Genomic DNA, 54,402 nt, shown 5'->3' with positions numbered 1-54,402 from the left:
GGCAGGCGCGAAGCCAGGGTGTTGCGCGCGCCGATGGCGATGGCTTCCACCCCGAAACGCCCGCGGGCCCATGGCGCAGCGTCGGCGCTGCCGATGGCGCTGGACCACTGCGCCTTCAGCAGGTGTCGGGGCGAATTGGCCAGGGTCTCCCGCGTCAGGGCATCGCGGGCGCGCTGCCAACTGTAGGCCAGGCGCAGCCGGGCGTCGGGCCCCAGGCGCTGCTCGATCTCGGTTTCCATTCCGTACACGCCGACGCTGTTGGCATTGCCGAACATGAACCGGTCGGCCTGCAGTGCCTCGCCGATCGCCAGCAGGTGCGAGACGCGCGACTGGAACACCGTGAGCAGCGCGCGCGAGGCGCCCGACGGGGCATGCTCCAGCACCAGTTCCGTGGTGCGGATGCGCTCGGAGCGCAGGCTGGCCGTGCCGACCACGCCGCCGGGGGTTTCCACGCGGTAGTCGCGCTCATAGGCGTTGGGTGGCCGGTAGGCCGTGCCGTACAGCAGCTTGAGGGCCGTTGCCGGCCCCACAAGGTACACCAGGCCCAGCCGCGGGTGCAGGCTGCCCTGGCTGTCCGAGTGCTTGCCCCAGCGCAGCCCGGCGTGCAGCACCAGGTCGGGGCGCAGCGCGACCTCGTCCTGCAGGTAGACGCCCATGACGTCACCGCTGCTGCTCTTGTTGAGGTAGTGTGCTTCGGGCGTGAGGTCCAGGTTGCGCTGCGTGATGTCCAGGTCGCGCCGGTAGTCCACGCCCCAGGAGATCTTTTGCCGCTGGAATGCGGTGCTCACCCACTGCAGCTCCGAGCCCACCCAGCGGCCGCTACCGATGTCGCGGTTGGTGGTGACGGGCGGGTAGTCGTAGACATAGTCGCCCACATACCGGTACTGGCCGCCGTGGAGCCTTGCCGTGAAATGCAGGGTGGGGTTCCACTGCCCGGCGTACTCTGCCGCAAGGCGGGTGCTGGAGTCGGCCACGCGGGAGCGCCGGTCGTTGAACACTTGCGAGAAGGCCGCCGTGGGCAAGCCCTTCTGGCGCTCGCCGTGCGACAGGGACAGCGTCACGCCCCCGCGCCGCCACTTGGCGAAGAAGCGGGTGCTGCGATCGTAGTCCAGGCCCTGCGCGATGCCCTGGTTCTGGGCGGGTGTATCGTAGGCCGGAAAGTAGAGGTCCTCGCCCCGGGTCGTGGAGCGCGATGCGGACACCAGCCAGTCGCCGCCATGCCCGTCCACCGTGCCCAGCGTAAAGCGCAACCCGGCGTGGCCGTGGCTGCCCAGTTCGGTGCTGACCTGGGCGCCCTCGAGCTGCCGGCCTTCGCGCGTGATGATGTTGAGCACGCCAAAAAAGGCATTCGCCCCATAGACGGCCGCACTCGGCCCGGGCACGAACTCCACGCGTTCGATCAGGTCGATGTCGATCGGGAAATCCGTGCCCACCGGCGCCTGGTCGTACAGGTTGTCGTTGAACCGCACCCCATCGACCAGCAGCAGCACCCGGGTGTTGTAGTCCCCCGGCGTGGAAAAGCCGCGCATGCCCAGGTAGTGGTAGGACCGGTCATAGGAGACATACAGCCCGCGCATGCTGGCCAGGATCTCGGCCAGATTGCGGTACCCGAAGGTGCGGATGTCTTCCGCGGTCACGACGCTGACCGCAGCCGGGGCCTCGAGTGCGCTTTGCAGGTAGCGGCTCGCGGTGCGGACCTCCATCTGCATCAATTGCTCCAGCGGCAACTGGGCGACATCGGCCTGGGCCCCGGGCGCTAGGCAGGCAGCCATGCACAACCCGAGGGCAAGCCGACTGCGTCCTGCACATGGTGGGGGTCTTGTCATGGCATCTCTATCGTGGGCTTGTCCAGCCGTCATCGCAAGCTGCGCCCGATGGCTGTAACAAATGCTTTCATCCTACTCTTCTGGCAGCTACCGGGGCCTGGGTTTACCTTAGTTCAAGATCTGAGTTACATCCATCGTGCGCATGAAATATATACGCAATGCGTTTTATAAAACTGCTCATTGCGTATAATTGCTGGCATGAACAGCCAGCAAGACTTCCTGCGCGACGCGATGCGCCGCCTCAACCTGACGCGTGATGCGTTTTCCGACCGGCTGGGCGTGCGCCGCCGGGCCCTCGATACCTGGCTGCTGCCGGCCGATTCGGGCGAGTCGCGCAGCATGCCGGAGATGGTGGAGAAGTTCGTCTCCGAGATCCTCCTCACGCACGAAGCGGCAAGCGCCGGCACGCAGCGGGGCAGGGCGCCCACGGCCCAGCCGCTGGCCCAGCGCATCGCGGCCGAGGGCCGGCCGCATCTGCTCTCGGTGGGCCAGTTCGACCGCGGCAGCTTGGAGGAACTGTTCCAGGTGGCCGACCTGATGCAGCCCATCGCCCGGCGCCAGAAGGTCTCGCGCGTGCTCGAGGGCGCTGTGCTGGGCAGCCTGTTCTTCGAGGCCAGCACGCGCACGCGCGTGAGCTTTGGCGCCGCGTTCTGCCGGCTGGGCGGCACGGTGTGCGACACGACGGGGTTCACCTTTTCCTCCATGGCCAAGGGCGAGTCGATCTACGACACCAGCCGCGTCATGGCCGGCTATGTGGATGCGCTGGTGGTGCGCCACCCGGAGCAGGGCGCTGTGGCCGAGTTCGCGCGCGCCACCAACATCCCCGTGATCAATGCGGGCGATGGCCCGGGCGAGCACCCGAGCCAGGCCATCCTCGACCTCTACACCATCCAGCGCGAGTTCTCGCGCTTGGGCAAGCTGGTCGATGGCACGCACGTGGCCCTGGTGGGCGACCTCAAGTACGGCCGCACCGTGCACTCGCTGATCCGCCTGCTGGCGCTCTACAAGGGGCTCAAGTTCAGCCTGGTGGCCCCGCCGTCGCTGGAGATGCCCGCCTACCTGCTGGAGCTGGTGGCGCGCAACGGCCATGTGATCGAGCAGACCACCTCGCTGCAGGACGGCCTGCGCGGTGCCGACGTGGTCTATGCCACGCGCATCCAGAAGGAGCGCTTCGTGGGCGAGGCCATCGAGGGTTACACGCCCGAGTTCCAGATCCGCAAGTCGCTGGTGGACGAGCTGTGCAAACCCGACACCATCCTCATGCACCCGCTGCCGCGCGACGGGCGGCCCGGTGCCAACGACCTTTCCACCGACCTCAACCACGACCCGCGCCTGGCCATCTTTCGCCAGACGGACAACGGCATCCCCGTGCGCATGGCCTTGTTCGCAGTGCTCATGGGGGTGGAGAACCAGGTGGCGCGCTCGATGCGCGATGCCGGCTGGCGCTCGCCCTCCCATGTGGGCCCTGACGACGCAGTGTTCGACGGATTGGACTGAGAGGCTGAGAGCCTTTCAGCCTCCGAGGGAAAACCCTTGCGGGTACTACACTCGCTGTCTCCCTCCCCGCGCGCCGCTGCACCGTGAATTCCCCCGTCTTCGCCTCCCTGATCCCCGTCGTTCTGTTCATTGCCATCGGATTTCTGTCGGGGCACCAGGGCTGGATCAGGGCGGGCTCGGTCAAGGATCTCTCTAACCTGGTGTTCATGGTGCTGACGCCAGCGCTGCTGTTCCGAACCATGAGTTCGGTGCACCTGGGGGACGTGGACTTTGCGCCCATCGCCGCGTACTTTGCGGCGGCAGGGCTGGTGTTCGGCGGCACCATGCTGCTGCTGGGCTTCACCAGCCTGGCGGCGGCGCGGGCACTGGCCAACATGTTCAGCAACACGGTGATGATCGGCGTGCCGCTGGTGGGCCTGGTGTTCGGCGAGGCCGGGCTGGTCACGCTGTTCACGCTGATCTCGCTGCACGCGCTGATCCTGCTCACCGCGGCCACCGTGGTGTTCGAGCTGGCGGCGGCGCGCGAGCGGGCGGGTACGCCGGGGCATGAACGCCGCTCCATGCTGCGCACCGTGCTCATGGCGGTGCGCAACGGCATCATCCACCCCATCCCCATGCCCATCATCGTGGGCCTGCTGTATGCGCAGACCGGCCTGCCGATCCCGCTGGTGATCGACAAGCCGCTGGAACTGCTGGGCCAGGCCCTGGGCCCGCTGGCGCTGCTGCTGGTGGGCGTGACGCTGGCCTTCACCAAGGTGGGGACCCATCTCCGCGCGGCCATGCGCATCGCGCTGGTCAAGTGCCTGGTCCATCCTGTGGCCATGGCCGCGGTGGGTTGGGCCATGGGCCTGTCGGGCATGCCGCTGGCCGTGATGGTCGTGGCGGCATCGCTGCCGGTGGGGGCCAACGTGTTCCTGTTCTCGCAGCGCTACGAGGTGGCGCAGGACGAGGTGACGGCCAGCGTGGCCGTGTCGACCGCGCTGGCGCTGATCACCATGCCGGTGGTGATCATTTTGGTGACCCGTTTTCTGGTCTAGGGCGCCAGCCGCTCGCGCACCCAGTTGGAGCCGTCGAGCCGGTAGCGCAGCCGGTCGTGCAGGCGGCTCTTGCGACCCTGCCAGAACTCCCACTGCTCGGGCTTCAGGCGGTAGCCGCCCCAGTGTGGCGGGCGGGGAGGGCGCAGCAGGAACTGCGCGCCGTACCTGGCGGCGTTGGCCACCAGCACGCTGCGGTCCGCGATCACCTGGCTTTGCGGGCTGGCCCAGGCGCCGATGCGCGAGTCGAGCGGGCGGCTGGCAAAGTAGGCGTCGCTTTCCTCGTCACTGACCTTTTCCACCACGCCTTCGATGCGCACCACGCGCTCGAGCTCCACCCAATGGAACTGCAGCGCCGCAAACGGGTTGCCCGCGATCTGGCGGCCCTTGCGGCTGTCGTAGTTGGTGAACCAGACGATGCCGCGCTCGTCATAGCCCTTGATGAGCACGATGCGCGTGCTGGGACGCAGGTCCCCGCCCACGGTGGCCAGGGTCATGGCATTGGGCTCGGGCACCTGGGCGGAAATGGCTTCCTGGAGCCATTGATCAAACTGCTGCAGGGGCGCAGCATGCGAGGCGTCTTCGTTGAGTTCGGCGCGCTCGTAGCTCTTGCGCAGATCGGCGATGGAGGTGGTCATGGGCATGATTGTGCACGCCGCCAAGGCGGGGCTTGGCGCCTTGCGCGCACGATCGGTCGGGCCCGGTTGTTGCCGAATAAAAATTCGCTTATATTGGCGTTGCGATGAAACCCAAAGACGATGAAAAGCAGCGCGCGATTGCGCAGGCCACCTTCGACCTGGTGGGTCAGACCGGCCTGAGCGGGCTCACCATGGCCCAGATCGCGCGTGCCGCGGGCATCGCCACCAGCACGCTCTACGTCTACTACCCGTCCAAGGACGAGCTCATCAGCCAGCTCTACCAGGACGCCAAGACCGTTACCGCCGCGCGCATCATGGAGGGCGTGGTGCCCAGCCTGCCGTACCGCGCCCGGGTGCGCCGCATCTGGGAGAACCTGCTGCGCCACCGGCTGGACCAGCATGCCGAGGTGGTCTTCCAGGAGCAGTACTACAACTCGCCCTGGTTCACCGAGGGCAACCGCGAGTTCTCCACGCGCCTGATGGCCGGCTTCTACGCCCTGATGCAGGAGGGCCAGCAGCAGGAGATCCTCAAGGCCGTGCCCGTGCCCCTGCTCACCGCCAGCCTGATCGGCTCGGTGCGCGAAACCGCCGGCCTGATACGCACCGGCGTGCTGCCCGACGACGATGCCCTGCACCAGATGGCCTTCGGCCTGTGCTGGGATGCACTCAAAGCATGATCCGCCGATTTGCGCTTTAATCGAATAAATATTCTCTTAAAAATGGCAACCCCTACCGCGTTCCCGTTGCCTGGTCGATGGCGGCGCTCAAGCTGCCTTCGTCCTGCTGTTCCCCCCGCACTGTAAAAAAACCTCCCCAAGGAGAACCCACGATGCCCACCCTCCATATCAACGGCAAAGAAACGGCTGTGGATGCCGATGAATCCACCCCCATCCTCTGGGCCCTGCGCGACACGCTGGGCATGACCGGCACCAAGTTCGGCTGCGGCCAGGCCCTGTGCGGCGCCTGCACCGTGCACCTGAACGGCGCGCCGATCCGTTCGTGCATCACGCCGATCTCGGCCGCTGCGGGCCAGAAGATCACCACCATCGAGGCCATCGCGGCCAGCGACAAGGTGGGCAAGGCCGTGCACGCCGCCTGGGTCAAGCACGACGTGGCGCAGTGCGGCTACTGCCAGAGCGGTCAGATCATGAGCGCCACCGCCTTGCTCAAGGGCAAGAAGAAGCCCAGCGACGCCGACATCGATACCGCCATGGCCGGCAATGTCTGCCGCTGTGGAACCTATGTACGCATCCGCGCGGCCATCCATGATGCCGCCCGCACCCTGGCCTGAAGGAGCGCACACCATGCATTTCCATCCCGACACCGTTCAGGCCCACATGCCCCGCCATTTGCTCGCGCTGCTGGAGAAATCCCAGGAGGGGCCTGCCGAAGCGGGCCTGGCCGAAGGCCTGGCGCGCCGCAGCTTTCTCAAGGTCACGGCGGCCACCGGCTTCGCCCTGGGCGCGTTTCCGCTGGCCTCCGTCGCGCAGGGCACGGCAGCTGCGCCGGCCGCCGGCCTCAAGCCCTTCCAGCAGCCTTCGGCCTTTGTGCGCATCGAGCCCGATGGCATCGTCACCGTCACCATCAACCGGCTGGATTTTGGCCAGGGCGTGCAGACCGGCCTGCCCATGATCCTGGCCGAGGAGCTCGATGCCGACTGGTCCAAGGTGCGCAGCACGCACGGCGACGCCAACATCGCCTATGCCGACCCGGCCATGGGCCTGCACCTCACGGGCGGCTCCAACTCCATCAAGAACTCCTACACCCAGTACCGCGAACTCGGTGCCCGCACCCGCGCCATGCTGGTGTCGGCCGCGGCGGCGCAGTGGGGCGTGGACGCATCGGCCCTGCGCACGCAGAACGGCTTTGTCGTGGGGCCCGGCGGCAAGAAGCTGGGTTACGGCGAGCTGGCCGAGGCTGCCATGAAGCTGCCGGTGCCCGAGAAGGTCACCCTGAAGGACCCCAAGCAGTTCCGCCTGATCGGCCAGCCCACGGGGCGGCTCGACGCCAAGGCCAAGTCCAGCGGCCTGCAGGACTATGGCATCGACGTGCGCCTGCCCGGCATGCTGACCGCCGTGGTGGCGCGCCCGCCGGTGTTCGCGGCCAAGCTCAAATCGCTGGACGACTCGGCCGCCAAGGCGGTCAAGGGGGTGAAGGCCGTGCTGCGCGTGCCCACCGACCGGGGCGGCGAGGGCGTGGCGGTGATCGCCGATGGCTACTGGGCGGCCAAGCAGGGCCGCGACGCGCTCAAGGTGGAATGGAACACCGACGCAGTGGAAAAGCCCGACACCACGGCCCTGCTGGCCAGCTACCGCGCGCTCGCGGCCAAGCCCGGCCTGGTCGCCATGCAGGCCGACACGGCCGCGCTGGCGAATGCGCCGCACAAGATCAGCGCCGAGTTCGTCTTCCCCTACCTGGCCCATGCCCCCATGGAGCCGCTCAACTGCACCGTGCTGCTGGCTGGCGACAAGGCCGAGTTGTGGATGGGCACGCAGATGCCCGGCCTGGACGCGGTGGCCGCCGCCCAGGCCCTGGGCCTGCAGCCGCAGAACGTCAAGGTGCACACGCAGATGGCCGGGGGCGGCTTTGGCCGCCGTGCCATTCCCACCAGCGACTACGTGGTAGAGGCCTGCGGCGTGGCCAAAGCCGCGCTGGGCGCCGGCCTGGCGGTGCCCGTGCGCACGCTCTGGAGCCGCGAGGACGACATCAAGGGCGGCTACTATCGCCCCATGCATGTGCACCGCGCCGAGATCGGTTTCGACGCCCAGGGCCAGATCCTGGCCTGGGACCACACCATCGTGGGCCAGTCCATCGTCAAGGGTTCGCCGTTCGAGGGCTTCATGGTCAAGAACGGCATCGACGCCACGGCCATCGAAGGCATGAAGGAGCCCTATGATGTGCCCATGAAGCTTTCGGTCCACCACCCACAGGTCAACGTGCCAGTGCTCTGGTGGCGCAGCGTGGGCTCCACCCACACGGCCTACGCCATGGAGACGCTGATCGACGAGGTGGCCCGCACCACCAAGCAGGACCCCGTGGCCTACCGCCTGCGCCTGATGGGCGACAAGCACCCCCGCCACAAGGCGGCGCTGCAGCTCGCGGTGGCCCAGTCCGGCTATGGCAAGAAGAAGCTGGCCGCGGGCCGCGCCTGGGGCGTGGCGGTGCACGAATCCTTCCAGTCGGTCGTGGCCTATGTGGTCGAGGCCTCGGTCAAGGATGGTGCCCCCAAGCTGCACCGCATCACGGCCGGTGTGCACTGCAACCTGGCGGTCAACCCGAAAAGCGTGGAGGCCCAGGTGCAGGGCGGGGCGCTGATGGGCCTGTCGATGTGCCTGCCGGGCGGTGCCATCACGCTCAAGGACGGCGTGGTGGAGCAAAGCAATTTCGGCGACTTCGCCGTGCCGCGCATCACCGACATGCCGCAGGTGGCCGTGCACATCGTGCCCAGCGCAGAACCGCCCACGGGCATGGGCGAGCCCGGGCTGCCGCCGCTGGCGCCGGCATTTGCCAACGCCATTGCGCAACTCACGGGCAAGACGCCGCGTGAGCTGCCGTTCAAGATGGCGTGACGATGGCACCGCAACCGCTGCCATCCCCCGTGGTGCTGGTGCTGGCCTCCGGCCGGGGCGAGCGCTTTGCGGCTTCAGGTGGCAGCGTGCACAAGCTGAGCGCGTTGCTCCATGGCCTGCCGGTGCTGGAGCACACGCTGGCCGCCGTGCGCGCCAGCGGCCTGCCCTGGCACCTGGAGGATGCGGGCCACCCGGGCATGGGGGATTCGATCGCGGCGGCTGTGCGTGCCACGGCAGATGCGCCCGGCTGGCTGGTGCTGCCCGGGGATCTGCCCCTGGTGCGGCCGCAAACCCTGCGCAGGATGGCGGCTGCGCTGTACGGCTGTGCGGTGGCCGTGCCGGTGCACGAGGGCGAGCGCGGTCACCCGGTGGCTTTTTCGGCGCAATGCCTGCCGGGCCTGCTGGCCCTGGCGGGAGAGCAGGGCGCCGCCAGCGTGGTGCGCGAGCAGCAGGCGCAGGGCCGGTCGCGGCTGGTGGAAGTCGATGACGAAGGCGCGGTGACCGATGTGGACACCGTGCAGGACCTGGCCCGGGCGGAGCAGGTCCTGGCCGGCAGGCTTACTTCGCCGTGATCACGGCGCACGCCAGGCGTGGGCCGGCATTGCCGGTGGGCTGGGTGGTGTAGTCGTCGGGGTCGCGGTGCACGATCAGGCCCTTGCCGACGATGTCGTTGGCGGTGCTGCCCACGCGGATGGAACGCGACTCGAAACTGATCTTGGCCACGCCGCCGGCGTCGGCCTTCAGGCTGGGCAGGTCGCCCGTGTGGTGCTCGGCGGCGCCATGGCTGCCGTGCGGCTTGCCGCCGGGGTTGAAGTGGCCGCCGGCGCTCATGCCGTCGCCGCTGGAGCAATCACCCTTTTCATGGATGTGGAAACCGTGCTCGGCACCGGGCTTGAGGCCACGGACTTCACCGTGGACCTTGACCACGTCACCGGTCTGCACGAAGGTCACCGTGCCGGTGGTGGTGTTGCCACGCGTGGATTCGAGCTTGGCCACGGCCGAAGGGCCGGACGACGAAAAGGCGGCGCAGCCGGCAATGCTGGCCACGGCGGCGGCGGCCAGGGCGGTACGAAGAATCATGATGAAGCTCACTCCTTGAACAAACAAACGAACAGGGCAGATAGGTCGATAGAGGTGCAGTGGCGCAGACGGCTTGCTCTGCACCACACCAGTGCCGCACTATGCCTGCTTTTTGTCGGTAAGCGAAAGTAATCTTCCCAGCGAGCGGTCGTGGATGCCCAGCCGGCGCAGCTCGTCGTAGGTGGCCTGGGCGTAGTCGCGCGTGGTGCCGAACTTGCCGCAGGCCTGCTCGAAGATACGGCAGTACTCCTGGTCGGGCAGCTCGCCCGTGTGGTTGGGGCTTTTGCGCGACAGGGTGAAGGCCAGCGCCTGTACGCTGCCATGGGGCGTGTGGCAGGTGAGCCAGCGCGGGTCGTACACGCCGGTCATCATCTCGCGCTGCCACAGGTTGATCAGCACCTGGCGCGCATGCGCCTTGTCCACCCGGAACACCATGCCCCGGCAGCTGCCGCCCGAGAGCATGCCAAACACCAGGCCCGGGCACTCGGGCGTGCCACGGTTGATGCGGCTCCACATCTTGAGTGCCCGGTGCCAGCCGTGCACACGGGCCGCCCGGCGCTCGCTGAAGTCGAAATCGGGCCGCCAGATCAGCGAGCCGTAGCCGAACACCCACAGGTCCTTGTGGCCACCCCATTCCTGCAGGGCCCGCTCCAGCATGGGAGCGGGATCGCGCAGCGGTGCGGGAAGACTCGTCATGCCATCACTCTACAATGAAGAAGGTGCCCGAGCCTGGCACCCGACAACATCCATCACGCATATAGATATACATACAGGGAGACCCCATGTCCGGTAGTTCCGACAACGACAGCCAAGAACGTTTTGCACTCGGTTTTCTGTTCATCCTGATCGCACTGATCATTTCCACCGCGGTCGGTACCGTGGTGGTCAAGCGCCTGGGCGCCGCAAAGTCCGCTAAGGCAGCCCCTGCAGCCACCGCACTTGCAAGCAACGCACCAGCCGCTCCGGCCGCTGACACGGCTGCAACTGCTGCTGCGGCCGACGCCGCCAGCGTGCGCGTCGAGAACGGCGTCGTGAAGTTCTACTTCGCCAGCGCCAAGGCCGACCTGGCCGCTGGCGCCAACGAAGCCCTGGCCGACGTGGTCAAGGGCGTGGCCGAAGGCAAGAAGGCTGTGGTCTCGGGCTTCCACGACGCCACGGGCGACGCCGCCGCCAATGCCGAACTGGCCAAGCAACGCGCCTATGCGGTGCGCGATGCGCTCAAGGGCCTGGGCGTGGCCGAGGACAAGATCGAGCTCAAGAAGCCTGAGGAAACGACGGCCAGCGGCAGCAATGCCGAGGCGCGTCGGGTGGAAGTGGCGCTGGCTGCAGGCTGATCCCCATGGCGGGCTCCACGTTACAGCGTGGGGCGCAGAGAATGCAAAAGCCCGGCATTGCCGGGCTTTTTTGTTGGATGCAGCAGGGCGGTGCGCTCAGCGCAATCCGGTGCCGCCCGTGTCGTTTTTGCGCTCGATCAGCTCGATCTTGTACCCATCCGGATCCGTCACAAACGCGATCACCGTGGTGCCGCCCTTCACCGGCCCGGCCTCGCGCGTCACGTTGCCGCCCGCGGCCTTGATCTTGTCGCAGGCCGCGTACGCATCGGGCACGCCCAGGGCGATATGGCCGTAGGCCGTGCCCAGGTCGTAGCTTTCGGTGCCCCAGTTGTAGGTCAATTCGATCTCGGCCTGGCCGGGGTTGCCGCCGTCGAAGCCGAGAAACGCCAGCGAGTACTTGTACTCGGGGTTTTCGGACTGGCGCAGCAGCTGCATGCCCAGCACCTGGGTGTAGAAATCAATCGAGCGCTGAAGGTTGCCAACGCGGAGCATCGTGTGGAGGAATCTCATGCCCTCGATTGTGCCGGCAGATCGAAGACCAGGCACACCACGGTGTTGGCAGGGTCAGATCCGCGCGAGCAGTTCGGCCTTCTTCACCGCGAATTCCTGCTCGGTGAGGATGCCCCTGTCCTTGAGCGCGGCAAGCTGTGAGATGGTTTCGACGATGGACGCTTGCGTGTTGCTATTGCTGCCGGGCGCTGCTTCTTTGGGCGGGACGGCTGCCTGGGGTCCAACCACGGGATCATCACCCTGGCGAACCACGGGCAGGGCAGACAGGTCCACGGTGCCGTGCTGGCTGGTGAAGGTAAGCGTGCCTGTGCCGCCTTGCTGCTGGCCGACGCCTTGGATCTGGTGTTCCAGCGTGTCGTACAGCGACACCCTGCCGCCCACATCCACCGCAAGGCGGCGCTTGTCGGCGAAGTAGGCATACCGGGTGGTGTTCTGCGAGCCGCTGCTGTGGGGTGTGCCCAGGTCCGCTGGATACCAGGGGGATTGAGGATGGGTGGCGAAGATCGATGGTGGTGCACTGGCGAACCCCATTTTGCCGTTGCTCTGGGATTGCGATGGGGGAGGGCTTGCCGGCATGGGGGCTGGTGAACCGGCCAGGGCACTGGCCAGTTCGGTCGCCAGGGCATTCACGCGTGCCTTCAATGCGTCATTGAACATGTCGCCGATCATGACCATGCCGCCGCGCACCCATTGGCCGCTGCCGCCGAACTCGGGGTGGGCAAACTGAGCCATCGTGCCGTTGCCCTCCTGCAGGGCCGCCAGCAACTGCCTTACGGCATCCGGACTGAAGCCGGTGCGTGAAGACAGGCCCAAGACAAGTTGCTGACCGTGTTCGCTGAGTTCTGGTGCCATACGACCCTCGATGAGGTTTCACTGCCGCTGCGCTTCGCTGCGGTCCCGTAGGGTAGCACCAGGCATGCGCCGGAAGGCAGCGATCAGAACCCTCCGGATTCCTTACCTTGGAAAGCCTACGCCTTCGCCTGCGTCGGCAGATCGAAGACCAGGCAGGTGGTCGTGGCGTGGGCGTACAGGGTGCCGTCGGGGCCCACCAGGCGCGCCTCGGCCGTGGCCAGTTGGCGGCCGCAGTGGATCACGCGGCCTTCGGCGCGCACGCGCTGTACCTTGGGGGTGATGGCCTTGACCAGGTTCACGCCCAGCTCGGCCGTGGTGTAGCCGCGCCCGGGCAGCATGCGGGTGTGCACCGCGCAGCCCAGGGCCGAGTCGAGCAGGGTGGCGAACCAGCCGCCGTGCACCGTGCCCATGGGGTTCAGGTGCTCCACGCCGGGTGTGCCCTGGAAGACGGCCAGGCCTTCGCCGACCTCCACCAGGCGAAAGTCGAGCGTGCGCGCGATGGGCGGGTAGGGCAGTTCGCCGCGCAGCATGGCCTGCATCATCTGCAGGCCGGTGAGGCCGGCCACCCGGTCGGGCCGCGCCACGCCGGGGCCTACGCCGCCGTCCATGCGGGCCATCACCTCTTGCTCCAGGGCAAGCCATTGTTCGAGTTGGTTGTGCTGTGTCATGGGGTCTTCTTTCGATTGAAGTGTTGCATATGCAATTATTGCAGATACAATCAATTCCATGCAAGCCGAAATCACCATCCCACCCACCACAGCCGGGCGTCCCCAGGGCTGTACCAACTTCAAGCTGCGCCAGTTGTTGCGCCGGGTAGGGCAGCACTACGACGCCGAGATGGCCAAGTGCGGGCTCAAGACCACGCAGTACTCGCTGCTGTCGCATGTGTTCAAGCTCGGGCCCATCCGCCCGGGCGACCTGGCGGCGGAGATGAAGATGGATGCCTCCACGCTCACGCGCAACCTGCGCCCGCTGGTGGATGCCGGCTGGGTGACGCTGGAGGTGGGCGCCGACGCGCGCAGCCGCCTGGTGCACATCACCGACGCGGGCCGCGACAAGCGCGCCGAAGCCCAGCGCTGCTGGAAGGTGGCGCAGCTGTCGCTCAACGACCTGCTGGGCGTGGAGCGGGTGATGGCCCTGCACACCCTGGCCGATGAGTGCCTCGAATTGTTGTCCCCCGTGTCGGAGCTTGACCATGGCGAATGATGTGAACGCAGCCTCTCCCAACCGATCGATCGCCATCTGGCTGGTGCTGCTGGCCGCCGCAGGCGCCTTTGCCCTGACCATGGGCACGCGCCAGACCATGGGGCTGTTCCTCTCGGCCCTCAACACCTCCACCGGACTGGGGGTGGGCAGCATCAGCCTGGCCTTTGCCTTTGGCCAGCTGTGGTGGGGCCTGACCCAGCCGTTTGCGGGCGCCGTGGCGGACCGCATCGGCACCGGCCGGGTGATCCTGCTGGGCGTGGCGCTGGTGGCCCTGGGCACCATCATCACGCCGCTGATGACGACGACTGCGGGCCTGATCTTCGCCATCGGCGTGCTGGCCGCGGGCGGTGCGGGCATGGCAGGGCCATCGGTTCTGATGGCGGCGAGCACCCGCCTGGTACCCCCGGCCAAACGCGGCCTGGCCACCGGCATCGTGAATGCAGGCGGCTCCTTCGGCCAGTTTGCGATGGCTCCCATTGCCATCGGCCTCACGGCCGCCGTGGGCTGGGCCAGTGCCATGCAGTGGCTGGGTGTGCTGGTGCTGCTGGCGCTGCCGGCGGCCTTCGTGCTCAAGGGCAATTCCAAGGCGCTGGCGGCCCAGGCGGCCGCGGTATCGGGCGTCAAGGCGCTGACTGCGCGCCAGGCCATCGCACAGGCGCTGGCCACGCCCAGCTACCTGTACCTGTCGGCGGGCTTCCTGGTCTGCGGCTTCCATGTGGCCTTTCTGGCCACGCACCTGCCGGGCGTGATAGCGGCCTGCGGGCTGCCACCCGAAGTCGGCGGCTGGTCGCTGGCCATGATCGGGCTGTTCAACATCATCGGCAGCTTGGCCATGGGCTGGGCCGTGGGGCGCTGGCGCATGAAGTCGCTGCTCTCCATCCTGTACGCCACGCGCGGCATTGCGGTGCTGGTCTTCCTGCTGGCGCCCAAGACCACGGCCGTGATGCTGGTCTTTGCCGCCGTGATGGGCGTGAGTTTCCTGTCCACCGTGCCACCCACGGCCGGCCTGGTGGCCAAGATGTTCGGCACGGCCAACATGGCCATGCTGTTCGGCGTGGTGATGCTCTCGCACCAGATCGGCGGCTTCTTCGGCGCCTACCTGGGCGGCAGCGTGTTCCAGGCCACGGGCAGCTACGACTGGGTCTGGTACATCGACATCGCGCTGGCCCTGGGCGCCGCATTGGTGAACCTGCCGATACGCGAAGCGCCCCTGAAGCGCCTGGTCCCCGCAGCCGCCTGATTCCCCGGCACCGTTTTCAATGAGCCTGTGACCATGACCGATACCACCACTGCAGTGCAACCCCTGTATTTCGACGACATGGCCGTGGGCCGCCGCTTCAAGAGCGGCGAGCATGCGATGGACGCCGGGCAGATCATCGCCTTTGCCAGGCAATTCGATCCGCAGCCCTTCCACATGGACGACGAGGCCGCCAAGGGCACCTTGTTCGGCGGCCTGGCCGCCAGCGGCTGGCACACGGCGGCCATCACCATGCGGCTGCAGGTGACCACGGGGCTGCCTGTGGCCGGCGGCATCATCGGTGCCAGCGGCGACGTGAGCTGGCCTCGGCCCACGCGGGCGACGGACGTGCTGCACGTAGTGAGCGAAGTGGTGGAGGCCACCCCTTCCAAATCCCGGCCCGACCGCGGCATGGTCACCATCCGCAGTGAAACGCGCAACCAGAACGAGGAGGTGCTGCAGGTTTCCACCGTGCGCATCGTCGTGCCGCGCAAGCCCGGGGCTGCACCATGAGCGCTGTTGCCAGTCCAGCCACCGCTGCGGGCGCGGCAGCCATCAACCCGCGCACCCGCATGCTGCTGGAGGCGCCCATCGCCCCCACGCTGCTGCGCCTGGCGCTGCCCAACGTGCTGGTGATGCTGGCCCAGGCCGGCGTGGGCCTGATCGAGACGTATTTCGTGGGCAAGCTCGGCACCGATGCGCTGGCCGGCATGGCCCTGGTGTTCCCGGTGGTGATGCTGATGCAGATGATGTCGGCCGGTGCCATCGGCGGCGGCGTGGCGGCGGCCATTGCGCGGGCGCTGGGTGCCCGGCGCAAGGACGATGCCGATGCGCTGGTGCTGCATGCCCTGGTCATCGGCCTGGTGTTTGCGCTGTGCTTCAGCGTGGCCGTGGTGGGCGGCGGGCGCTGGCTCTACACCCGCATGGGCGGGGCAGGGGGCGCGCTGGAGGCGGCGCTCATCTATTCGAACTGGGTGTTTGCCGGCGCCATCTGCGTCTGGGTGTTCAACACCCTGGCGGCCATCATCCGCGGCACGGGCAACATGGCGGTGCCGGCCTATGTCACGGTGTGGGGCGCGTTGGTGCTCATCCCGCTGTCGCCGCTGCTGATCTTTGGCTGGGGCCCGCTGCCGGGCCTGGGCATTGCGGGCGGGGCCATCGCGCTCATGGCCTACTACGTGCTGGGCAGTGCCGTGCTGGCCTGGTACCTGTGGTCGCCGCGCAGCCTGCTGCGGCCCTCGTTCAAGGGGCTGCAGCTGCGCTGGCCACTGTTCGCCGACATCCTGCGCGTGGGCCTGGTGGGGGCGGTCTCCACCGTGGCGACCAATGTGGCCATCGGCGTCACCACGGCGCTGGTGGGCGGTTTCGGCACGGCGGCCATCGCCGGCTACGGCACGGCGTCGCGGCTCGAGTACCTGTTGGTGCCTTTGGTGTTCGGCTTTGGTGCGCCGCTGGTGGCCATGGTCGGCACCTGCATCGGCGCCGGTCAGCGCGAGCGCGCGCTGCGCGCCACCTGGATTGGCGCCGCCATGGCGTTCGGCATGACCGAGGCCATCGGCCTGTGGGCGGCGATGTTCCCCGCCACCTGGCTGTCGCTGTTCGCCAGCGACCCGGCCATGATCGCCGCAGGCAGCCAGTACCTGCGCACGGTGGGGCCGGTCTATGGCTTCTTCGGCCTGGGGCTGGTGCTGTACTTTGCCTCGCAGGGCGCGGGCCGGCTGTTCTGGCCCGTGGCCGGCAACCTGGCGCGCCTGGTGGTGGCCGTGGTGGGCGGCTGGCTGGCGCTGCGCTGGGACGGCGGCCTGGCCGGCGTGTTCGCGGCCCAGGGCGTGGCCCTGGTGGTCTATGGCATCGTGATCGGCTGGGCCATTGCCGGCGGCGCCTGGTTCGGCCGCGTGGGCTGGCCGAGCAGCCCGGCGGGACTCCTTCGGCGGGTCCCCCAACCGTAGCCTGGAGTTTGCCCACTGCTGGCGCGACTGGCGTGGCCTGTGCCAGTGCTCCCGCGCAAGGGCGGCCCCGCCGCGAAGGCGGCGTATCCAGCCCTTGCGCCGGGAGCGTCCCCCTGGGGGGAAGGCGCGAAGCGACTCAGGGGGGCTTCTTATACAGGTACGGTGTAGTTGAGGGTCATGCGGCCGCCGTCCACCGTGACGATTTCGCCCGTGACGTAGCTGGCTGCATCGCTGGCCAGCCAGGCCACCACGTCGGCGATCTCGGCGGGGTCGCCCAGGCGCTTCATCGGCGTGCGCGACATGATCTTCGCCTTGGCCTCGTCGCTGGTGAGCACGGCCTTGGCGGCCAGTTCGGTGGCGATGGTGCCGGGCGCCACGGCATTCACGCGCACGTTTTTATCGGCCAGGGCCAGGGCCATCACGCGCGTGAGCTGGTTGATGCCGCCCTTGCTCACGTTGTAGCTGGAAATGCTGGGAATGGTGAGCACGCCATTGACCGAGCTCATGTTGACGATGGAGCCACCGCCCGAGGCCACCATGGCCCGCGCCACGGCCTGGCCCACCAGGAACGAGCCCTTGAGGTTGACGCGCAGCACGGCATCGAAGTCCTCTTCGGTCACCTCGAGGAAATCCGCGGCGCGAAAGATGCCCGCGTTGTTCACCAGCACGTCCACCCGGCCATGGGCCTGCAGCGTGCGCTCCACGAGGGCGTCCACCTGGGTCTTGTCGCCCACGTCGCAGCGCACGTACAGGGCGCCGAGCTCCTGGGCCAGTGCATTGCCACGGGCATCGTCGACATCGGCGATCACAGTGTGGGCGCCCTCGCGGGCAAAGCGCCGCACGCAGGCCTCGCCGATGCCCTGGGCACCCCCGGTGACGATGCAGACCCGGCCCTGGTGGCCGAAGTGGACGGTGGACGAAGCGATGGAAGAGGGCGCGGCAGGGAATGTCATGCCCGGGATGGTAGCGGGTTGCCGGCCACGCACCGGCGTCTGCCTAGTGTTCTGTCCCGTAAATAGATGCCAAAAATAAAACCGATGGATTTCGCGCCAAGGCAAGGCGCAAACCGCAGCGATAGCCGTAGCTATCGCGAGGATTTGCAACGCGGCCCTGGCGTGAAAGGCACGGTTTTATTGGCATTTATTTGCGGGACAGGACACTAGCGGCGCGGAGGGCCTCGGCGGAGGGTTTTGGGGGTGGAGGTGGTGCCCGTCGCCTTGTGGGCCATCTGCCGTGTGCGGGGGCGCAACACGGGCTTGAAGCGGGCGCGCTCCCGGCTGGCGCGGTGGCCGCGCCACAACCAGGCGAGCGCCAGCATCAATACCACCGCCCAGGCGGTCACCATCCGAGGGTTGCCGGCCAGCCAGGACATCAAGAAATCGACATACTCCATGGGGCGCAAGCTATCACAGCACGAATGCCCGTTGCATGGGTGTAAACAATCATCAACAAATGTCCGAAGGCCGGGATTTGCTGAAACCCTTGGATACACTCCAACCATGAGCGACCTGACGGCCACCACGACCGAAGCGCCTTCGCACGCCAAGGCCTTGCTGCAGCTGTGCAGGCGCCTGGAACGTGCGTGGACCCTGTCCGACATCCTGGATGCGGTGTCCCCCGTGGCGGAGCAGGTGCTGGGCTATCCCCATTGCTGGCTGGGCGTCTATGGGCTCAAGCCGGGGTTTGTCTCGATCCTGTTGCATTCCAGCCAGATCAGCGACCCGGCGTTCGCCCGGGCCATCGACACCACCGAAATCCCCATTGCCGGCGACAGCATGGTGCAGGAGATCATGGCTGCGGACCACGTGGTGGTGGTGGCCGATGCCCGCACCGACCCGCGCACCAACAAGGAGATCGTGGCGGCGCTGCACAACCGCACCATCATCAACATCCCCTTGATCCTGGCAGAGCAGCGGCTGGGCGCGGTGGGCATGGGCACCTATGGCGATGCGGAAGGCGTGCGCCCGCCCTTGCCCTGGCAGATCGATTTCATGCAGGCCATGGGGGCCCATGTGGCCGTGGCCATGGACCGGGTGCGCTTCATGCAGGCGCGCAAGGACGCCGAGGACGCGCTCTACCACGAGAAGGAGCGCCTGCAGGTCACGCTGCACTCGATCGGTGATGCGGTGATCTCCACCAATGCCCAGGGGGATCTGCTCTACATCAACCCGGCTGCCGAGGCGCTGACCGGCTGGAGCCTGACCGCTGCCGTGGGCAAGCCCTATGGCGAGGTGTTCCGGCTGCTCGGGCCCGAGGGGGCCGGGGAGCCGGCGCCCGACATGATGGCCGGCGCCATTGCCGCCGCGCAGGCCCTGCGCTACCCGGAGCTGCAACTGCAACCCCTGCAGGGCGGCCGGGTGCTGGTGGAGGCGACGGCATCGCCCATCAAGGACGCCGATGGCGAGGTGCAGGGCGCCGTGCTGGTGTTCCGCGACGTGACGGAGCAGCGCCGCCTGAGCCACGAGATCGCCTACCAGGCCCTGCACGACGAACTGACCGGGCTGGGCAACCGGCGTGCATTCGAGCAGGCGCTGGCCTGCGCCTTCGACGGGACGCGGGGCACGGCACGCCACGACGTGGTGTGCTACCTGGATCTGGACGAGTTCAAGGTGGTCAACGACACCTGTGGCCACACGGCAGGCGATGCCATGCTGCGCGAGATATCCGGCCTGTTTGCCAGCCTGCTGGACGAGCAGGACCTGCTGTGCCGCATCGGCGGGGATGAATTTGGCATCCTGCTCACGAAGCGCAGCGTGGCTTCGGCCCTGCAGCTTGCCGACAGGCTGCAGCAAGCGCTGGCCCACTACCACTTCGTGTGGCTGGAGCAGCGCTTTGGCGTGGGCGTCAGCATCGGCATGGTGGCGTTCGATGCCCAGACCGAAAGCGTGGGCGCCTTGCTGCAGGCCGCGGACAGCGCCTGCTACGTGGCCAAGGACGCGGGCCGCAACCGGATCCATCTGTACGCCATCGACGACCCTGCGCTGGCGCAGCGCTATGGCGTCATGGAGTGGGTGAGCCGCATCGAGCATGCCCTGCTGCACGACCGCTTCGAGCTGTTCGCGCAGCCCATCGTGCCGCTGCAGGGCGGGGATGAGCAGGGCCTGCATTGCGAGATCCTGCTGCGCATCCGCAGCGAGCAGGGCGAGCTGGTGCTGCCGGGCCGCTTCATGCCGGCGGCCGAGCGCTACCACCTGGCCGCCCGCGTGGACCGCTGGGTCGTGACCCATGCATTGCGCTGGGTGGTGGAGCAGCAGGACCGCATCGGTCAGTGCTCGATCAACCTGTCGGGCCAGTCGCTGGGGGATGCGGCCTTCACCGCCTTCGTGCTGCAGGCGCTGCAGCATGCCGATGTGCCGTGCTCCAAGCTGTGCTTTGAAATCACCGAGACGGCAGCCATCAGCAACCTGCACACGGCCAATCACTTCATCGAGGCCTTGCGCGCCAGCGGCTGCAAGATCTCGCTCGATGACTTTGGCAGCGGCCTGTCTTCCTTTGCCTACCTGCGCAACCTGCCGGTCGATGTGCTCAAGATCGATGGCCAGTTCGTGCGCGACATCGACCGCGACCCGGTGAGCCTGGCCATGGTCAAGTCCATCCACGAGATCGGCTGCCTGATGGGCAAGCGCACCGTGGCCGAGTTCGTCGAGAGCCCTGCCCTGGTGGGCATATTGCAGAAGATCGGGGTGCACTATGCCCAGGGCTATGCCGTAGGCCACCCGGTACCGCTCGCGCAGGTGCTCGAGGGGCACCGGGCTGTGCTCCCATGACATCCACCCGAAGGCGCATCGACCCCTGGCGGCGTTCTGCGCTGAAAGGCCGGTACGCCATGGCGCCGCCCGCGCAGGCACGCGTGTTGCATGCAGCGGGCGTGTAACCGGAGCCCATGAGGATGCGTGCCTTCCAGCTGTCTCTGCGGACCGCCATTGCAGTGCCTTTTGCGGCGCTGTTCATGGCCACGGTCGTGCTGCAGGCAGTCACGCAGCACCGGCAGATCAGCCAACTGATCGACCAGGAGAGTGTGCGCGTGCTGGAGGCCCTGACCAGCAATTCGCGGGCGCGCCTGGCGGAATTCCTCGAAACCCCGTTCCTGATCCAGAGCACGGTGGCCGACGCCATCAGCCGCCATGGCCTGTACCAGGAAGGCAACCTGCGCCCTGTGTACACCCATCTGCGGGGGGTGTTTTCCGACCTGTATGCCGGGCAGCAGCAGATCAGCCTGCTGAGCTTCGGGAGCCGGGCAGGGGAGTACACCGGCATCCGCCGCGAACCCGGCGAGGGTTTTCGGCTGATCCTCAAGGATGCCACGACGAGCGGCATGATGAATGTGTACGAGGACGATACGCTGCGCAAGGTGGCGGCGGCCTTTCCCAACTACGACCCGCGGGTGCGCCCCTGGTATGCGCCAGTGGCCGGATCGGGCCAGCCGCGCTGGTCGCCCATCTACACCACCGCCGGGGAGCGCGGGGACATCACCATTTCGGCGGCAACCCCTGTGGTGGCCGATGGCAGCCTGCTGGGCGTCATGGAGGCCGATGTCCGGCTGGACAGCCTGAACCGCTTTCTGCGCGAGGACCCGCTGCGCGGGCAGGGGCAGATCTTCATCGTCGATGCGCAGGGCCTGATCGTGGCCCATTCGGAGCCGGGCTCGGTGCTCGGCGAGCGGCGCAATGCCGCCGGCCAGCGGGAGCGCCTGCGCATTTCGGAAAGCACCAGCCCCCAGATCCGCACGGCCGAGAGCTACCTGCGCGAAGTTCCGGCCGCTGCCGGTGGCAGCTTCCACTTCCAGCACCTGGATGCGCGCTACTTCGGCCGCGTCACGCCCTATGCGGACCGGCGCGGCATCGACTGGCGCATCGTGGTGCTGCTGCCCGAGTCGGAGCTGCTCGGCGACACCCGCAGTGCCGGCCAGGGAGCGTTGCTGGCCGCCGGGGCCATTGCCATCATCGGTCTGCTGCTCGGCCTGTGGGTGATCCAGTGGGCTGCGCGGCCCATCCTCAGGACCGCCGAGGCGGCCAACCGGATCGCGCGGGGCGATTGGGACACCGACATCGCCGCCCCCAGCCCCTTGCGGGAAACCACGGTCCTGGTGCTCGCCTTCAATGAAATGTCACACCGGCTGCAGCGCTCGTTCCTGCAGATGCAGGAGCTGCTCACCCACGACAGCCTGACCCAGCTGCTCACGCGCCGGGGGCTGCTGGAGCAGGTGCAGTGGGCGGAGCCCAAGCGCGCGGTGCTCAGCCTCGTGGGGCTGAACGCCTTTCGCGCCATCAACGACAGCGTGGGCTATGGCACGGGTGACCGCATGCTGCAGGCGGTTGCCAACCGGCTGCGCGGGCATTTTCCCGCGCCCGTGCTGCTCGCCCGCGTGGGTGGGGACGAGTTTGCCCTGCTGAGTCTGGTGGAGGAGGGGGAGCAGTCTGCGGAGCGCTTTGGCAAGGCTGTGCTGGGCCTGTTTGCCACCCCCTTCTCGGCGGGGGCCGACGAGGTCATGGTGCATGCCTCGGTGGGCCTGGTGGCGGGACATCTGCGCGGGGAGGAGCTGGCGGAGTGGCTGCGCAACGGCAGCATTGCCCTGGGTGAGGCCAAGCGCCACGGCCAGAGCCAGTGGATGGTGTTCGAGCCCGGCATGGCAGACCAGTCGATGGAGCGCACGCGGCTGGCGTCCGAGTTGCGGCAGGCCCTGGACAAGGACCAGTTCCTCGTGCACTACCAGCCGGTGATCGACCTGGCCACAGGCCGCGTGACGGGTGCCGAAGCCCTGCTGCGCTGGCGCAGCCCCACACGCGGCATGGTGCCGCCGGGCGTGTTCATCGCCATGGCCGAGGAAAGCGACCTGATCCTGGCGCTGGGCGACTGGGTCATGCTGCGGGCCACCCGGGACATCGCCCAGCAATTGCCGCAGTTGCCCGACGACTTCGGCCTGCATGTCAATGTGTCAGCGCGACAACTGATCCAGTCGGACTTTGTCGAGCAGGTGCAGCGCACGCTGGAGGCCAGCGGCCTGCCGGCGCGCCACCTGACGCTGGAGCTCACCGAATCGGTGCTGATCGAGGGCGATGCCGTCACGCACCAGCAGCTCTCGCGCCTGCGCGCGCTGGGGCTGAAGATCGCCATCGACGACTTCGGCACGGGCTACTCGTCGCTGGCCTACCTGAGCCGGCTGCCTTTCGACTGCCTGAAGATCGACCAGACCTTCGTGCGCGACCTGGTCGAATCTTCCCAGAACGCCGCCATCGTCACGGCCGTGCTGCACATGGCCAAGGGCTTCGGCGTAACCGTGGTCGCCGAGGGCGTCGAGACCGAGGCCCAGGCCCGGTGCCTGCTGCAGATGGGCTGCGGCAGCGCCCAGGGCTACTGGTTCGGGCGCCCGGCGCCGCTGGAGCACATGAACCTGGCCCAGCGCAGCCTGGATGGCTCGGGCCAGGGTTTGAAATAGGCCTGCGGGCCGGGAAAAGGCGGCCCCTCGACGCCCGCAGTGGGGAACCGGCTGGCGGCCTCAGGAGCCGGCGTCGATCAATTCCGCAATGCGGGTGTGGCCCAACCTTCTGGCTTGCTGGGCCGCGCTCAGGCCTTCATGGTCCACCAAGGCGGGGTTGGCGCCCAGGGCCAGCAGCCTCTGGACCGTGGTGGTCTGGCCGTTGGCGGCGGCGAGCATCAGCGCCGTCCTGCCCAGATTGTCGCGGGCGTCGATGGCGGCGCCTTGGGCGATGAGGCTTTCTACCTCTGGGGTACGGCCTGCGCGGGCCGCTTCCCGCAGGGCATCCGGCAGCGCGGCGCTGCTGCGCCCGCTGTCGGCGCGCGGGGCGGCCGCGGTCAGGCGGTTGTCCGCCGCACCGTCTCGCCGCAGGCCGCTGCCCGCTGCTGCTGCCTGTGCCGCAGGCCGCGCTGGTTCTGGCAGGTACGAGCGAGCGGCTTCAGCGGCCTCTGCAGGGGCTGCCGCCGAAGGAGACGGTGGCGGTGGCGCCGCCGATTTCGCGACCGCTGCATCCTGGGCCGCCAGGCGCTCGCGCATTTCCGTGCGTGGGGGCGTGGAAGGCAGTGTCGGCGCGGCGGCTGGTGAGGCGGGGAAGCCCGACACGGCGCCGACGTTCCCTGGCGCTGGTGGAGCTTGGGCCTCCTGGATGGCGGGGGCCGGCGCCGTCTTGGCCAGCGGCCGGGTGGGCCCTGGCGCCGGTGCGGCGGGCTGGTGGGCCTGGGGCCTGGCCAGTGCGCTGGCCTCCTCATGGGCGCTGCGTTGCAATGGCGCGGGCGCGGAGGGCTCGGGAGCGGCGGCCGCAGGGGCTTGTGGCGTGGCTGCAGGTGCGGGCGGCGCTGTGGCGGGTGCCTGCACGCTGGCGGAGGGCGTAGCGCGGCGCTGGCCGTAGGCGATTTCCTGCTCCTCGGGCGTCCCGCGCTGGAACTGCAGCAGCAGCAGGCCGGTCAGTCCCACCACGGCCACGGTGGCCAGGGCCGATACCTTCCAGCGCGACTGGTTGGCGGCAGGCTGCTGGGGGGCAGGGGAGGCGGGCAGGGCGGCCGTGGCCGCTGCCAGCATCTGGGCATGGGCACGCACGGCGTCGCGGACATGGGCGCCGGGGCGGGCACCGTCCTGTTCGCTGGCTTCGCGGTACCGCTGGGTCAGCTCGTCGTCCCGCGCGCTCATGGTGCAAACTCCTGTAGCTGTTGGCGAAGGCTGGTGCGCGCATAGCGCAGGCGGCTCTTGGCGGTTTCAAAATGGACGCCGGTCGTTTGCGCGATCTCCTGCACGCTGAGGTCGCCTTCGGCCTGCAGAAGAAAGGCCTCGCGCTGCTCGAACGGCAATTGCTCGACCGCAGCGATCAGGGCAGCCGCCTGCTCGCGCGACTGCAGCTGCCGCACCGGGCCGAAGCCGGAGTCGGCCGCCAGCGTGTCGGCCAGGCCGGAGCCTCCTGCGCCGCTGCCGTCGCCGTCGTCCGCATCCAGGCTGGCGTGGTTGCGGGTGGTGCGCAGGTGGTCCACCAGCCGGTTGTGGGCCAGGGTGAACAGCCAGGTGCGGAATTTCGCCTTGACTTCATAGCTGGCTGCGTTGCGCGCCACGGCAAACCAGACGTCCTGCAGCAGGTCGTCCGCCACCGCCTGGACCTTCACGCTGCGCAGCACGAAGCGCCATACGGCCAGCTCGTGCCGGCCGTACAGCGTGTCGAACGCGCCCATGTCGCCGGCCGCATAGCGCAGCATCAGCGTCTCGTCGGCATCGTCGGGGGACTGGGCGGTCTGCACCCGCGCATTATGCGGGCCTCTCATCCACCGGCGAAGCCTGCCGAGCTGCGCCGGGGGCCATCACCTGGGGTCGGGCACATAGGACACGGCGTCCGACTGGGGAAAGGCGCGCGGGATCGGCGGGCGCACCGGTTGCTCGCGAATCACGCCGTAGGCCACCAGGTTCTCGCGGCTGTCGTAGCGGATGCTGATGACTTCGTTGGGGCGCTCCTGCAGGCGCGTGAAGCTGGTGTGCGAGACCACGGAGGTCTCGCGCTGGCCATGCGCCGTGCCAAGCTTGGCCGATGGCGCCGGCGCCGCCTTCGCCAGGCTGCCTGCGCCAAGAGCGCGCGCCGAGGACTCGGCTTCCTGCGCCGGGGCCGGTGCGGCTGCGGCGGCAGGTGCCGCCGGCTCCTCGCGCAGGCGCCCCAGGCCGGCACTGTCATTGCTGCTGCTGTCGCGGCGCTGGCTGTAGGGCTCGGGGGTGACCACGGGTGCCGGCAGGGGCTGCTGCTCACGGAACAGCGCCACGCCGATCACCCCCACATTGGCCGGTCGGCCGGTGCGGCCCGCATAGGAGTTGGCGACGCTGGAGAACTCGAACGCGGCGACCTCGCTGCTGCTCTTGCGCCAGCCGGTGATCTGGTAGCGCTCATAGGCCGAGAACACATAGCCGCGCTGGTCCCACGCCGCGGTTTCGCCGCTAAGCACGTTCACGCCATCCACCGACGGCACGGCCAGCACGCGCTCGCCGGTGCGGTTGTGCACGGTGACGGCATAGCGCGCGCCGGGCCGGCCGGCCACCCAGTATTCGCCTTTGGCGTAGTGCACCGGCAGCGTGGCGCCGGTATCCCGGTCCACGATGGTGACGTCGGCCAGGCGGCCGATGGCCTGGGCAGGCAGGCTGGCCAGCGACAGCATGGCGGCCAATGCCGTCAGTGCGGGAAGGATCAGTGAACCGGATTTCATGGCAGCTCCATCAATCGAAGTGTTGGTACTGGGTGAAACGAACGGGGCGGAGAAATGGGGTTGAAGATGCGCAAAAAAATTTTCGATGCCCCGACGGCGTGGTGGGGAAGGGCGCTGACAGGTAGCAGGCAGGCCACGCCCGGAGCCGCGTTGATCCGGGAAACCCCTTGCGCAACCGACAGCGCATTGACAGGTGCAGGCAGCAAACTGGCCCAAAACCATCCAACAACGAGAGTTCCACCATGTCCGTACCGTTCTCCTTCGCCGCCCGCCTGCGGCGCCGGCCGCATCGGCCGCCGACTCCGAGGTCGACACCTTCAAGAGCATCTACAAGCAGCTGATAGAGATCAACACCACGGACTCGGTGGGCAGCACCACGGAGGCCTCGCAGGCCATGCGGCAGCGGCTGCTGGACGTGGGGTTTGCCCCGGGCGACTTCGAGGTCATCGAGCCGTACCCGCGCAAGGGCAACCTGCTGGGCCGCTACAAGGGCACGGGACTGAAGAAGCCGCTGCTGCTGCTGGCCCACATCGACGTGGTGGAGGCCCGCCGCGAAGACTGGAAAACCGATCCCTTCAAGCTGCAGGAGGTCGACGGCCGCAACATCGCCCGCGGCGCCATCGACGACAAGGCCATGGCCGCCTCCTACGTCTCTGCGCTTGCACAGTTGCGCCGCGAGGGCTTCAAGCCCAACCGCGACATGGTGCTGGCGCTGACAGCGGACGAAGAGTTGGGGGATTCACCGGCCAACGGGGCTTCCTGGCTGCTCAAGAATCGCCGCCAGGACGTCGACGCGGAATTCGGCATCAACGAGGGCGGCCGCGGCGAACTCAAGAACGGCAAGCCCCATGCGCATGTGATGCAGATCGGGGAGAAGACCTTTCTCCAATACCAGTTCGAGGCGACCGGCCCGGGCGCGCACAGTGCCCGGCCCACCCCGGCCAACACCATCTACGACCTGGCCGAAGCCCTGGTGCGCCTGCGGCAGTACCGCTTTCCGGTCGACATCAACCCGGCGGCGCGCACCTATTTCGAACGCAGCGCCCCCATGCAGGCCGAAGACGTGCGTGCGGATTTCCTGGCGGTGGCGGGCGGAAATCCGCCGGCCGACGTGGTGGAGCGGCTGTCCAACCGCGGCCCCATCATCGGCCTGCTGCGCACCACCTGCGTGGCCACCATGGTGCAGGCCGGCCATGCCGTCACTGCGCAGGCCCAAAGCGCCAAGGCCACCATCAACTGCCGTGCGCTGCCCGGTCAGGATCTGGAATTCGTGGAGCAGAAGCTGCGCGAGATCGCAGGCCCCAAGGTCAAGGTGACGCAGCAGGTGCGCGAAGAGCCGGCACCCGGTTCGCCGCTCAAGCCGGAACTCATGCAGGTCGTCGAGTCCATCAGCGGCAGCATGTGGCCAGGGGTTCCCGTGGTACCGACCATGGGGGTCAGCACCACGGACAGCCGCCATTTTCGCGCTGCGGGCATCCCCATGTACGGCGTGTCCGGACTGTTCGTCGATCCCGACAAGACCGGGGTGCATGCCCTTGACGAAAACATCGGCGTGGCCGAACTGCTCAAGGGCCGCGAGTTCATGTACCAGCTCATCAAGCGCCTGGCGTCCCAGTCTTGAAGGATCAAGGCTGGAGCATCGGCGGTTCCCGTGTCTGGCCGCGCAAGGCCGGTGGGAACCTCAGTTGCGAGCGGCCGGGTTTTGCCGGGCTGACACGTGCAGCTTCAGTCATGCTGATTGCAGTGTCCGCCTAGCCACCTCTGTCGATTCGAAGGGCGAGAATGACCGAGGTGTTTGTTCTGGTGACTCCCTCGATCTCCCCAATTTGATCAAGCAGCACGTCAAGCCGCGCCGTGTTGTCTGCCCGAAGGGTGGCCATGTAGTCAAACTCGCCGCTCACCGATGCAAGCTGGAGCAATTCGGGAAACTTCGTCAGCTCCCTGATGACTTCTTTGCCAGCTTTGGGCTGCACCACGATGCCCACAAATGCCTGTACGCCCCGTGCGACTGCTTCGCCTCCGAGGCGCACCGAGTAGCCGCCGATGAGGCCGTTTGCTTCGAGTCTTGCAAGACGTGCCACGACCGTGGTTCTGGCCACGCCGAGCTTGCGGGCCAGGTTGGCGGTGCTTTCACGCGCGTTGGCCTGCAGCAGCGCAATGAGTTCCCGATCGAATTTGTCGCGCAGCAGTGTTTCGGGAAGGTTTGTCGGCACGTTCAGGTGAAGGACAGAAGTCAAAAAAAGAGAGAGGGTGACGATTCGGCGTTATTTTCCATCATTCCGGCGAAGATGGTTGGTATTTCGTCGAACTCATGCTTTTTTTCGTCAGCGGGTTTGGGAACACTCGGGTGCATCGCCTCTACCCACCACGTTCCTCAAGGAAACTCGCATGAAAGTAGCTCTTCTCGGCGCAGGCCACGTCGGCCAAACCATTGCCCAACTGCTGTACACCAATGGCGACTATGAGTTGACGGTCTTCGACCGTGACCAGGCCGCATTGGGTCGGCTTGCCCAAAGGGGCATCCGGACCCTGTGCATCAACACCGCCAATGCCGTTGAACTCACGAATGCCCTGGACGGGCACGTTGCAGTGGTCAATGCGCTCCCGTACCACCTCGCAATTTCTGCTGCCCAGGCGGCCTTGCGAGCCCGTTGCCACTACTTCGATCTGACGGAGGACGTGGCGGCAACCAAGGAAATCAAGCGTCTCGCACAGGACGCTGAAACTGCGTTCATGCCCCAGTGCGGCCTTGCCCCGGGCTTCATCGGGATCGTGGCCCACCACCTTGCCAGCAGCTTCGAGGCTCTCCACGACGTGAAGATGCGTGTGGGCGCATTGCCGGCGTTTCCCACAAATGCGCTCAAGTACAACCTGACGTGGAGCGTGGATGGCCTCATCAATGAGTACTGCCATCCGTGCGAGGCGATACACGACGGCCAGGTGATCTCGGCCCTGCCGCTCGAAGGGCTGGAGCACTTTTCCCTGGACGGGGTGGAGTACGAAGCCTTCAACACGTCGGGTGGTCTGGGAACCTTGTGTGAAACTTGGGACGGAAAGCTGCGCAATCTTGACTACAAGACGGTGCGCTACCCAGGGCATCGCGCCTTGATGCAATTTCTGCTGGATGAGCTGCAACTCAAGAGCGACCAGGACACACTCAAGACCGTCCTTCGGCGCAGCATGCCCGCCACCATGCAGGACGTGGTGCTGGTTTTCGTCACCGTCTCCGGCACCAAGAACGGCGCGCTCGTGCAGGAGGTGTTCGCGCGGAAGATCTTCGCCGAGCGTGATGGTGCATACCCGTTGTCCGCCATCCAGATCACAACCGCTGCAGGGATCTGCGCGGCCCTTGACCTGTTTCGGGAAAGGAAGCTGCCTCAGCGCGGGTTCATTCGCCAGGAGCAAGTCGCTCTCACGGATTTCCTGGCAAATCGTTTTGGCCGGGCCTACCAGCAGTACCGTCAAGTTGAATCGATTGGTTGAGTAGGGAGGGCAGGGCAGCGGCCTTGGCGCAAGCCATCGTGCCGCTTCACATGCTTACGGCGACAGGCAAAAATGTAAGACTGTATCCAGTTGGCTGCCAGCCTGGTCAGGGGCGCATGAGTTTCGCGAGTGTTTCCAACGTGCTGCAAACATGCTCGCGAACCACCGCTTCGATCAACTCCGGGCGCTTGCGGCGCAGCGCGTCGATGATGAACCCGTGCTCCTCGCGGCTCGGTCTGGGCTTGTACGTCGACTGCAGCCATAGCCGCATATGGGGCTCGATGCACACGTGGAGCGCCGCAATCTGCGCTACCAGTCGCGGACGGGCACTCAAGCCGCACAAGTACAGGTGGAAGTCGCGGTGCTCGGTCACCCAGGCGGAAAGATCTTCTGCGCATCGGTCCATGGCATCCAGTCGCCGCTCGAGCTCATCAATGTCCGCGGGGCCGATCCGGCTCAAAGCGGCTGTTGCGGCCAAGCCTTCCAACACCGCCCGCATCTCGAACACCTCGATCGCCTCGGCATGGTTCAGGCCCCGCACCACCGCACCACGGTTGGGGCGGATGGTGAGCAATTCTTGCGTTGCAAGGCGCCGGAACGCGTCGCGCACCGGCATTCGACTCATCCCCAATTGCGACGCAATCTCCTCGGGCACGATGCGGTCGCCCGCCTTGAACTGACCCATGCGGATTCCGTTGAGGAGGAACCGATAGGCTTCTTCCTCCGCCGTTGCGGGGCTCGAAAAGGGCGTCAGCATGCTTGCCATTCAATTGGATTGGATACACGAATATACTCCGGCCCATGCTGCCCTTTGACTGGTCGTTCCCGTACCCCTCGCAAAAGATGCCACTGCTCGCGGCCAATGCCGTGAGCGCCAGCCAGCCTTTGGCGGCGCAGGCAGGTTTGAGCATGCTGTACCAGGGCGGCAACGCCATCGATAGCGCATTGGCGTCCGCTATTGCGCTGACCGTGGTGGAACCGGTCATGAACGGGATCGGCGGCGACATGTTCGTGCTGGTGTGGCATGAAGGCAGGTTGCATGGATTGAACTCGAGCGGACGCGCGCCCGCGCTCTGGACGCCGCAGTATTTCGGCAGGCATGAAAAAATGCCAGAGAAGGGCTGGGATTCGGTGACCGTGCCCGGCCAGGTTGCGGGATGGAAGGCGCTGTCGGATCGCTTTGGCAAACTGCCTTTTGCGCGCCTGTTCGAGCCGGCTGTTCGGTACGCGCGGGACGGCTTCATGGTTTCGCCGCAAATTGCGAGGCAGTGGGCCAACCAGATTCCACGACTGATCGACCAACCGGGCTTCCGCGATGCGTTCACATGGGATGGGCGCGCTCCTCGCGCAGGTGAGCTTTGGCGGTTTCCAGCGCAAGCCAGGACACTCGAGCTCATTGCCGAGAGCGGCGGCGAGAGTTTCTACCGGGGCGAACTCGCCGAGAAAATCGAAGCGTTTGCCAAGCAGTGCGGCGGTGCGCTGCGCGCTACCGATCTCGCGGCGCACCGGGCCGAATGGGTCGAGCCCATCGAGCAGTCGTTTCGCGGCTACACCTTGCACGAGATTCCGCCGAATGGCCAAGGGCTGGCAGCACTGATTGCATTGGGCATCCTGGACCATTTCGACCTGGCAAGCATGGGAGTGGACAGTGCCGACTACTACCACGTGGGCCTGGAGGCGATGAAGCTGGCCTTCGCCGACCTCCACCAATATGCTGCCGATGCGCCTGCCATGTCGCCTGTCTCTGCGGCGCACTTGCTCGACGCTGCCTATCTGGCGGAGCGCGCGAAGCTCATCAACATGAAGCGCGCGGCCAATCCAGGCCCCGGCATGCCGAAAACCGGCGGAACGGTCTACCTTGCGTCAGCGGATGCGGCTGGCACCATGGTCTCTTACATCCAGTCGAACTACCATGGCTTTGGCTCCGGCGTGGTCGTTCCAGGCACCGGTATCAGTCTGCACAATCGCGGCGAAGACTTCAGCCTGGTCCCGGGCCATCCGAATATCGTCGCTCCAGGCAAACGTCCACTGCACACCATCATCCCGGGCTTCATCACGCGCCATGGCGCACCCGTGATGGCGATGGGCGTCATGGGCGGCTCAATGCAGGCACAAGGGCATGTGCAGATGGTGACGCGGCTTGCCAGCTTCGGACAAAACCCGCAAGCCATGAGTGATGCCCCACGGTTTCGCGTGGAGCCAGGCCCCACGGTCACGCTGGAATCGCATGTCCCCGGCGATGTGCCGGACTCCCTGCGCGCCCGCGGACACAGCGTCACTGTCGCGCAGCGCCAAAGCCTGGACTTCGGGTCAGCCCAGCTGCTCTACAAGGCGGAGCATGGGTACATCGCAGCATCCGACTCGCGCCGGGACGGACAGGCGGTTGGCTTTTAGCAGCAGCAGTGCCAGGTCACTCCAGCCTTTGAACCTGCGCGCATCGCTGGCCTGATCGACGCCAATGCCTCGTCCAAGACTTCTCCTTTACGCACCGGATTCCCCTTCCATCAACCGCAACAGAGCAACAAGCCAGGAGACACCCAGAATGAAGCGACGAATCTTTTCCGCAGCAGCTGCAGCCTCAGCACTCTCACTGGCTTTGCCAGCATCTGGGCAAGACCGGACCCTGAAGCTCATTGTTGGGTTCGCGCCCGGTGGCTCATCCGACCAATTGACGAGAATCATTGCCGACAAGCTGCGCGCTTCGCTGGGACAAAACGTCGTCGTCGAGAACAAGCCGGGCGCATCGGGGCGGGTGTCGATGGCTGAGCTCAAACGATTGCCGCCGGATGGGCAAACCCTGGTCATGGCCACCAGTGGCACGCTGGTGGTGGCTCCCTGGCTGTATCCCAACCTGCCGTACGATGCCGTGAAGGACTTCACGCCGATCGCGCGTGCCGCGAGCTTCGACTTTGCCCTCACCATCGGTCCTGCAGGTCCCCAACGCGATATCAAGCATGTGCTGGCCTGGATGAAGGCGAACCCTGACAAAGCCAACTTCGCCACCTCGGGAGCCGGAACATTGGGCCACTTCACTGGCGTGCTGCTTTCGCAGACCACTGGCGTCAATCTCACGCACATACCGTACAAAGGGGGCGCACCCGCAGCGCAAGACCTGGTAGCCGGGCTGCTCCCACTCATGGTGGATACAGCCTCTGAAACCTTGGAGCATCACAAGGCGGGCAGGGTGCGGATTGTCGCGGTGACTGGACAGGAGCGCTCCAGCGCTTTGCCCGACGTGCCTACGTTGAAGGAAGCCGGAATCAACATGACTGCGGATGGGTATTTCGGCCTGTACGGTCCTGCGGGAATGCAACCGGCAGTCGTGCAGCGCATCGAACGGGCCGTCGCCGAGGCGCTTCGCGCCCAGGATGTGCGGGACAGGATTTCCGCGCTGGGGTTGGTTCCGGACTACCTGGATTCATCCGGGCTCAAGAAGCTGCAAGCCGAGCAGCTCAAACGCTGGGAACAGCCGGTGAAGGCCTCTGGCTTCAAGCCAGACTGACCAAGCGTTCGTCTGAAACCTCAGTTGCGTGTGGCCGCGTTCAGCCGCCGGATCTGAGGTCCGTGCAAGGTGCAACCAGCCAGATCGAGCACTGGGTGGGGCCAGGTTCAGCTCTTCTGCAGCCTGGGCATCATGACTAGATACGATGTATACGAAGTTTTACAGGTTGATTAACCGGGTGGCTGGTCTTCGAACCTGAAATCAAGGCGCCGCTGTAGGAAGAATCCAACACTCCCCCCTCGCCAGCGGCTAGCACCTTTCCCAAAATCTCCTTTAGCAGATGGCCCTTTCGCCCGTCTGCGTTGCGCTCGATGATGGCTGCGATCGCAGCTTCTCGGGCGTCTTCCCCTGCAATATCAGCAAGCTCCGCCGCCAGTTCTGGCGATAGCGGACGCGTCCCCTTGTGCAGCTTTGAAATTTCTGCACGGTCAATTCCCATCTTGCGGGCAAGCTCTGCGGCACTCCCGCACGAATGTATGGCTTTGTCAATTAGTGTTACTGCGTATGGCATGTTGTAAACCTTTACAGCGATAGTCCGGCTTGTTGTGAATGTTCACAACACTCTAACCCGGAGAAAATCCAATGATCAAAGTATCGGTGACATCGACCGACGTGCGCAACCAAAGCGGCACAGCAAAAGCAAGCGGCAAAGCATACAGCCTGAATTTTCAGACCGTCTACTTCCACACCCACGACCGCACCGGCAAGCCCAACCCATACCCGGAAAAGGTCGAAATCATCCTTGAAAAGAACGAGCAGGGCGCTGCACTTTTCTATCCTGCTGGCGAGTACACGCTGGCCCCTGAGTCCATCTACGTGGACCGCACTGGCAACCTGGCTATCAGCGCAAAGCTGAACCCCGTCAAGGTTGCCCCCGCCGCCTCCGCTCGCCCCGCTGCCTGATCGCCATGCAGCAGGCCATGCACGCCGCGCGCCTTGTCGCGGCTCATTCGGCTCTGCTCTCCCTGCTCTACGAAGCGCAGGGAGAGTCCCCCCAGGTTGACGCGATCACCGTCACCCTCACGTACTCCCCCGATGCTGATGGCCTGGACATTTCCTATCTGTCCAAAGGCATGCCGGTGGCAGGGGAGGGCATGTGATCACCGCCATCAGTGGCCAAAGCGGCGCGGGCATGCTCAACGACTGGGGCACCCCCGCTCGCTACACCCCCACCTACGAACCACGCATGAGCGACAACGCCCGCCGCGTGGTCGTTCTTCGGCATTGGGTCGAAGCTCTGGAGTCCGAGCCGCGCAATTCCACTTGGTACGAACAGCAGCTTATGCAGAGCCAAGCCAGCTTGCGGCATGAAGCTGCTCATGTCATCGGGCGGGGTTGCTGATGGTTGCCGCTCTGTTCGTTCGCAAGCGCAACCACTACGCGGCATTGGGCGTCGACTGCTACGACTTCGACCGTGACGCGTTGACCTGGCAGGGCGGGTGCCCAGGCATCTTCCACCCCCCATGCCGCTCATGGAGCCAGCTCAGCCACATGGCAAAGCCACGACCTGGCGAAAAAGAGCTGGCCATTTGGGCAATGCAGAAGGTTCGCGAGTTCGGCGGTGTCGTGGAGCACCCCTACAACTCCAGGCTGTGGGCCCATTCGGGTTGCCTTGGCTTCGGCCTTCGGGACCAATACGGCGGGGTCCTCGTGCCGGTAATGCAGAGCTGGTTCGGTCATCGCGCCCCCAAGCGCACCAGCCTCTACATCGTCGGCCCCGTGCCGGAAATCCCGTACGTGGCTGATGCGCCGACCGTCACCACCGTCGAACGCATGGGCCGCGCGGAACGCGAGCGCACGCCCGAGCAGTTTGCGAGCTGGCTTGTCGAGCTGGCCGAAAGGTGCCGCTGATGGCCTGCCCAGTCTCCAACCTCCTGCACTTCGACAGCACGCCCCGCATGGAGCGCGCTGCATGGGCTGCGCATGCCCAATCGTGCGCACGCTTCGAAGAGCAGGCGGCTGTTCAGGCTGCGCGCAGCGCGGCCGGGCTTGTCTCTATTTCAACAACTTGCAGGGACCTCCCTGCAGTTGTTGCCTTCTCTGAAAACTGCGTGCAGATCGACCGCGATGCGTCCCGCATCAAGCGGTTGCGCAAAGCCCTGTGGGCGTCGTCCCGCAACCTGCACAGCCAGGGCGACAAGAACCAGCAAGTCTGGATGCAGACCCTGACCTACAAGGGCGACAACCGCAACTGGGCCCCCGAGCACATCAGCCGCTACCTCGATGCCCTCCGCAAGTGGCACTACGCCCGCACCGGCAGCAAGACCGTGCGATATGCCTGGGTCGCTGAGCTGCAGGGCAGGGGGGTCATCCATTACCACGTGATCGTGTGGCTTGCTGCGGGCCTCACGCCACCCAAGCCCGACACCGCATGGCGGCACCCGAAACAGGGCATGCAGCCGCCTATGTGGCCCCACGGCATGAGCAACCGGCTCAAGTCGCACCAGCCTGTGGCCTACCTCATGAAGTACGCCTCAAAGATCGAATCCAAAAATGTCGGGAGCTTCCCCCATGGCGCACGAATCCACGGTTCAGGCGGCGTTGATTTTCACGGCCGCTGTCTTCGTCGCTGGCTGCTTTGGCCTGCGTATGTGCGCGGCAATGCTTCGATCTACAACCGCTTCCGACCTGCGCAGGGAGGCGGCTATGTCGATGCTGACACAGGCGAGTTCCTGGCCTCCGAATTCGCTCCCACGGGCGGCGGTTTCAACTCTTTTATCCGAGTCCGCACGACCCCCCGACAGGTGGACCCCTCCGGGCCGTTTTGCTGGCTCTCCGATCAACCCATCGCCACTTCTTGACCATGCCCGATGACACCGAACTTGAATGCCCTGTGTGTGGTGCTGCTGCTCCTGGCGATGAGCTGGAAAGCGACGGTGACCACATCGCATGCCCTGAGTGCGGCGAGCGCTCTCCCGCTGACGATTGGGAGGGCTGAGTAATGGCCCTCTGCCTCGCTGTCGAAGCTGTTGTCTCGAACGGTCGCGCGGCTACGTCACCGACTGGCCGCACTGATGTTGCCTGGGTCGCTGGCACTGCCACCAAGACCGGCGATCAGTACGCCTGCCCCGCTGGCACGCATCTGCTCATGACCGTTGAGGAGGTCAACACGCCCCCTGAATTCGTCCTCGATCTGCCCGCCCTCGGCATCACGCCAGAGACCATCTTGATCGTCGCAAGCATGGGTGGTGCCCTCGTCCTCGGCTCGTTCTTCGCAGGCTGGGGGGCAGGAATTGCAAAGGACCTGATCAAAAAAATCTGAGTCGTCAGCGTCAAGCCTGCAAGGGCTTCGCGGTGTCGATTCCCGATACCAAAACCATCAACCTCAAAGGAGCCTTTCATGTTCAAGACCGCTTTCAACAAGACCCGCACCCTGGCCCTGGTGGCCGCTTCCGGCCTCGTGGCCGCATCGGCACACGCTGCCCCCGGCGACAACCCCCTGCTGGACGTCATGAACAGCGTGGACATCACCGGCATTGCTGCCGCTGTGCTGGTCCTGGCCCTGGCCATCGTCGGCATCGCCCTGGCTTTCAAGGGCCCCGACCTCGGCAAGCGCGTGATCCGCAAGATCTAAGGCGCAGCCATGGCCATCGGCGCTCAACTCGCTCTGATGTGGGCAATCGTTGCCCTTCTTGGCGGCTTGAGCGCCGTCTGTTTTCTGCAAGGACTCAGGGGGCTTTAATGCGAGTTCCACCCATCGCGCGCAATGCGCTTTTCGTCCTCGGCATGGGCCTGCTCACTGCCAACTATGTTCACGCCGCTGCAGCCGTTCTTACGCCTGCTGCAGGTCAGGCCATCACAACTGCCAACGGCGCAAGCGTTGCTTCTGGCGTGGTCCGTGGCGGCTACGTCATGGGTCAAGCGGCCCTGTACATCGCTGAGTTTGGCGGCAATGTAACGGTGGCCGTCGCTTCGCGCATCGCCGCTGGTGCCGTCGTCGCCGCTGCTGCAACTGCTGCCGTTGCTCCTCTCGTCATTGGTGGTCTTGCCCTCGGCGTGGCTGCTGGTGCTGCTGCCGATTGGCTCGCCGATGCCCATGCTGCTGGCCTTGCAACCGGCTATGAAGTGGGGCCTGATGGCAAGCTTCAACGTGGAGCGCAAGGCGGTCTTTCAGGGTCCACCATCGTTAGTAACGGCACAGGTCATGTGCCGCTCTCGCAGGCCCTCGCAGGCCCTGGTGGCTCTGGCAGTGCAAACCCAAGTTGCGCAAATGGGTGCTACACCTCCTATTACAAATTTCACGAGTGCTTCGCTGCGCCTAATGGTCCCAGCAATGGCGTCATCTGGGTGCATAACCAGTACGGCACCGTAGTCGGTCAATTCTGCTTGCCTGCTGGCAGTCAGCCTCAATATGACACCGCCCCGCCCACCACCCCCACCGCTGAGCAGTGGGAACAGTTGGCCCAGCAACTCGCCACCATTCCGGTCAATCCCAAGATCCTGGAACAGCTCGGCAAGCCCATCCCAGTTGACCCCGTCCCAGTCATCAACCCGCCTGATCAAACCGGCGTCGCTGACGTCGAAGTAGGGGCTACAAACCCCGCTCCAGTGCTCCAAGGTCGTCCGACCACTGTCAACGGCCAGTCGGTCGCTGTGCCCGGCACCGTTCCCCAGCAATACACCCAACCCGTCTGGACCGTCACCCCTGCAAACACTGCCGCCAACCCCTACGGCGTCAACGTGGTGGTGAACAACATCACCACCGGTAACCCGGCCACGCCAACTAACCCAAGCACCCCCATCCCTGGCACTGCCACACCGTCCACGCCTGACGTTTGCGCACAGAACCCCAATGCTGCCATGTGCCAGCCCGTTGGCACCATCACCGATCCCAGCATGCCGCCCATTCCGCAGCTCTACGAACGCAAGTACCCGCAGGGCATGGTAGGCATCTGGCAAACGAAGACAGCCGCGCTCACGCAAACCAGCTTGGTGACCGTGCTCAACCAGATGATGCCGACCGGCATTACAGGCGGCACATGCCCCGCGTGGACCATCAACCTCGCATTCGGTCCGAGCTGGGCCGACCTCGGCACGCATGAGGTCGCACCCCCCTGCTGGCTGTGGGACGTAGCCAAGGCGATCATGATCATTTCCGCGCTCATGCTCGCCCGCCAACTGATCTTTGGAGGCTGACATGCTGGGCGATTTCATCAGCGCCATCCTGGCTAAATTCGTCGCCCTGGCGCAGTGGTTCGGCGAGCTTGGAAAGGCCGTCTTCACCGCGCTTTGGGACTTGCTCCGCGATGCCGTCTGCTGGCCATTCGAACAGATCATGGACATAGTCGTCACAGCGGTGTCAGCGCTCGATCTGAGCGGCCTTTCGAACTACACCGGCACATGGCACACGCTGCCCGCTGAGCTGCTGAACGTCCTGGCCCTCATCGGCGTAGCAGAGGCTTCTGCGATCATCATCACTGCAATCGGGATCCGCCTGATCCTGCAGTTGATCCCCTTCACAAGGCTCGGATCATGATCAACGGTCTTGAGGGAATTCCGGGCTCTGGAAAGAGCTATGAAGCGGTTGTGTATCACGTGCTCGATGCGCTCAAAAAGGGTCGCAAGGTCATCACGAACTTGCCCCTGCAGGTGGCCATGTTTGCCGCTATCGATCCTGCATATGCTGAGCTCGTCGAAGTCCTAGTGAAGCCGCGGCCGATCATCGGCGTTTGGAATGCTGCAGCCGTCGACGATAAAGGCAACGGCCAGGCCTACAAGCTGTTCGAGGACGGACGCAAGGAACAGCCAGGGGAGGGCGTTTCGGTCTTCGGCCACGTGTGGGATTACCTCAGCGACTGGAAGCACCCGGAGACAGGGCAGGGCCCGTTGTTCGTGATCGACGAGTGCCATGTTCCTATCCCCCAGCAGGGCACCGATAAACAGGTAGTCGAGTGGTTCAAGCTTCACCGGCATTTCAACGCCGATGTGCTGCTCATGACCCAAAGTTTTCGGGACATGAATCAGCCCATCGCCCGGCTGATCGGCTTCTTGACAAAGGTCCGCAAGGCGGACGTTTTCGGCCGCAAGGATGCCTACATTCGCAAGGTCCACGCTGGCTATCGCGGTGCCGTCATCAGCACCGAGGAACGGCCCTACAAGCCTCAGTTTTTCGGGCTGTACAAGAGCCACACCCAGGGCAACAGCGTCGGCGAGTCGTCGGCTTCGGACGTTGCACCCTTCATCGTCAAATTCCGCCGCTTCACCTGGGCGTGGTGGGGCCTGACAGCAATAGCTGCAGCGTGGTACCTCTGGCCAGCCGACAAGGCCAAGAAGACCCCAGCGCCAGCCGTCGCCCAGGCATCGGCCGCAGCACGCGCCCCAGCGGCCCCGGCAGGGCCTGCAAACGCTGCAAGCCATGCCACGGCACCAGCACCGGCCAAAACGGCCTCAGAGCCCGACCCCAATGCAACCCCGGAGCCATTCGCAGGCAAGACGCTCCACCTCACTGGTCGCATAACCATGCGCGGCGTGGACGTGTACACGTTCGCTGTGAGCAACGCCGCCCAGCGCGTCAGCACCATGGACAGCCGCGACTTGGTGCAGATGGGCTACCAGTGGCAACCGCTGACCGACTGTGCCGGGGTGCTTCGCTGGGAAGGCAAGCCAAAGGCCATCACATGCGATGCCCCGGCCATGGCCCAATGGTCGGCAGATAAACCCATCGTCGTGCAGTCCGGCAAGGATCGACCTGGCCAACCTGGCACCCACGCAGCCTCGCCAGCGCAAACCGTCCCCATGCCCGAGTTCCAGCGGCCGCAGGATGGCCAGATCACTCAGGCCGATCTGACCGCCGCTCTCAGGGTGAAAAATCCTGCCTTCGCTGGCGGCCGGGGCAATCTGCAATAGGCACATCGCGCACAAGGGGGGCCCCGCTTGCGGGGGGTTCCTTGGGCGAGTTGTGCCGTCTGGAGTCATCATGGTCAAACTCATAATCAACACCATCGTGCGGGCCGTCGTCCGCAAGCTGCTGCGCTACCTCGGTCTCTGAGAAACAAAAAGGGCCCCGAGAACGGAGCCCTTGTGGCGTAGTGGTGGGGTCGGGGTATGGGGTGACAAACCCCATGTCAGCCGGTCAAACGACCCGTGCCAATGTTGGGTGATCGAGGGCCAAGGCCAGGCGCAAGACCCGCCCCACCTGGCACAGGGTCGAGTAGATACGATGTATATTATGTTAAATAAAAGAAGCGCGATTTGAGTGATTTCTGACCAGGCATGCCAGGCCCGTCTGGCCGATCCCTCTTTGCTCCCGCCCCTTGCTCTTCTTTTCGCTTCCCGGGAATTCGAGCTCCAGACAGGTCCGATCCCGTCGCCCTATGATCGCGGCCATGCTGATCTCCCACCTCCAACGGGCGCTCCTGGTGGCGGCCGTCCTTGTCTCGACCACCGTGGCTGCCCAGTCCGCCAGGGAATCCTTCAGCGTGGCCGAGTCCAAGGTGGCCATCCTCGACACCTTGCCCCATCCCAAGGGCACCAAGTTCCGCCAACTTTTCCTGTCGGAGCATGGCGACTCCAAGGTCACGCTCTGTGGCGAGATCAATGCGAAAGACCGCTCGGGTACGTACCTCGGGTTCCGGCGCTTCATGGTGGATGACCTTGGAGAATCGATGCGGGACCCGATGGACACTGCCGCGGGCTCCTGGCAGCAATCGATCTTCGACCGTGTCTACAAACGGGCGTGCTCCGACCGGTTCAGGGACGTCAAATAGTCTAGGCCCTGTTCCTGCGCACCCTCGTTTTCGGTGCAGCCCCCGGAGCGGGCGCTGGCGGCGTTGTGGGGAGCCGGTCGCGCAGTTCGTTGAGCACGGCCAGCATGTCGCCGCTGCGCGCGTCGAGCTTCGCCTGCAGGCCTTGCACCTCGTCGCGGGCGGATTGCAGTTCCTGGGACAGGCCTGCCTTGTCGATCTGCAGCGCGCCCACCTGGGCGTCGCGCTCCCGGGTCCTGTCCATCGCATCGGCCAGGGCCTTGGCTGCCTTCTTGCCGTCGCCCTCCAGTTGCAGCGCCAGCCGCCTGGATTCCTGGCGGGCGCGGTCGACCTCGGCATGGAGCCTGCGTTCCTGGGTCTGTGAGCGCTCTTCGAGCCGGGAGCGCTCGGCGTGGTGTTCCATCTCCCTGGCCTCCAGGCGTCGCCGCTCTGCATCCGCTGCCTGGCGCAGCTGCACGCCCTCGGTGCGTGCGCTGTCCCATTGCTGCTGGCAGGCCTGCAGTTGCTGCTGCAGTTCCTGGGTCTGGCGCACCAGGTCGGCGACCTGGGCATCGCGGGCCTGCATGGCCACCGCATAGGCCGCGCTGCGATCGTCCAGGCGCTGCTTTTCCCGCGCCAGCCCATCCTGCTCCTGGCGTAGTGTTTCGACCTGGGCATCCAGCTCAGCGCGGGCGTCTGCCAACTGGGCGGCCGCCTGCTCATCCGCATGCTGGAGCGCCCTGCCCCACAGGGTTTTCGCTGCCCTCATCACAGGCCCCGGCAAGGGAATCCCGGCATCGGTTGCTCCTTCCACCGGGTCTGCCGGCGCCTGCAGCCGCCTGGCCAGCGAGCCATACCACCCATCGAGCATGGGGCCCACCGTATTCGGCGAGCCGCGACCCAGCTGCAGGCGCACCCGCTCGATGGTCGGCCTTTCCCCGAGCGCGAGAACGGCGTCTGCCGCGGCCCACACCTCTTCCATCTGAACGCCGCGCGGCCCTCTCGCACTTTTCGCTTGCATTGCGCCACTCCATTCCTAAAATTACCATCGATAATTGAAGATTATCGTGAGTAAATTGTTTAATTCATAGTAAACAATACATCATATGTTCGATAAATGCAAAAAATGGCCTGAAGGAGTATGAATGCGCTTGCCAGCCCTGAAAACGCATGCCGCGCTGCAGCCTGGCGTGCTCTCGGATGTGACGGCACTCGCCGTCGATCAGCTGCTGCGCGAGGGCGAGTCCGCCAACACCCTGGCCAGCTACCGGTCGGCCCTGCGCTACTGGGCTGCCTGGTTCAATGTGCGCTACGGCCAGCCGATCGCGCTGCCGTTGCCGCCAAGTGCCGTTCTGCAGTTCGTCGTCGACCATGCGCAGCGCACGACCGCCCAGGGCCTGGCCCACGAGTTGCCGGCGGCCATCGATGCGACGCTGGTCGAAGCGGGTTTCAAGGGCAAGCCGGGGCCCATGGCGCTGAGCACCCTGCTGCACCGCGTTTCGGTGCTGTCCAAGGCCCACCAGGTGCGGGGCATGGAAAATCCCTGCCAGGACGCCAAGGTGCGCGAGTTGCTGTCGAAGACCCGCCGGGCCTACGCCAAGCGGGGAGACTTGCCGCAGAAGAAGAACGCCCTGACCAGGGACCCCTTGATGGCGATCCTGGCGACCTGCGATGCCTCCAGCCTGAAAGGGCTGCGCGATCGCGCCCTCCTCCTGTTTGCCTTCGCCAGCGGCGGACGCCGGCGTTCGGAGGTGTCTTCGGCAGACATGAAGCACCTGCGGCAAAGCGGGCCGGCCGCGTTCGTCTACACCCTTGCCCACTCCAAGACCAACCAGGCCGGTGCGGACCGGCCGGAGAACCACAAGCCGATCCAGGGGATGGCGGGCGAGGCCTTGCAGGCATGGCTGGCGGTCTCGGGGATTGCCGAGGGTGCGATCTTCAGGCGTGTGCGCAAAGGCGGCAGGCTCGGTGAGGCGCTGTCGGCCGCCGCAGTGCGCGGCATCGTTCAGGAGCGTGCGCAGGCGGCCGGGCTACCCGATGGGTTCTCGGCGCACTCGCTGCGCTCCGGCTTCGTGACCGAGGCCGCGACCCAGAAGGTTCCGATGGCCGACACCATGGCCATGACCGGCCACCGCAGCGTGGCCAGCCTGCTCGGGTATTTCCGAGCCTCGGACGCCAGCCCGGCTGCGCGGCTGCTGGAAGAAGACGCCCAAGGTTGATGCGGGCGACGACCAGCGCTACGGAAGATCCTTCGCACGGACGCCCAGGCGCAGGCTGGCGCAGAAGGCCGAGAACTCGCCCGTGTTGTCGATGGGCGGGTTTTGCACCTGCACGAGGAGGTTGGGCGCGAACTGCACCAGCGTGACCTCGGTGCTGCCCGAACCGGCATAGATGCCCGTGGACGGGGTGCGCGTGCGCAGCCAGAACATGCGCACGATGGTCTCGCCTCTCCAGGCGGGCTTGCCGCAGAACTCGCCCGCTTCGGCGGGCTGGTCACCGGCATGCGCGTTCGGCACCATCCAGCGGCCATCCTCGGCGCGCGTGAAGGACTCCAAAAGCGCAGTGCCCCCGGAGTCCGCGCGCGCCACCCGCACACTGGGTGTCGGAGGCCCGGCATCGATCCTCCAGTCGCACACCTTGTAGGGCGGCTGGCCGCCCTGCTCCTGGTCCTTGCATTCGCCGCGGGGTGCGGGTTCGGCCCGGACCTTGACGATGTCGAAGGCGCATGCGCGGCCATTGCGTTCATCCGCGGAACGTTGGGGCCGGGTGACTTTGTAGCCGGCAGGCAGATCGAATTCAAGGCCACAGGCTGCGACATGGACGGTGGCCGCCTGCTCGGCCCGGGCGGCGGGAAGGACACCCATGGAGGCCAACGCCGCCAGGAAGGCCAGGGTGCGGTGCGCGTGGCCCTTCATGCGGCTTCCGGCCGGCCATCGGTGAGCTGTCGCAGCAGCTCCGCCCGGAAATCCGCGCTGAAGCCCCAATGGCCATCCACCTGCACCAGTTCGCCGGTGCTGGCGCGCGCCTGGAACCAGTCCTCCACGAAGCCCGGTGCCCAGCCGCCAGTGCCGAAATTCGCGCTGCCCACCATCGCGATGACGCCGGGGTAGGACTGCATGAAGCCTTCCATCGAGCGCACCGGGCGGCTGTGGCTGAGCAGCAGGAACTGCGCGGCGTACATCCGGTGCGAGTTCGCGTCCGCATGCAGCGCGAAAAAGCCCTTGTCCTCCACGATGGCCTCGGCCAGGCGGCGGATGGCCGCGGGCATCCGCGGGTCGGGCCACTGGTCGCAGAGCTTTTGCAGCCGCGAGTGGAAAGGCGCGCTGCGCACATGGTCCAGCGCGTCGTTCTTCACGTCCTCGGGGTCGTCCTCGTATGCGGATTCATGCACCAGACTGCGCACGAAGGTCTCGAAGTCCGGCGCGAGCGGCGTGATGCGGTAGTCGCTCTCCTGGTCCACGTGCACTACGGCGGGCTCGCCGGCCGGCCCGCAGGCACGGTAGTCGAGTCGGCCCAGGAACTCGGCTGGTCGGTGGGGAAGCAGCAGCGGGCCGGAATGCCGCCGTTTTGCGACTGCATCAGCGCGATGTAGCTGGCCGGAAGCCGGTAGCCCAGCGCGGCCTCGACGGCGGCAATGGCCGCAGGCGTGGGCGGCGGCTCGACATATTCCTTGCGCGCGTAGTCGCTGTCCTCCCAGAAACCGGACAGATCGAAGCCCGAAAACGGCGTTGCCTGGTTATTCATGCGCCCTGCCCCCCTTCCCCTTGCGCGGCCCGCGCCTTGTCCAGCAAAAATTCGATGCACAGGCGCACCGCGCGCGTCTGGTGGCGGTTGGGCATGTACAACAGGTGCATGCGGGTGCCGAAGATGCTCAGGCGGTAGTCGTCCAGCGTGGTCAGCACTTCGCCCGATTCGATGGCGTCCTTCACCACGTAGTCCGGCACCAGGCCCACGCCCAGGCCAGCGAGGATGCCCTGGCGCAAGAACGGGAAGTGCTCGGAGATCAGCGTCGGCTCCAGCAGCAGCTCCTGCCGCTCATCGCCCTGGTAGGCACTCAGGCGCAGCTGGCGGCCCGTCACGCCGGCGGTGATCAGCGGGGCGCTGCGCAGCTCGAACAACGTCTGGGGCAGGCCGTGCTGCTGGGCAAAGGCGCGCGAGGCGCAGGCGATGTAGCGCACGGTGCCCAGGCTGCGCGCCACCAGGGACAGCGGCGGCTCCTGGATCACGCGGATGGCGATGTCCACCTCGTCGCGCAGGTTGTCGGCACGGTTCTCGAACAGCACGTCCAGCACGATGCCGGGGTACAGGCGCTTGAACTCGATCAGCCAGTCGCTCATCACGATCTGCCCATAGCCGCTGGGCACGCTGATGCCCACGCGCCCTTGCAGGCCCTGCCCCAGGGTGGCGATGGTCTCGCGCGCGGCCAGCATCTCGTTCTGGATGCTGCGGCCGTGCTCGTACAGGCGCATCCCCACCTCTGTGGGTTCCACCCGGCGCGTGGTGCGCCGCACCAGCTGCACGCCCACGGATTTTTCGAGCTGGGTCAGGTGGTAGCTGACATTGGCGCGGGACACCTTGAGCTTGCGCGCGGCCTGGCTCAGGTTGCCGCTGTCGATGATTTCGACCAGCAAGGCCAGAGAGTGGGAATCCATGGGGGTGATTGTTTCAAATGTTTTGACAGTCTGTCAATTCCAGCGGGGATTGTTATAAATCAGTGTCACCGCAAGAATCCGGTTTTCCCCAAAAACCATCAGAGGAGACATGCGCGTGACCCTTCCAGCCCCTGCTTCTGTCGTTCGGTGGACCCCGCAAGAGGGCGTGCTGCTGGTCAGCGTGGACAACCCGCCGGTGAATGCCCTGGGGGCTGCCGTGCGCCAGGGCTTGCTGGCGGCGATCGCAGCGGCCGAGGCCGATGCCGGCATCCGGGCGGTGCTGATCGTGGGTGCAGGCCGCGCCTTCATTGCCGGGGCCGACATCCGCGAGTTCGGCAAGCCGCCGGTGCCGCCGGCCCTGCCCGAGGTCTGCCAGGCTATAGAGGCCTGCAGCAAGCCGGTGGTGGCCGCCATCCACGGCGCGGCGCTGGGCGGGGGATTGGAAGTGGCGCTCTCGGCCCACTACCGGCTGGCGCTGCCCGGGGCCCAGCTGGGCCTGCCCGAGGTGTTGCTGGGCCTGCTGCCCGGCTCTGGCGGCACGCAGCGCGCACCGCGCCTCATGGGGGTGAAGGCCGCAACCGAGCTCATGCTCAGCGGCAAGCACCTCAACACCCAGGCGGCGCTGGCCGCTGGCCTGGTGGATGCGGTGGCCGAGGGCAGCGACCCCGTGGCCGCCGGTCTGGCCCATGTGCGCGAGCTGCTGGCCCGCCAGGCGCCGGTGCGCCCCACCAGCGCCCTGCCCGGGCGCCTGGCTGACAAGGCCGCGGCCCAGGCTGAACTCGATGTGCTTCGGGCCGACACCGCCAAGGCCGCGCGCGGCCTGTTCTCGCCGCTGAAGATCATCGACTGCGTGCAGGCCGCGCTGGACCTGCCTTTTGACCAAGGCATGCAGTTCGAGCGCGCCCAGTTCCTCGCCTGCCTGGACAGCCCGCAGCGCGCCGGCCTGATCCACGCCTTCTTTGCCGAGCGCGAAGTCGCCAAGGTGCCCGAGGCCAAGGCCGCTGCACCGCGCCCCATCACCGCCATCGCCGTGATCGGCGGCGGCACCATGGGCGCGGGCATTACCGTCTCGGCCCTCGACGCGGGCCTGCCCGTGACCATGATCGAGCGCGACGAGGCGTCGATCGCGCGCGGCCGGGCCCATGTGGAAAAGGTCTACGACGCCCTGGTGGCCAAGGGCCGCATGAGCGCCGAGGCCAAGGCCGCCACGCTGGCGCGCTACACCGGCAGCACCCGCTACGAGGACATTGCCAGCGCCGATCTGGTGATCGAAGCGGTGTTCGAGGACATCGAGGTCAAGAAGACCGTGTTCCGCGAGCTCGACCGTGTCTGCAAGCCCGGCGCCGTGCTGGCCACCAACACCTCGTACCTGGACATCGACGCGATTGCGGCCGCCACGGCACGCCCGCAAGACGTGATCGGCCTGCACTTCTTCAGCCCGGCCAACATCATGAAGCTGCTGGAGATCGTGGTGCCCGTCCGGGTCAGCGCCGACGTGGTGGCCACGGCCTTCGAGTTGGCCAAGCGGCTCAAGAAGGTGCCCGTGCGTGCCGGCGTGTGCGACGGCTTCATCGGCAACCGCATCCTGGCGGTGTACAAGCAGGCAGCCGACTACCTGATGGAAGACGGCGCCAGCCCGTACGAGATCGATGCCGCCGCGCGCGGCTTCGGCTACCCCATGGGCCCATTTCAGGTGACTGACCTGGCCGGTGGCGACATCGGCTGGGCCACGCGCAAGCGCCGTGCCGCCACGCGCGACCCCAAGGCGCGCTATGTGGAGATTGCCGACCGCATCTGCGAGCGCGGCTGGTTCGGCCAGAAGACCGGCCGGGGCTTTTACCTCTACCCCGAGGGCGCCCGCGTGGGCCAGAGCGACCCCGAGGTGCTGGCCATCGTCGACGCCGAGCGCGCCAGGAAGGGCGTGGTGCCGCGCCCGTTCAGCGCCGACGAGATCATGCGCCGTTACATGGCCGCCATGGTCAACGAAGGCGCCAAGGTGGTGGCCGAGGGCATCGCCCTGCGCCCGCTGGACGTGGACGTGACCTTCCTGTCGGGCTACGGCTTTCCGCGCCACCGCGGTGGCCCCATGAAGTGGGCCGACATGCAGGGCCTGCCCCAGGTGCTGGCCGACATCCGCGAATTCGCCCAGGATGACCCCTTGTTCTGGAAGCCCGCCGCCCTGCTCGAACAGCTGGTGGCCGAGGGCCGCAATTTCGACAGCCTGAACCAAACCGCTTGAACCAGGAGACACCCACCATGCGTGAAGCCGTCATCGTTTCCACCGCCCGCACCCCGCTGGCCAAGTCGCACCGCGGCGAATTCAATGCCACGCCGGCTGCCCAACTGGCCGCGTTCTCCGTCACGGCGGCCGTCGAGCGCTCGGGCGTGGACCCAGCCATGTTCGAGGACTTCATCCTGGGCTGCGGCAACCCCGACGGCTTCCAGGGCCGCAACCTGGGCCGCCAGACCGTGCTGCGCGCCGGGCTGCCGCTGTCGGTGGCGGGCACCACGGTCACGCGCTTTTGCGCCTCGGGCCTGCAGTCCATCGCCATCGCGGCCGGCCGCATCGTGGCCGAGGGCGTGCCGGCGATGATCGCGGGCGGGGTGGAAACCATCTCCGGTATCCGCCCGGGCAACAACCTGCCCACCGACATGGACCCCTGGCTCGTGGAGCACAAGCCCGCGCTGTACATGGCCATGATCGACACCGCCGATGTGGTGGCCCAGCGCTACGGCATCTCGCGCGAGGACCAGGACGCCTTCTCGCTGCAGAGCCAGCAGCGCACGGCGGCCGCGCAGGCTGCGGGCCTGTTCGACGCCGAGATCATCCCCTGCGCCACGCGCATGGCTGAAAAGAACAAGGACACCGGCGAGGTCACCTACCGCGACGTGGTCGCCACGCGCGACACCTGCAACCGCCCCGGCACCACGCTCGAAGGCCTGCTGGCGCTCGAACCCGTCAAGGGCCCTGGCCAGTTCGTCACGGCCGGCAATGCCTCGCAGCTGTCCGATGGCTCCTCGGCCTGCGTGCTGATGGAGGCCAGGGAGGCCGAGCGCCTGGGCCTGCAGCCGCTGGGCGCCTTCCGCGGCATGGCCGTGGCCGGCTGCGAGCCCGACGAAATGGGCATCGGCCCGGTGTTTGCCGTGCCCAAGCTGCTGGCGCGCCATGGCCTCACGGTCGAGGACATCGGCCTGTGGGAGCTCAACGAGGCCTTCGCCTCGCAGGCCCTGTACTGCCAGCGCCGGCTGGGCATTCCCATGGAGCGGCTGAACGTCAACGGCGGCGCCATCTCCATCGGCCACCCCTTTGGCATGACGGGCGCACGCCTGGCGGGCCACATCCTGCTCGAAGGCCGGCGCCGCAAGGCGAAATGGGGCGTGGTGACCATGTGCATCGCCGGTGGCATGGGCGCCGCCGGCTTGTTCGAGATTTTCTGAGAGAGGCACGACATGGATCTCCAATTCACCCCTGAGGAACAGGCCTTTCGCGAGGAAGTGCAGGCCTTTCTGAAAGACCAACTGCCCGCCTCCCTGGCGCACAAGGTCAAGGCCGGACAGCGCCTGACCAAGGCCGACCAGGAAGGTTGGCATGCCATCCTCAACGCACGCGGCTGGCTGGCCAACCACTGGCCCGCGCAGTACGGCGGCCCGGGCTGGGGCGCGGTGCAGAAGTTCATCTTCGACACCGAGTGCGCCGTCGCGGGCGGGCCACGCATCGTGCCGTTCGGTCTCAACATGTTGGGACCGGTGCTGATCAAGTACGGCAACGAGGCACAGAAGCAGTACTGGCTGCCGCGCATCCTGAGCGGTGCCGACTGGTGGTGTCAGGGTTACTCCGAGCCGGGCGCGGGCTCGGACTTGGCCTCGGTCAAGACCACGGCTGTACGCGGATCGGATGGAAAGGGCGAGCACTACATCGTCAACGGCCAGAAGACCTGGACGACCCAGGGCCAGCATGCCAACATGATCTTCTGCCTGGTGCGCACCCAGCGCGAGGCCAAGGCCCAGGCGGGCATCAGCTTTCTGCTGGTGGACATGGACACCCCGGGTGTGGAGGTGCGCCCCATCCGCACGCTCGACGGCGACAGCGAGGTCAACGAGGTGTTCTTCACCGATGTGCGCGTGCCGGTCGAGAACCTGGTGGGCGAAGAGAACAAGGGCTGGACCTACGCCAAATACCTGCTGACCTACGAGCGCACCGGCATCGCCGGCGTGGGCTTCTCGGTGGCCGCGCTCGAAAAGCTCAAGGTCATCGCCGCCAGGGTGCAGCGCAATGGCCGCCCGCTGGACCAGGACCCGCAGTTCGCCACGCGCATGGCCAAGGTCGAGATCGACCTCGAGAACATGAAGACCACCAACCTGCGCGTGATCGCGGCCGTGGCCGGCGGCGGCGTGCCGGGGGCCGAAAGCTCCATGCTCAAGATCCGCGGCACCGAGATCCGCCAGGAGATCCTGTCCTTGATCCGCCGCGCGATGGGCCCTGCGGCCCTGCCCTACATCGAGGAGGCGCAGCACCAGGACCTTGCAGGCCCCTCCACGGGCCCTGCCGAGGCGGCCACGGCGGCAGCCAACTACTTCAACTACCGCAAGCTGTCGATCTTCGGCGGCTCCAATGAAATCCAGAAGAACATCATCTCCAAGATGATCCTGGGCCTGTGAGGTTGCCGCGATGAACTTTGAACACACAGAAGACCGCCGCATGCTGGCGGACACCCTGGACCGCTTCGTGGCTGGACAGTGCCCCATGGAGACCCGCAACGCCATCGCCTATGGCAGCACCGGCATGTCGGGCGCCCTGTGGAGCCAGTTTGCCGAGCTGGGCGCCATTGGCGCCCTCTTCCCCGAAGCCGATGGCGGCTTCGGCGGTGCCGGCTTCGACATCGCCGTGGTCTTCGAGGCCCTGGGCCGTGGCCTGGTGGTGGAGCCCTTTCTCGGAGCCCTGATGGTCGGGCGCGCCCTGGCGACGGCTGGCACGCCAGCGCAAAAGGAGCGCATTGCCGGCCTGATCGACGGCAGCACCGTGGCCGCGCTGGCGCACGACGAGCCGGGCAGCCACTACGAACTGGCGCGCGCCGCCACGCAGGCCGTGCGCAACGACAAGGGCTGGGCACTTTCGGGCACAAAGGCCATGGTTGTGCAGGGAGCGCAGGCGCAACTGCTGCTGGTGTCGGCCCGCACCGCGGGCGCGGTGGACAGCGAGGACGGCATTTCGCTGTTCCTCGTGCCGGCCGATGCGCCCGGCGTGGAGCGCCGCGGCTATGGCCGCATCGACGGTGGGGGCGCTGCCGACATCACCTTCAGCAATGTGCAGCTGGGCGCGGACGCGCTGCTGGGCACCGAGGGTCAGGGCCTGGCCACGCTGGAGCTGGCCCTGGGCTGGGGAGTGCTGGCGCTGTGCGCCGAGGCGCTGGGCGCCATGGAGGTGGCCAAGAAGGATACGCTCGAATACCTGCAGACGCGCAAACAGTTCGGCGTGCCGATCGGCAGCTTCCAGGCGCTGCAGCACCGCATGGCCGACCTGCTGCTGGAGGTGGAACAGGCACGCTCGGCCGTGACCAACGCTGCCGCCGCCATGGATGGCGAGCGCGTGGCGCGCGAGCGGGCGCTGTCGGCCGCCAAGTTCACCATCGGCCGCATCGGCGCCCTGGTGTCCGAGGAGAGCATCCAGATGCATGGCGGCATCGGCATGACCTGGGAGCTGCCGCTGTCGCACTATGCCAAGCGGCTGGTGATGATCGACCACCAGCTGGGCGACGAAGACCACCACCTGGCGCGCTACATGGCGCTGGGCTGACACCGGGCCCCCATTTTTCCGGGACACCCAAGGAGACTGAACCATGACCAACCAACAACCGTCCCAGGAAATCGACCTGCCCCTCGAAGGGGTGCGTGTGCTGGACCTGTCGCGCGTCTTCGCCGGGCCGCTGTGCGGCCAGGTGCTGGCCGACTTCGGCGCCGAGGTCATCAAGGTCGAGCACCCGGGCCGCGGCGACGACACGCGCGACTGGGGCATGCGCATCGGCAAGACCGAGACCACCTACTACAACAGCATGAACCGCAACAAGCGGTCCATCACGCTGGACCTGCAAAGCCCCGAGGGCCTGCGGATCATCCACGACCTGCTGCCGCAGTTCGACGTGGTGATCCACAACTTCAAGACCGGCGGCGCCGAGAAGCTGGGCCTGGGCTACGAGCAGTTGAGGGCCATCCGGCCCGACCTGGTCTACTGCGCCGTGGCTGGCTACGACGCGAGCGGCCCCGAGGCCAAGCGCCCCGGCTACGACCTGGTGATCCAGGGCGAAGCCGGCCTCATGGCGCTGAACGGCGAAGCCGAGCAGCCGCCCCTGAAGTTCGGCGTGGCCGTGGTGGACCTGGTGACCGGCATGCATGCCGCCCAGGCCGTGCTGGCCGCCCTGTTCCGCCGCGAGCGCACGGGCAAGGGCCGGCTCATCGAGATGGCGCTGTACGACTGCGGCATCATGGTCACCGGCTACTACGGGCTCGACGCATTGCAGCTGGGCCGCGACCCGGCGCGCTACGGCAATGCCCACCCCTCCATCGTGCCCTACGGCATGTTCGAGGCGGCGGACGGCCCGCTGATCATCGCCGTGGGCAACAACACGCAGTTCGACAAGTTCTGCCGCCAGGTCATCGGGCGGCCGGACATCGTCGAAGACCCGCGCTTCGCGACCAATGTGGAGCGCGCCAAGAATAGGCCGGCACTGGTGCCGCTGCTCAACGGCATGATCCGCTCGCTGCCGCGCAATGCGCTGCTCGAACGCATGGCGGCCGCCGGCATCCCTTGCGGCCGGGTTGCGGGCCTGCACGAGGCCCTGACCAGCGAGCGCACGCGCGCGAGCGGCCTGGTGCAGGACATGCCCCACCCCGTGACCGGCACCACACCGGTGTTTGCGCCGCCCTATCGGCTGGACGGCCAGCGCCTGCCTGTGCGCAATGCACCACCCACGCTGGGCGAGGGCACGCGCGAAGTGCTGCAGCGCCTGCTGGCGCTGGGCGAGGACGAGCTGCAGCAACTGCAGCAGCAGGGCGTGCTGACCCTTCCGACCGCCTGACCCCACCCATGCAAACCGACCTTCACAACACCGAGACAAGACCATGAGCACCTCTTTCAACCGCCGCACGGCCTTGCAGGGCCTGGCCGCCCTGGGCAGCGCAGGCCTGCTGGGCAGCAGCCTGGCTCAGCCCGCCAAGGACGCCTGGCCCGCCAGCCTCATCAAGCTGATCGTGCCCTTCCCGGCCGGCGGCCCGACCGACACGGCCTCGCGCATCGTCGGGCAGAAGCTGGCCGAGCGCCTCAAGCAGGCCGTGGTGGTGGAGAACCGCCCGGGCGCTTCCGGTTCCATCGCCGCGCTGCAGGTGATGAAGGCCGAGCCCGACGGCTACACGCTGATGATGCTGGCCACCCCCACGCTGCTGGCGCCCCACCTGTACAAGAAGGCAGGCTACGACACGGTGAAGGACTTCGCCCCGGTGGCCACGGTGTACGACCTGCCCATCGTCGTGGTGGTCAACCCCACCCAACTGCCGGACGTGACCGACCTGCGCAAGCTCATTGCCCACGCCAAGGCGCAGAAGACGCCGCTCAACTACACCAGTTCGGGCGCGGGCAGCTTCGGCCACCTGAGCATGGAGCTGCTCAAGCAGATGGGCGGCTTCGACATGCAGCACGTGCCCTACAAGGGCGGCGTTCCGGCCATCACCGACACCATCGGCGGCCAGGTGCCGGTGATGTACGCCGACCTGGTGGCCGCCCTGCCCCACATCAAGGCCGGCAAGCTGCGCGCCATCGCCATCGGGTCGCCCCAGCGCGTGGCCATGCTGCCTGATGTGCCGACCATCGCCGAGCAGGGCTTCAAAGGCTATGACGCCGTCTCCTGGGGCGGCCTGCTGGCCCCTGCGGGTACGCCCAAGGCGGTGGTGGAGCGCATCGCCGGCGAGGTCCGCCAGATCCTGGCCGACAAGGAGATCCAGGAAAAGCTGCTGCATGCCGGTGCCATCGCCCGCTTCCAGGACCCGGCGCAGATGGGCCAGCACCTGCAGCAGGACTATGCCAAGTGGGGCCAGCTGATCCGCGAAAAATCCATCGCCACGGAGTGACACCGCCATGAAGACACGCATCACCGAACTCTTCGGCATCGAGCACCCGATCATCCAGGGCGGTATGCACCACGTGGGCCTGGCCGAGCTGGCGTCGGCCGTCTCCAATGCGGGTGGCCTGGGCATGGTCACGGGGCTGACGCAGCGCACGCCCGAGCTGCTGGCGCGCGAGATCGCGCGTTGCCGCGCCATGACGGACAAACCCTTTGGCGTGAACCTCACTTTTCTGCCCTCGGTCAACCCGCCCGACTACCCGGGCTACGTGAAGGCCATCATCGACGGCGGCGTGAAAGTGGTCGAGACCGCGGGCAACAATCCGCAGAAGTGGCTGCCGGCGCTCAAGGAGGCCGGCATCAAGGTCATCCACAAGTGCACCTCGGTGCGCCACGCGCTCAAGGCCCAGGCCATCGGCTGCGACGCGATCAGCGTGGACGGCTTCGAGTGCGGCGGCCACCCTGGCGAGGACGACGTGCCCAACTTCATCCTGCTGCCGCGGGCGGCAGAAGAGCTGAGCATCCCCTTCGTCGCATCAGGCGGCATGGCCGACGGCCGCTCGCTCGTGGCCGCGCTGGCCCTGGGCGCCGAGGGCATGAACATGGGCACGCGCTTCATCGCCACGCAGGAGGCGCCGGTGCACGACAACGTCAAGCGCGCCATCGTCGCGGCCAGCGAACTTGACACGCGCCTGGTCATGCGCCCGCTGCGCAACACCGAGCGGGTGCTGAGCAACGCCGCTGTGGAGCGCCTGCTGCTCAAGGAGCGCGAGCTGGGCGCGGCGATCACCTTCGAGGACATCCTGCCCGAGGTGGCCGGTGTCTACCCCCGCATCATGCAAAGCGGCGAGATGGATGCCGGCGCCTGGTCCTGCGGCATGGTCGCCGGGCTCATCCACGACGTGCCGACGGTGCAGCAACTGATCGACCGGACCATGGCCGAGGCCCATGCCCTGATCCACGAACGCCTGGCAGGCCTGGTCCGCTGAGCCTTCCACCCACTCCAGAAAGAATTCCATGAAAGCAATCGTCCCCGTCAAGCGCGTGGTGGACT

56 protein-coding genes (1 of these 56 only partly in view) are annotated in these 54,402 nt (G+C 66.6%); 36 read left to right on the top strand and 20 right to left on the bottom strand.

The features are described 5' to 3' along the window. Positions 1-1,772: the 5' portion of a TonB-dependent siderophore receptor gene (locus PMI14_RS10750; protein WP_007853936.1), read on the bottom strand. The gene continues 178 nt to the left of window position 1, outside the view; 1,772 of the gene's 1,950 nt are visible here — the first part of the coding sequence; it begins with the start codon at positions 1,770-1,772; its stop codon lies beyond the left edge, outside the window. Positions 1,773-2,024: 252 nt separating this feature from the next. Here PMI14_RS10750 and PMI14_RS10745 point away from each other — a divergent pair, with 252 nt between their 5' ends. After that, positions 2,025-3,323, top strand: a complete 1,299-nt coding sequence (locus PMI14_RS10745) for an aspartate carbamoyltransferase (protein ID WP_007853933.1) — start codon at positions 2,025-2,027, stop codon at positions 3,321-3,323. A gap of 83 nt (positions 3,324-3,406) precedes the next feature. Next, positions 3,407-4,360, top strand: coding sequence for an AEC family transporter (locus tag PMI14_RS10740; RefSeq protein WP_007853930.1), 954 nt, complete (start codon positions 3,407-3,409; stop codon positions 4,358-4,360). On the opposite strand, the gene pdxH is transcribed toward PMI14_RS10740, so the two are convergent. Continuing rightward, positions 4,357-4,995 (bottom strand): pyridoxamine 5'-phosphate oxidase, encoded by a 639-nt coding sequence (gene pdxH, locus PMI14_RS10735; protein ID WP_035203233.1) that lies wholly within the window; start codon positions 4,993-4,995, stop codon positions 4,357-4,359. The two genes, PMI14_RS10740 and pdxH, sit on opposite strands and share 4 nt — an antisense overlap. Positions 4,996-5,099: 104 nt before the next feature. Between pdxH and PMI14_RS10730 the strand changes: the two genes are divergently transcribed. The 4 genes from PMI14_RS10730 to PMI14_RS10715 all read left to right on the top strand — a co-directional run bounded on the left by PMI14_RS10730 (position 5,100) and on the right by PMI14_RS10715 (position 9,136). Continuing rightward, positions 5,100-5,672, top strand: a complete 573-nt coding sequence (locus tag PMI14_RS10730; RefSeq protein WP_007853924.1) for a TetR/AcrR family transcriptional regulator — start codon at positions 5,100-5,102, stop codon at positions 5,670-5,672. Positions 5,673-5,824: 152 nt separating this feature from the next. Further along, on the top strand, positions 5,825-6,286 hold the full coding sequence (locus PMI14_RS10725) for a (2Fe-2S)-binding protein (protein WP_007853921.1): 462 nt from the start codon (positions 5,825-5,827) through the stop codon (positions 6,284-6,286). 13 nt (positions 6,287-6,299) lie between these two features. Next, a complete protein-coding gene (locus PMI14_RS10720) occupies positions 6,300-8,564 on the top strand; it encodes a xanthine dehydrogenase family protein molybdopterin-binding subunit (RefSeq protein WP_007853918.1) in 2,265 nt (754 codons plus the stop codon). Positions 8,565-8,566: 2 nt separating this feature from the next. Continuing rightward, entirely contained in the window at positions 8,567-9,136 is a 570-nt protein-coding gene (locus tag PMI14_RS10715) for an NTP transferase domain-containing protein (RefSeq protein ID WP_007853916.1), read from the top strand. Here the strand turns inward: PMI14_RS10715 and PMI14_RS10710 are convergent. Both PMI14_RS10710 and PMI14_RS10705 read right to left on the bottom strand, forming a co-directional pair. After that, complete coding sequence (locus PMI14_RS10710) at positions 9,123-9,644, bottom strand: superoxide dismutase family protein (RefSeq protein ID WP_007853914.1); 522 nt, start codon at positions 9,642-9,644, stop codon at positions 9,123-9,125. The genes PMI14_RS10715 and PMI14_RS10710 overlap by 14 nt on opposite strands. A gap of 99 nt (positions 9,645-9,743) precedes the next feature. Continuing rightward, complete coding sequence (locus tag PMI14_RS10705; protein ID WP_007853910.1) at positions 9,744-10,340, bottom strand: gamma-glutamylcyclotransferase; 597 nt, start codon at positions 10,338-10,340, stop codon at positions 9,744-9,746. Positions 10,341-10,426: 86 nt separating this feature from the next. Between PMI14_RS10705 and PMI14_RS10700 the strand changes: the two genes are divergently transcribed. Continuing rightward, a complete protein-coding gene (locus PMI14_RS10700) occupies positions 10,427-10,978 on the top strand; it encodes an OmpA family protein (RefSeq protein WP_007853907.1) in 552 nt (183 codons plus the stop codon). Positions 10,979-11,074: 96 nt separating this feature from the next. Here PMI14_RS10700 and gloA read toward each other — a convergent pair whose 3' ends face one another. From gloA to PMI14_RS10685, 3 genes are all read right to left on the bottom strand, one after another. Then, positions 11,075-11,488, bottom strand: coding sequence for a lactoylglutathione lyase (gloA, locus tag PMI14_RS10695; protein WP_007853904.1), 414 nt, complete (start codon positions 11,486-11,488; stop codon positions 11,075-11,077). Between the two features lie 54 nt (positions 11,489-11,542). Then, complete coding sequence (locus tag PMI14_RS10690) at positions 11,543-12,340, bottom strand: SHOCT domain-containing protein (RefSeq protein ID WP_007853902.1); 798 nt, start codon at positions 12,338-12,340, stop codon at positions 11,543-11,545. A 116-nt stretch (positions 12,341-12,456) separates the two neighbouring features. After that, on the bottom strand, positions 12,457-13,008 hold the full coding sequence (locus tag PMI14_RS10685; protein ID WP_007853899.1) for a PaaI family thioesterase: 552 nt from the start codon (positions 13,006-13,008) through the stop codon (positions 12,457-12,459). Between the two features lie 58 nt (positions 13,009-13,066). Between PMI14_RS10685 and PMI14_RS10680 the strand changes: the two genes are divergently transcribed. From PMI14_RS10680 to PMI14_RS10665, 4 genes are read left to right on the top strand one after another with little or no spacing between them, the layout of a single operon-like run. Further along, positions 13,067-13,546 carry a MarR family winged helix-turn-helix transcriptional regulator gene (locus tag PMI14_RS10680; protein ID WP_007853896.1) on the top strand — a complete coding sequence of 160 codons (480 nt, stop codon included), beginning with the start codon at positions 13,067-13,069 and terminating at the stop codon, positions 13,544-13,546. Next, complete coding sequence (locus PMI14_RS10675; RefSeq protein ID WP_007853894.1) at positions 13,536-14,786, top strand: MFS transporter; 1,251 nt, start codon at positions 13,536-13,538, stop codon at positions 14,784-14,786. The genes PMI14_RS10680 and PMI14_RS10675 overlap by 11 nt, the downstream gene beginning before the upstream one ends. 33 nt (positions 14,787-14,819) lie before the next feature. After that, on the top strand, positions 14,820-15,296 hold the full coding sequence (locus PMI14_RS10670) for a MaoC family dehydratase (RefSeq protein WP_007853891.1): 477 nt from the start codon (positions 14,820-14,822) through the stop codon (positions 15,294-15,296). Beyond that, positions 15,293-16,732, top strand: a complete 1,440-nt coding sequence (locus tag PMI14_RS10665) for an MATE family efflux transporter (RefSeq protein ID WP_007853889.1) — start codon at positions 15,293-15,295, stop codon at positions 16,730-16,732. The genes PMI14_RS10670 and PMI14_RS10665 overlap by 4 nt, the downstream gene beginning before the upstream one ends. A gap of 149 nt (positions 16,733-16,881) precedes the next feature. Here the strand turns inward: PMI14_RS10665 and PMI14_RS10660 are convergent, their stop codons facing one another. After that, positions 16,882-17,685: an SDR family NAD(P)-dependent oxidoreductase gene (locus tag PMI14_RS10660; RefSeq protein WP_007853887.1), complete on the bottom strand. Its 804-nt coding sequence runs from the start codon at positions 17,683-17,685 to the stop codon at positions 16,882-16,884. 206 nt (positions 17,686-17,891) lie between these two features. After that, entirely contained in the window at positions 17,892-18,125 is a 234-nt protein-coding gene (locus PMI14_RS10655) for a hypothetical protein (RefSeq protein WP_007853884.1), read from the bottom strand. Between the two features lie 106 nt (positions 18,126-18,231). On the opposite strand from PMI14_RS10655, the gene PMI14_RS10650 reads away from it, so the two are divergent. After that, positions 18,232-20,499 carry an EAL domain-containing protein gene (locus PMI14_RS10650; protein ID WP_007853881.1) on the top strand — a complete coding sequence of 756 codons (2,268 nt, stop codon included), beginning with the start codon at positions 18,232-18,234 and terminating at the stop codon, positions 20,497-20,499. A gap of 122 nt (positions 20,500-20,621) precedes the next feature. Further along, on the top strand, positions 20,622-23,168 hold the full coding sequence (locus tag PMI14_RS10645) for an EAL domain-containing protein (RefSeq protein WP_007853878.1): 2,547 nt from the start codon (positions 20,622-20,624) through the stop codon (positions 23,166-23,168). Between the two features lie 60 nt (positions 23,169-23,228). Here PMI14_RS10645 and PMI14_RS33485 read toward each other — a convergent pair whose 3' ends face one another. The 3 genes from PMI14_RS33485 to PMI14_RS10630 are packed head-to-tail and all read right to left on the bottom strand — an operon-like array spanning position 23,229 to position 25,918. Beyond that, complete coding sequence (locus PMI14_RS33485; protein WP_007853876.1) at positions 23,229-24,374, bottom strand: ankyrin repeat domain-containing protein; 1,146 nt, start codon at positions 24,372-24,374, stop codon at positions 23,229-23,231. Beyond that, positions 24,371-24,994, bottom strand: a complete 624-nt coding sequence (locus tag PMI14_RS10635; protein WP_007853873.1) for an RNA polymerase sigma factor — start codon at positions 24,992-24,994, stop codon at positions 24,371-24,373. Before PMI14_RS10635 ends, PMI14_RS33485 begins: the two co-directional genes overlap by 4 nt. Positions 24,995-25,030: 36 nt before the next feature. Beyond that, positions 25,031-25,918 carry a hypothetical protein gene (locus PMI14_RS10630; protein WP_007853871.1) on the bottom strand — a complete coding sequence of 296 codons (888 nt, stop codon included), beginning with the start codon at positions 25,916-25,918 and terminating at the stop codon, positions 25,031-25,033. Positions 25,919-26,111: 193 nt separating this feature from the next. Between PMI14_RS10630 and PMI14_RS10625 the strand changes: the two genes are divergently transcribed. Further along, complete coding sequence (locus PMI14_RS10625) at positions 26,112-27,539, top strand: M20/M25/M40 family metallo-hydrolase (RefSeq protein ID WP_007853869.1); 1,428 nt, start codon at positions 26,112-26,114, stop codon at positions 27,537-27,539. 130 nt (positions 27,540-27,669) lie between these two features. Here the strand turns inward: PMI14_RS10625 and PMI14_RS10620 are convergent, their stop codons facing one another. After that, positions 27,670-28,131: an Lrp/AsnC family transcriptional regulator gene (locus PMI14_RS10620; protein WP_007853865.1), complete on the bottom strand. Its 462-nt coding sequence runs from the start codon at positions 28,129-28,131 to the stop codon at positions 27,670-27,672. 175 nt (positions 28,132-28,306) lie between these two features. On the opposite strand from PMI14_RS10620, the gene PMI14_RS10615 reads away from it, so the two are divergent. Next, a complete protein-coding gene (locus PMI14_RS10615; RefSeq protein WP_007853864.1) occupies positions 28,307-29,401 on the top strand; it encodes a saccharopine dehydrogenase family protein in 1,095 nt (364 codons plus the stop codon). Positions 29,402-29,507: 106 nt separating this feature from the next. Here the strand turns inward: PMI14_RS10615 and PMI14_RS10610 are convergent, their stop codons facing one another. After that, positions 29,508-30,158, bottom strand: a complete 651-nt coding sequence (locus PMI14_RS10610) for a GntR family transcriptional regulator (RefSeq protein ID WP_007853861.1) — start codon at positions 30,156-30,158, stop codon at positions 29,508-29,510. Between the two features lie 44 nt (positions 30,159-30,202). On the opposite strand from PMI14_RS10610, the gene PMI14_RS10605 reads away from it, so the two are divergent. Then, complete coding sequence (locus tag PMI14_RS10605; RefSeq protein ID WP_007853858.1) at positions 30,203-31,795, top strand: gamma-glutamyltransferase family protein; 1,593 nt, start codon at positions 30,203-30,205, stop codon at positions 31,793-31,795. A 148-nt stretch (positions 31,796-31,943) separates the two neighbouring features. Beyond that, positions 31,944-32,903, top strand: coding sequence for a tripartite tricarboxylate transporter substrate binding protein (locus PMI14_RS10600; protein ID WP_007853856.1), 960 nt, complete (start codon positions 31,944-31,946; stop codon positions 32,901-32,903). 136 nt (positions 32,904-33,039) lie between these two features. Here the strand turns inward: PMI14_RS10600 and PMI14_RS34850 are convergent, their stop codons facing one another. Further along, entirely contained in the window at positions 33,040-33,414 is a 375-nt protein-coding gene (locus tag PMI14_RS34850) for a helix-turn-helix domain-containing protein (protein ID WP_146187888.1), read from the bottom strand. Between the two features lie 71 nt (positions 33,415-33,485). On the opposite strand from PMI14_RS34850, the gene PMI14_RS10595 reads away from it, so the two are divergent. From PMI14_RS10595 to PMI14_RS10540, 11 genes are all read left to right on the top strand, one after another. After that, entirely contained in the window at positions 33,486-33,806 is a 321-nt protein-coding gene (locus tag PMI14_RS10595) for a single-stranded DNA-binding protein (RefSeq protein ID WP_007853854.1), read from the top strand. Positions 33,807-33,811: 5 nt separating this feature from the next. Beyond that, on the top strand, positions 33,812-34,003 hold the full coding sequence (locus PMI14_RS10590) for a hypothetical protein (RefSeq protein ID WP_007853852.1): 192 nt from the start codon (positions 33,812-33,814) through the stop codon (positions 34,001-34,003). Next, positions 34,000-34,245, top strand: a complete 246-nt coding sequence (locus tag PMI14_RS10585) for a hypothetical protein (RefSeq protein ID WP_007853849.1) — start codon at positions 34,000-34,002, stop codon at positions 34,243-34,245. The genes PMI14_RS10590 and PMI14_RS10585 overlap by 4 nt, the downstream gene beginning before the upstream one ends. Further along, positions 34,245-34,754, top strand: coding sequence for a hypothetical protein (locus PMI14_RS10580; RefSeq protein WP_007853846.1), 510 nt, complete (start codon positions 34,245-34,247; stop codon positions 34,752-34,754). The genes PMI14_RS10585 and PMI14_RS10580 overlap by 1 nt, the downstream gene beginning before the upstream one ends. After that, positions 34,754-35,704: a hypothetical protein gene (locus PMI14_RS10575; RefSeq protein ID WP_007853843.1), complete on the top strand. Its 951-nt coding sequence runs from the start codon at positions 34,754-34,756 to the stop codon at positions 35,702-35,704. The genes PMI14_RS10580 and PMI14_RS10575 overlap by 1 nt, the downstream gene beginning before the upstream one ends. A gap of 140 nt (positions 35,705-35,844) precedes the next feature. Further along, positions 35,845-36,165, top strand: coding sequence for a hypothetical protein (locus tag PMI14_RS10570; protein WP_035203222.1), 321 nt, complete (start codon positions 35,845-35,847; stop codon positions 36,163-36,165). Positions 36,166-36,243: 78 nt separating this feature from the next. Beyond that, positions 36,244-36,477, top strand: a complete 234-nt coding sequence (locus PMI14_RS10565) for a TrbC/VirB2 family protein (protein ID WP_007853828.1) — start codon at positions 36,244-36,246, stop codon at positions 36,475-36,477. A 107-nt stretch (positions 36,478-36,584) separates the two neighbouring features. Beyond that, positions 36,585-38,039 (top strand): hypothetical protein, encoded by a 1,455-nt coding sequence (locus PMI14_RS34845; protein ID WP_146187887.1) that lies wholly within the window; start codon positions 36,585-36,587, stop codon positions 38,037-38,039. 1 nt (position 38,040) lies between these two features. After that, positions 38,041-38,379, top strand: coding sequence for a DUF2523 family protein (locus tag PMI14_RS10550; RefSeq protein WP_007853820.1), 339 nt, complete (start codon positions 38,041-38,043; stop codon positions 38,377-38,379). Further along, positions 38,376-39,749 (top strand): zonular occludens toxin domain-containing protein, encoded by a 1,374-nt coding sequence (locus PMI14_RS10545; RefSeq protein ID WP_007853818.1) that lies wholly within the window; start codon positions 38,376-38,378, stop codon positions 39,747-39,749. Before PMI14_RS10550 ends, PMI14_RS10545 begins: the two co-directional genes overlap by 4 nt. A 479-nt stretch (positions 39,750-40,228) precedes the next feature. Then, positions 40,229-40,609, top strand: coding sequence for a hypothetical protein (locus PMI14_RS10540; RefSeq protein ID WP_146187886.1), 381 nt, complete (start codon positions 40,229-40,231; stop codon positions 40,607-40,609). 1 nt (position 40,610) lies between these two features. On the opposite strand, the gene PMI14_RS10535 is transcribed toward PMI14_RS10540, so the two are convergent. Further along, positions 40,611-41,606 (bottom strand): DNA-binding protein, encoded by a 996-nt coding sequence (locus tag PMI14_RS10535; protein ID WP_007853812.1) that lies wholly within the window; start codon positions 41,604-41,606, stop codon positions 40,611-40,613. 124 nt (positions 41,607-41,730) lie between these two features. On the opposite strand from PMI14_RS10535, the gene PMI14_RS10530 reads away from it, so the two are divergent. After that, on the top strand, positions 41,731-42,804 hold the full coding sequence (locus PMI14_RS10530; protein WP_007853810.1) for a site-specific integrase: 1,074 nt from the start codon (positions 41,731-41,733) through the stop codon (positions 42,802-42,804). 18 nt (positions 42,805-42,822) lie between these two features. Here PMI14_RS10530 and PMI14_RS10525 read toward each other — a convergent pair whose 3' ends face one another. From PMI14_RS10525 to PMI14_RS10515, 4 genes are read right to left on the bottom strand one after another with little or no spacing between them, the layout of a single operon-like run. After that, positions 42,823-43,500: a hypothetical protein gene (locus tag PMI14_RS10525; RefSeq protein WP_007853808.1), complete on the bottom strand. Its 678-nt coding sequence runs from the start codon at positions 43,498-43,500 to the stop codon at positions 42,823-42,825. Beyond that, positions 43,497-44,051 (bottom strand): hypothetical protein, encoded by a 555-nt coding sequence (locus PMI14_RS33480; RefSeq protein WP_007853806.1) that lies wholly within the window; start codon positions 44,049-44,051, stop codon positions 43,497-43,499. Before PMI14_RS33480 ends, PMI14_RS10525 begins: the two co-directional genes overlap by 4 nt. After that, complete coding sequence (locus PMI14_RS35410; RefSeq protein WP_007853800.1) at positions 44,051-44,329, bottom strand: SMI1/KNR4 family protein; 279 nt, start codon at positions 44,327-44,329, stop codon at positions 44,051-44,053. Before PMI14_RS35410 ends, PMI14_RS33480 begins: the two co-directional genes overlap by 1 nt. Next, on the bottom strand, positions 44,326-45,237 hold the full coding sequence (locus PMI14_RS10515; RefSeq protein ID WP_007853796.1) for a LysR family transcriptional regulator: 912 nt from the start codon (positions 45,235-45,237) through the stop codon (positions 44,326-44,328). The genes PMI14_RS35410 and PMI14_RS10515 overlap by 4 nt, the downstream gene beginning before the upstream one ends. A gap of 109 nt (positions 45,238-45,346) precedes the next feature. Here PMI14_RS10515 and PMI14_RS10510 point away from each other — a divergent pair, with 109 nt between their 5' ends. The 7 genes from PMI14_RS10510 to PMI14_RS10480 are packed head-to-tail and all read left to right on the top strand — an operon-like array spanning position 45,347 to position 54,337. Then, the gene (locus PMI14_RS10510) at positions 45,347-47,476 is read left to right on the top strand and encodes a 3-hydroxyacyl-CoA dehydrogenase NAD-binding domain-containing protein (RefSeq protein WP_081497308.1); all 2,130 of its coding nucleotides are present in this window, start codon (positions 45,347-45,349) and stop codon (positions 47,474-47,476) included. Between the two features lie 17 nt (positions 47,477-47,493). After that, complete coding sequence (locus tag PMI14_RS10505; protein ID WP_007853791.1) at positions 47,494-48,675, top strand: acetyl-CoA C-acyltransferase; 1,182 nt, start codon at positions 47,494-47,496, stop codon at positions 48,673-48,675. 12 nt (positions 48,676-48,687) lie between these two features. After that, entirely contained in the window at positions 48,688-49,896 is a 1,209-nt protein-coding gene (locus PMI14_RS10500) for an acyl-CoA dehydrogenase family protein (protein WP_007853789.1), read from the top strand. A gap of 10 nt (positions 49,897-49,906) precedes the next feature. Next, positions 49,907-51,031, top strand: a complete 1,125-nt coding sequence (locus PMI14_RS10495; RefSeq protein ID WP_007853786.1) for an acyl-CoA dehydrogenase family protein — start codon at positions 49,907-49,909, stop codon at positions 51,029-51,031. Between the two features lie 43 nt (positions 51,032-51,074). Then, entirely contained in the window at positions 51,075-52,310 is a 1,236-nt protein-coding gene (locus PMI14_RS10490) for a CaiB/BaiF CoA-transferase family protein (protein WP_007853785.1), read from the top strand. Positions 52,311-52,353: 43 nt separating this feature from the next. Next, the gene (locus PMI14_RS10485) at positions 52,354-53,355 is read left to right on the top strand and encodes a tripartite tricarboxylate transporter substrate binding protein (protein WP_007853784.1); all 1,002 of its coding nucleotides are present in this window, start codon (positions 52,354-52,356) and stop codon (positions 53,353-53,355) included. A gap of 7 nt (positions 53,356-53,362) precedes the next feature. Continuing rightward, positions 53,363-54,337, top strand: a complete 975-nt coding sequence (locus PMI14_RS10480) for a nitronate monooxygenase family protein (RefSeq protein ID WP_007853783.1) — start codon at positions 53,363-53,365, stop codon at positions 54,335-54,337. The last annotated feature ends 65 nt before the right edge of the window (positions 54,338-54,402 follow it).

It is taken from the genome of Acidovorax sp. CF316 (assembly GCF_000276605.1).
Classification (GTDB): Bacteria; Pseudomonadota; Gammaproteobacteria; order Burkholderiales; family Burkholderiaceae_C; genus Acidovorax.
Note: the sequence above shows the minus strand (reverse complement) of the source record. Positions and strands in the feature narration are given on the sequence as shown.

Excerpts from the sequence above, each read along its gene's own strand:
- PMI14_RS10745 (WP_007853933.1), top strand. The coding sequence starts at position 2,025 with ATGAACAGCCAGCAAGACTTCCTGCGCGACGCGATGCGCCGCCTCAAC.
- pdxH (WP_035203233.1), bottom strand. The coding sequence starts at position 4,995 with ATGACCACCTCCATCGCCGATCTGCGCAAGAGCTACGAGCGCGCCGAA.
- PMI14_RS10730 (WP_007853924.1), top strand. The coding sequence starts at position 5,100 with ATGAAACCCAAAGACGATGAAAAGCAGCGCGCGATTGCGCAGGCCACC.
- PMI14_RS10725 (WP_007853921.1), top strand. The coding sequence starts at position 5,825 with ATGCCCACCCTCCATATCAACGGCAAAGAAACGGCTGTGGATGCCGAT.
- PMI14_RS10720 (WP_007853918.1), top strand. The coding sequence starts at position 6,300 with ATGCATTTCCATCCCGACACCGTTCAGGCCCACATGCCCCGCCATTTG.
- PMI14_RS10715 (WP_007853916.1), top strand. The coding sequence starts at position 8,567 with ATGGCACCGCAACCGCTGCCATCCCCCGTGGTGCTGGTGCTGGCCTCC.
- PMI14_RS10710 (WP_007853914.1), bottom strand. The coding sequence starts at position 9,644 with ATGATTCTTCGTACCGCCCTGGCCGCCGCCGCCGTGGCCAGCATTGCC.
- PMI14_RS10705 (WP_007853910.1), bottom strand. The coding sequence starts at position 10,340 with ATGACGAGTCTTCCCGCACCGCTGCGCGATCCCGCTCCCATGCTGGAG.
- PMI14_RS10700 (WP_007853907.1), top strand. The coding sequence starts at position 10,427 with ATGTCCGGTAGTTCCGACAACGACAGCCAAGAACGTTTTGCACTCGGT.
- gloA (WP_007853904.1), bottom strand. The coding sequence starts at position 11,488 with ATGAGATTCCTCCACACGATGCTCCGCGTTGGCAACCTTCAGCGCTCG.
- PMI14_RS10690 (WP_007853902.1), bottom strand. The coding sequence starts at position 12,340 with ATGGCACCAGAACTCAGCGAACACGGTCAGCAACTTGTCTTGGGCCTG.
- PMI14_RS10685 (WP_007853899.1), bottom strand. The coding sequence starts at position 13,008 with ATGACACAGCACAACCAACTCGAACAATGGCTTGCCCTGGAGCAAGAG.
- PMI14_RS10680 (WP_007853896.1), top strand. The coding sequence starts at position 13,067 with ATGCAAGCCGAAATCACCATCCCACCCACCACAGCCGGGCGTCCCCAG.
- PMI14_RS10675 (WP_007853894.1), top strand. The coding sequence starts at position 13,536 with ATGGCGAATGATGTGAACGCAGCCTCTCCCAACCGATCGATCGCCATC.
- PMI14_RS10670 (WP_007853891.1), top strand. The coding sequence starts at position 14,820 with ATGACCGATACCACCACTGCAGTGCAACCCCTGTATTTCGACGACATG.
- PMI14_RS10665 (WP_007853889.1), top strand. The coding sequence starts at position 15,293 with ATGAGCGCTGTTGCCAGTCCAGCCACCGCTGCGGGCGCGGCAGCCATC.
- PMI14_RS10660 (WP_007853887.1), bottom strand. The coding sequence starts at position 17,685 with ATGACATTCCCTGCCGCGCCCTCTTCCATCGCTTCGTCCACCGTCCAC.
- PMI14_RS10655 (WP_007853884.1), bottom strand. The coding sequence starts at position 18,125 with ATGGAGTATGTCGATTTCTTGATGTCCTGGCTGGCCGGCAACCCTCGG.
- PMI14_RS10650 (WP_007853881.1), top strand. The coding sequence starts at position 18,232 with ATGAGCGACCTGACGGCCACCACGACCGAAGCGCCTTCGCACGCCAAG.
- PMI14_RS10645 (WP_007853878.1), top strand. The coding sequence starts at position 20,622 with ATGCGTGCCTTCCAGCTGTCTCTGCGGACCGCCATTGCAGTGCCTTTT.
- PMI14_RS33485 (WP_007853876.1), bottom strand. The coding sequence starts at position 24,374 with ATGAGCGCGCGGGACGACGAGCTGACCCAGCGGTACCGCGAAGCCAGC.
- PMI14_RS10635 (WP_007853873.1), bottom strand. The coding sequence starts at position 24,994 with ATGAGAGGCCCGCATAATGCGCGGGTGCAGACCGCCCAGTCCCCCGAC.
- PMI14_RS10630 (WP_007853871.1), bottom strand. The coding sequence starts at position 25,918 with ATGAAATCCGGTTCACTGATCCTTCCCGCACTGACGGCATTGGCCGCC.
- PMI14_RS10615 (WP_007853864.1), top strand. The coding sequence starts at position 28,307 with ATGAAAGTAGCTCTTCTCGGCGCAGGCCACGTCGGCCAAACCATTGCC.
- PMI14_RS10610 (WP_007853861.1), bottom strand. The coding sequence starts at position 30,158 with ATGCTGACGCCCTTTTCGAGCCCCGCAACGGCGGAGGAAGAAGCCTAT.
- PMI14_RS10605 (WP_007853858.1), top strand. The coding sequence starts at position 30,203 with ATGCTGCCCTTTGACTGGTCGTTCCCGTACCCCTCGCAAAAGATGCCA.
- PMI14_RS10600 (WP_007853856.1), top strand. The coding sequence starts at position 31,944 with ATGAAGCGACGAATCTTTTCCGCAGCAGCTGCAGCCTCAGCACTCTCA.
- PMI14_RS34850 (WP_146187888.1), bottom strand. The coding sequence starts at position 33,414 with ATGCCATACGCAGTAACACTAATTGACAAAGCCATACATTCGTGCGGG.
- PMI14_RS10595 (WP_007853854.1), top strand. The coding sequence starts at position 33,486 with ATGATCAAAGTATCGGTGACATCGACCGACGTGCGCAACCAAAGCGGC.
- PMI14_RS10590 (WP_007853852.1), top strand. The coding sequence starts at position 33,812 with ATGCAGCAGGCCATGCACGCCGCGCGCCTTGTCGCGGCTCATTCGGCT.
- PMI14_RS10580 (WP_007853846.1), top strand. The coding sequence starts at position 34,245 with ATGGTTGCCGCTCTGTTCGTTCGCAAGCGCAACCACTACGCGGCATTG.
- PMI14_RS10575 (WP_007853843.1), top strand. The coding sequence starts at position 34,754 with ATGGCCTGCCCAGTCTCCAACCTCCTGCACTTCGACAGCACGCCCCGC.
- PMI14_RS10570 (WP_035203222.1), top strand. The coding sequence starts at position 35,845 with ATGGCCCTCTGCCTCGCTGTCGAAGCTGTTGTCTCGAACGGTCGCGCG.
- PMI14_RS10565 (WP_007853828.1), top strand. The coding sequence starts at position 36,244 with ATGTTCAAGACCGCTTTCAACAAGACCCGCACCCTGGCCCTGGTGGCC.
- PMI14_RS34845 (WP_146187887.1), top strand. The coding sequence starts at position 36,585 with ATGCGAGTTCCACCCATCGCGCGCAATGCGCTTTTCGTCCTCGGCATG.
- PMI14_RS10550 (WP_007853820.1), top strand. The coding sequence starts at position 38,041 with ATGCTGGGCGATTTCATCAGCGCCATCCTGGCTAAATTCGTCGCCCTG.
- PMI14_RS10545 (WP_007853818.1), top strand. The coding sequence starts at position 38,376 with ATGATCAACGGTCTTGAGGGAATTCCGGGCTCTGGAAAGAGCTATGAA.
- PMI14_RS10540 (WP_146187886.1), top strand. The coding sequence starts at position 40,229 with ATGCTGATCTCCCACCTCCAACGGGCGCTCCTGGTGGCGGCCGTCCTT.
- PMI14_RS10535 (WP_007853812.1), bottom strand. The coding sequence starts at position 41,606 with ATGCAAGCGAAAAGTGCGAGAGGGCCGCGCGGCGTTCAGATGGAAGAG.
- PMI14_RS10530 (WP_007853810.1), top strand. The coding sequence starts at position 41,731 with ATGCGCTTGCCAGCCCTGAAAACGCATGCCGCGCTGCAGCCTGGCGTG.
- PMI14_RS10525 (WP_007853808.1), bottom strand. The coding sequence starts at position 43,500 with ATGAAGGGCCACGCGCACCGCACCCTGGCCTTCCTGGCGGCGTTGGCC.
- PMI14_RS35410 (WP_007853800.1), bottom strand. The coding sequence starts at position 44,329 with ATGAATAACCAGGCAACGCCGTTTTCGGGCTTCGATCTGTCCGGTTTC.
- PMI14_RS10515 (WP_007853796.1), bottom strand. The coding sequence starts at position 45,237 with ATGGATTCCCACTCTCTGGCCTTGCTGGTCGAAATCATCGACAGCGGC.
- PMI14_RS10510 (WP_081497308.1), top strand. The coding sequence starts at position 45,347 with ATGCGCGTGACCCTTCCAGCCCCTGCTTCTGTCGTTCGGTGGACCCCG.
- PMI14_RS10505 (WP_007853791.1), top strand. The coding sequence starts at position 47,494 with ATGCGTGAAGCCGTCATCGTTTCCACCGCCCGCACCCCGCTGGCCAAG.
- PMI14_RS10500 (WP_007853789.1), top strand. The coding sequence starts at position 48,688 with ATGGATCTCCAATTCACCCCTGAGGAACAGGCCTTTCGCGAGGAAGTG.
- PMI14_RS10495 (WP_007853786.1), top strand. The coding sequence starts at position 49,907 with ATGAACTTTGAACACACAGAAGACCGCCGCATGCTGGCGGACACCCTG.
- PMI14_RS10490 (WP_007853785.1), top strand. The coding sequence starts at position 51,075 with ATGACCAACCAACAACCGTCCCAGGAAATCGACCTGCCCCTCGAAGGG.
- PMI14_RS10485 (WP_007853784.1), top strand. The coding sequence starts at position 52,354 with ATGAGCACCTCTTTCAACCGCCGCACGGCCTTGCAGGGCCTGGCCGCC.
- PMI14_RS10480 (WP_007853783.1), top strand. The coding sequence starts at position 53,363 with ATGAAGACACGCATCACCGAACTCTTCGGCATCGAGCACCCGATCATC.